The following is a 57,084-nucleotide window of genomic DNA, read 5'->3' on the forward strand; positions in this document are numbered from 1 at the left end:
CCGAGGCGCTGGCCCGGCAGATTGCCCCACACAGCCTGCTGGACCTGCGCAACCAGCCGGTGACCAGCGCACGCCACGACCATATCTCGCCCAACTTCGACCAGCCCGTACCCAGCCTCGCCGACTGCCTTGGCCTGCTCGCCGCCGAATCGGCCAGCGTGCCCAAAGACAGCCGCCTGGTGGACTGGCAGGCCAGTCTGGGTATGAGCCTGGTCGAGCAAACCTACCTGAACTCCGCTGGCGCAGAACTGCGCCATGCACAGCGTTTTCTGTTCCCGGGCCTGGGCGTAACCGCCAGCGACGGCAAGGACAGCCAGAGCCGCAGCCTGGGCCGCGACAACTTCGGCCAGCAGGGCGGTTTCGAGATCATCGAGCGCTGCGGGCTGGTCGGCGCCGCCCGGCAGGTGGCCGACGAGGCACTGCAACTGCTGCTGGCCCCCAACACTCCCAGCGGCCCGCGCGACCTGCTGCTGATGCCCGACCAGATGATGCTGCAGATCCACGAATCGATCGGCCACCCGCTGGAGATGGACCGCATTCTCGGTGACGAGCGCAACTACGCGGGCACCAGCTTCGTCAAAGCCAGCGACTTCGGCCACCTGCAGTACGGCTCCAGCCTGTTGAACGTGACCTTCGACCCGACCATCGGCGAAGAGCTGGCCAGCTACAGCTTCGATGATGACGGCAGCCCGGCCAGCAAGCAGTTCCTGATCCGCGACGGCCTGCTGCTGCGCCCACTGGGCGGCGCGCTGTCGCAGTTCCGTTCTGGCCTGGACGGCGTGGCCAACAGCCGCGCCTGTGGCTGGAACCGTGCACCGATCGACCGCATGGCCAACCTCAACATCGAACCGGGTGATCAGAGCCTGGAGCAACTGGTGCAAGGCATCGAGCACGGCATCCTGATGCGTACCAACCGCTCGTGGTCCATCGATGATGCGCGCAACAAGTTCCAGTTCGGCTGTGAATATGGCCAGTTGATTGAAAACGGCGAGCTCAAGGGCATCGTCAAGAACCCCAACTACCGCGGCATCTCCGCGCAGTTCTGGCGCAACCTGTCGGCGGTCGGCGACCGCAGTACCTTCCAGGTGCTGGGCACGCCCAACTGCGGCAAGGGCGAACCCAACCAGGTGGTGCGGGTCGGGCACGCCTCGCCGGCCTGTGTGTTCCGCCAGATCGATGTATTCGGAGGAGACGCCTGATGAAGCACGCTTTCGAAACGCTTGTCGGGGATGTACGCGCTGCCCTGCAAGCAGGCGAGCAGTTCACCCTCGGCTACAGCGCAGAACAGTCGCAGTTCGTGCGGTTCAACCACGCCAAGGTGCGCCAGGCCGGTGAAGTGAGCCAGGCAAGCGCGCAACTGCGGCTGGTGCGCGATGGCCGCCAGGCGGAACAGCAAGTGACCTTGAGTGGCGACGTGCAACTGGACCGCCAGCGCCTGAGCGATGCCCTTGAGCAACTGCGCCACACCTTGCCGTTGCTGGCCCTCGACCCGTACCTGCGCCTGGACGAAAGCGCCTGGCACAGCCACAGCCTGCTGGACCATCCCCTGCCCGCACTGGACGAAGTACTGGCCCTGCTCGACCGTGAAGCTGGCGACTTGGACCTGGTCGGCATTTACGCCGCCGGCCCGATCTGCCGGGGCTTCGCCAGTTCGTTCGGGGCCTTTGGCTGGCACCAGGCCAACAGCTTCAACGTTGACTGGAGCCTGTTCCACGAAAACGGCCAGGCGGTGAAGGCCAACTATGCCGGCCAGCAGTGGAGCGCCGACGACTTCACCGAGCGCCTGCGCCAGGCACGTGAACAGCTAGGCTTCCTCGGTCGCCCTGCGGTCACCCTCAAACCCGGCAGCTACCGCGCCTACCTGGCGCCTGCGGCCATGGACGAAATCGCCGGCATGCTGTGCTGGGGCGGTTTTTCCGCACAGGCCCTCGCCACCGGCAACAGCGCCTTGCAGCGCCTGTACAACGGCGATGCACGGTTAAGCCCGCTGGTAAGCTTCACCGAGCAGGTCAGCGGCTCGCTAAGCCCGGCGTTTTCCGATGAAGGGGCGCCACGCCTGGATGTGCCGTTGATCAAGCAAGGCGCGGCGCAGCAACGCTTGATCTGCGCACGCAGCGCGGTCGAGTTCGAGCTGCTGGCCAATGGCGCCGACAGCTACGAGTCGCCCTGCGCGCTCAGCCTGGCGCCAGGCAACCTGGCCAATGAGCAGGTCCTTGAGCGGCTTGGCACCGGGCTGTACATCAGCAACCTGTGGTACCTGAACTACTCTGACCTGCCGGCAGCGCGCATGACCGGGCTGACCCGCTTCGCGACCTTCTGGGTGGAAAACGGGCAGATCCAGGGGCCGGTGAGCACCATGCGCTTCGATGACAGCCTTTACAGCTTGCTGGGTAGCCAGCTGGAGGACCTGACCCGGGAGCGCGAGATGATCTTGTCGACCAGTACCTATGGCCAGCGCAGTACCGGGTCGAGCCATTTGCCCGGGGCACTGGTCAAAGGCCTGACCCTGACATTGTGACTGGACTTGCCGGCCCTTTCGCGGCTTAAGCCGCTCCCACAGGATTTCCACTGCCCTCAAATGTAGTGATATCCCTGTGGGAGCGGCTTTAGCCGCGAAAGGGGCGGCACTGACAAACGAGGAAGTCATGCCTGAGCGCACCCCGCTGGACCCCGTCACCGCCCGCTGGATCCCCTGGGTGGTGGCCATCGCTTTCTTCATGCAGTCCCTGGACGGCACCATCCTCAACACCGCGCTGCCGGCCATGGCCCGCTCGCTTTCCGAAGACCCGCTGCGCATGCAGGGTGTGATCATCGCCTACATGCTCACCGTGGCCCTGCTGATCCCCGCCTCGGGCTGGATCGCCGACCGTTTTGGCACCAAGCGCATCTTCTTCAGCGCCATCCTGCTGTTCAGCTTCGGCTCGCTGCTGTGCGCAGCAGCCAATAGCCTCGGCTTCCTGATCTTCGCCCGCGTCGTCCAGGGCCTGGGCGGTGCACTGATGCTGCCGGTCGGGCGGCTGGTGGTGCTGCGCGCCTACCCGCGCAGCGAGCTGGTGCGGATCATGAGTTTCATCACCATCCCTGGCCTGCTCGGCCCACTGCTGGGGCCAACCGTCGGCGGCTGGCTGGTGGAAATCCTCAGCTGGCACTGGATCTTCCTGCTCAACCTGCCAGTCGGCCTGATCGGCTGCATTGCCGTCTGGAAGTTCATCCCGGACCTGCGCGGTGCCGAGCGAACCTCGTTCGACGGCCCTGGGTTCCTGTTGTTTGGCGCAGCGATGGTATTGATCACCATCGCCATGGAAGGCCTGGGCGAGTTGCACCTGCCGCACCTGCGGGTGATGTTGCTGCTGTTCGCCGGCATGGCCTGCCTGGCCGCCTACTGGCTGCGCGCCGGGCGCGACCCGGAGCCGCTGTTCTCGCCCAGCCTGTTCCGCGTGCGCACCTTCGCCATCGGCATCCTCGGCAACTTGTTCGCCCGCCTGGGCAGCGGCGCCCTGCCGTTCCTGGTGCCTTTGCTGCTGCAGGTGGCACTGGGCTACTCACCCGCCCAGGCCGGTATGAGCATGATCCCGCTGGCGGCAGCGGCCATGCTGGCCAAGTCTGTCGCAAGGCCGCTGATCGAGCGCTTCGGCTACCGCATCATCCTCACCGGCAACACCTTGTTGCTGGGCCTGCTGCTGGCCAGCCTCGGCCTGGTCGATGAGCAGACACCGTACGCAGTGCTGCTGATCCAGCTGGGCCTGCTGGGCGCGGTCAACTCCATGCAGTTCACGGCCATGAACACGGTAACCCTGATCGACCTCGATGACGCCAGCGCCAGCAGCGGCAACAGCCTGCTGTCGGTGGTCGCACAATTGGCGCTGAGCCTGGGCGTGGCCTGTGCCGGCGCCTTGCTTGGAGGCTTTACCGCCGCCGGTAGCGCCGAGGGTGTGGAAAGCACCCTTGGCGCCTTCCAGTTGACGTTTGTCACCATCGGCGTGATGGCCATGCTGGCGGCAGCGATCTTCCTGCAACTGGCGCCGACGGACGGAAGGCGTGCCCGTCGTCCGGAACAACACATGGAACCGTAGGGCGAATGGCCACGAGGCTGGTAGACTGTGCGGCATTTTTTCGCTTCGCAACGCAGGCCCGCCTCGTGACCACCGAATCCACCGCCTTTGCCACTTTGCCGTTGTCCGCCGCCATGCTGGCGAACCTGGACGCCCTCGGCTATGCCTCGATGACGCCGATCCAGGCCCAGAGCCTGCCCGTCATCCTCAAGGGCCAAGACCTGATCGCCCAGGCCAAGACCGGCAGCGGCAAGACCGCCGCCTTCGGCATCGGCCTGCTGAACCCGATCAACCCGCGCTACTTCGGCTGCCAGGCGCTGGTGCTGTGCCCAACCCGCGAGCTCGCCGACCAGGTGGCCAAAGAGCTGCGCCGCCTGGCCCGCGCCGAGGACAACATCAAGATCCTCACCCTGTGCGGTGGCGTTTCGCTGGGCCCGCAGATCGCTTCGCTGGAGCACGGTGCGCACATCATCGTCGGTACCCCGGGGCGCATCCAGCAGCACCTGGACAAAGGCACCCTGGTGCTCGACGGCCTGAACACGCTGGTGCTGGACGAAGCCGACCGCATGCTCGACATGGGTTTCTTCGACGCCATCGCCAGCATCATCGGCAAGACCCCATCGCGCCGCCAGACCCTGCTGTTCTCGGCCACCTACCCGTCCGGCATCAAGCAGCTGGCCGCCGACTTCATGCGCAACCCGCAGCAGGTCAAGGTCGAGAGCCTTCACACCGACAACCAGATCGAACAGAGCTTCATCGAGATCGACCCACAGCACCGCCTTGAAGCCGTCACCCGTGTGCTCGGCCACTACCGCCCGCAATCCTGCGTGGCGTTCTGCTTCACCAAGCAGCAGTGCGAGGACGTGGTTGCCCACCTGACGGCCAAGGGCATCGTCGCCCAGGCCCTGCACGGTGACCTGGAGCAGCGCGACCGTGACCAGGTACTGGCCATGTTCGCCAACCGCAGCAGCTCGGTGCTGGTGGCCACCGACGTGGCCGCGCGCGGCCTGGATATCGATGGCCTGGACATGGTCATCAACGTGGAGCTCGCGCGTGATGCGGAAATCCACGTGCACCGCGTGGGCCGTACTGGCCGTGCCGGCGAGAAAGGTGTGGCGGTAAGCCTGGTGGCACCGGCAGAAGGCCACCGCGCCCAGGCCATCGAAGACCTGCAGAAAAGCCCGCTGCGCTGGGACTCGCTGGACAGCTTGAAGAACAAGGGCGGTGAACCGCTGCTGCCGGTGATGACCACGCTGTGCATTGCCGCAGGCCGCAAGGACAAACTGCGCCCTGGTGACATCCTGGGGGCACTGACCGGTGATGCCGGTATCCCCGGCAAGCAGGTGGGCAAGATCGCCATCTTCGACTTCCAGGCGTTTGTTGCCGTGGAGCGCGCGCTCGCCAAGCAGGCCATGCAGCGGCTGAACAGCGGCAAGATCAAGGGCCGCGCCCTGAAAGTCCGCATTCTCTGACATTTTTTGGGGCTGCTGTGCAGCCCATCGCCGGCAAGCCAGCTCCCACAGGATCACCACAGGCCTCAGGCTTGTGCAGGGCCTGTGGGAGCTGGCTTGCCGGCGATGGGCCGCACAGCGGCCCCAAACTACCCATGAGGTAACACCGTGCACTCCACCGACGTGATCATCCTCGGCGCCGGCGCCGCCGGCCTGATGTGCGCCCAGCTCAGCGCCCGCCGTGGCCGCCGGGTGCTGCTGCTCGACCACGCCAACAAGCCGGGCAAGAAAATCCTCATGTCCGGCGGCGGGCGCTGCAACTTCACCAACATGTACACCGAGCCCGCCAACTTCCTGTCGCACAATGCGCACTTCTGCAAGTCGGCCCTGGCCCGCTATACCCAGTGGGACTTCATCGAGCTGGTGTGCAAGCACGGCGTGGCGTACCACGAGAAGAAGCTCGGCCAGCTGTTCTGCGACAACAAGGCCAGCGACATCCTCGACATGCTGCTGGCCGAATGCGACGAGGCCGGCGCCGAGATCCGCATGCACACCAGCATCGAACACATCGAGAAGACCGAAAGCGGCTACCTGCTGCAGACCAGCGGCGGCCAGTTCGCCTGCCAGTCGCTGGTGATCGCCACCGGCGGCCTGTCGATCCCGACCCTGGGCGCCACCGGCTTCGGCTACCAGGTGGCGCGCCAGTTTGGCCACACCCTGCTGCCAACCCGCGCCGGGCTGGTGCCGTTCACCATCACCGAGCCCCAGCTCAAGGCACTGTGCACCGAGTTGTCCGGTACCTCGCTGGACTGCACCGCCAGCTGCAACGGCACCAGCTTCCGCGAGAACCTGCTGTTCACCCACCGCGGGCTGAGCGGCCCGGCGATCCTGCAGATTTCGTCGTTCTGGGAAGCCGGTGACACGGTCGAAATCAACCTGCTGCCGGACCGCGATGCGCTCACCTGGCTGCAACAGATGCAGGCCGAACGTGCCAACGCCGAACTGAAGACCGTGCTGGGTGAGGTATTCACCCGCAAGCTGGCCAACCTGCTGGCCGAGCAATGGTTCGAGTCCAGGCCGATGAAGCAGTACACCCCGGCGGAACTGGCGCAAATCGCCGAAAAACTGGCGAACTGGCAAGTGGTGCCGGCCGGCACCGAAGGCTACCGCACCGCCGAAGTGACCTTGGGCGGCGTGGATACCCGTGAAGTGTCGTCCAAGACCATGGAATCGCTGAAAAGCCCCGGGCTTTACTTCATCGGGGAAGTGCTGGATGTCACTGGCCACCTGGGCGGTTTCAACTTCCAGTGGGCCTGGGCATCAGCCAACGCCGCAGCGCAGTTCGTGTAGAGTAGAATCCATTCAGCAGCACGGAACGCTTCTTGCTGGCCCGTGCTGCAATGCATTCTTCGCTCACTGCCTAGCAGGCCATCATGTCATCGAGCTCGTTCCGTCAGTCACTGCGTCGCCTGTGGGGCCAAGACAAGTTCAGCTACAGCATCCGGGTCACCATCGCCCTCACCGGCAGCCTGGCCCTGTGCTGGTACCAGAACGAGATGGCCCTGCTGATTCCGCTGTTCCTCGGCATCATCGCCAGCGCCCTGGCCGAGACCGACGACAGCTGGCAGGGCCGCCTCAGCGCCCTCGCCGTTACCTTGGTGTGTTTCGCCATCGCTGCACTGGCGGTCGAGTTACTGTTCCCCTACCCCTGGATATTCGCCATCGCCCTGGCTTTGGCGGCGTTCGGCCTGACCATGCTCGGCGCCTTGGGCGAGCGCTATGGTGCGATTGCCTCGGCGACACTGATCACGGCGGTTTACACCATGATCGGTGTGGACCAGCGCGGTGGCCAAGTGACGGACTTCTGGCACGAGCCCCTGTTACTGGTGGCCGGTGCGGCCTGGTACGGGCTGCTTTCGGTACTGTGGCAGGCGCTGTTTTCCAACCAGCCGGTGCAACAGAGCCTGGCCAAGCTGTTCTTCGAACTGGGCAGCTACCTCAAGCTCAAGGCCAGCCTGTTCGAGCCCATCCGCACCCTCGACGTCGAGGCCCGGCGCCTGGAGCTGGCCCAGCAGAACGGCAAGGTGGTGGCAGCGCTCAACGCAGCCAAGGAGATCATCCTGCACCGGGTAGGCAACAGCCAGCCCAATTCCAAGGTCAGCCGCTACCTCAAACTGTACTTCCTGGCCCAGGACATTCACGAGCGTGTCAGTGCCTCGCACTACCCCTACAACGGCCTGACCGAAGCGTTTTTCCACAGCGACGTGATGTTCCGCTGCCAGCGCCTGCTGCGTAAACAAGGCTCGTCCTGCCAGGAGCTGGCCCGCTCGATCCGCCTGCGCCAGCCGTTTGTGCTGGCCAGTGGTTACCCAGAAGCCCTCGAAGACCTCAACGCCTCGCTGGAGCACCTGCGCCTCCAGAACAACCCGGCCTGGCGCAGCCTGTTGCGCTCGCTGCGGGCACTGGCCGCCAACCTGGCAACGCTGGACCGCCTGCTAAGCGCCGCCAGCAACCCGGACAGCCTGGCCGATACCAGCGACAGCAGCTTGCTCGACCGCTCGCCACGCTCGCTGAAGGACGTGTGGAAGCGCCTGCGCACCCAGCTCACGCCGACTTCGCTGTTGTTCCGTCACGCCCTGCGCCTGCCGCTGGCACTGTCGATCGGCTACGGCATGGTGCACCTGATCCACCCGACCCAGGGCTACTGGATCATCCTCACCACGCTGTTCGTGTGCCAGCCCAACTACGGTGCAACCCGGCGCAAGCTGGTGCAGCGAATCTTCGGCACCGCCGTCGGCCTGACAGTGGGCTGGGCGTTGTTCGACCTGTTCCCCAACCCGGTCATCCAGTCGCTGTTCGCCGTGGTTGCCGGGGTGGTGTTCTTCGTCAATCGCACCACCCGCTACACCTTGGCCACGGCTGCGATCACGCTGATGGTGCTGTTCTGCTTCAACCAGATCGGCGATGGTTACGGCCTGTTCCTGCCGCGCCTGTTCGATACCCTGGTGGGCAGCCTGATCGCCATCCTGGCGGTGTTCCTGTTCCTGCCGGACTGGCAAGGGCGACGGCTGAACAAGGCGCTGGCCAATACCCTGGCCTGCGCCAGCGTGTACCTGCGCCAGATCATGCAGCAGTATGCCCACGGCAAGCGCGACGACCTGGCCTACCGCCTGGCCCGGCGCAATGCCCATAACGCCGACGCCGCGCTGTCCACGACCTTGGCCAACATGCTGATGGAGCCTGGGCACTTCCGTAAGGAAGCCGACGTCGGCTTCCGCTTCCTGGTGCTGTCGCACACCTTGCTGAGCTACCTCTCGGGGCTGGGCGCGCACCGTGACACGGCCTTGCCGGCAGAGGTGCAGGAGCAGTTGATCGAGGGCGCCGGGCAAAGCCTGGCCAGCAGCCTGGACGAGATTGCCAACGGCCTGGCCGCACGGCTACCGGTGGCGATTCACAGCGATGCCGAAGAGGCGCTGGCCAATGCCCTGGAGCAGATGCCGGAAGAGCTGGATGAACATCAGCGGTTGGTGCAGACACAGTTGGCGTTGATTTGCCGACAGTTGGGGCCGTTGCGGACCTTGGCGGCACACCTGATCAAGGAAGGTGCTCCGGCCTGATTGCCTTGTTGCCTGTGCTGGCCTCTTCGCGGGCGAGCCCGCGAAGAGGCCAGCACAGCGATTCAGATCAGAAGCCATGCTGGCGCAACAGCCGGTCATAGCTGCCATCGGCCTTCATCGCCGCAATGCCCTGCTCGAAACGCTCGACGATGCGCTTATGCTCCGGGTGCTTCAGGCTCACCAGGATATGCAGGGTGTTCTCCCCCAGCGGCGGCTCCACCAGCATTACCCCGTCACGCACTTCCTGCGGCTCACGCTGCAGGTTGTAGCGGGCCACGTACTCGTCTTCCACCGCCAGGTTCACCCGCCCTGCCGCCAGCATGCGTACCGCCGACGAAAAGTTGCGCACCGGCACCTTGTGCAGACGGGTATCGGCGTCGAATTCCGGGGAATAGGCGTAATCACGTACCACCGCGATGCTGTAGGGGTACAAATCCGACTGGCCTTTGTAGTGGAAATTTTCGCCCGTGCGTTGCAGCAGGCGAATGCGGTTAGTCAGGTAGGCGCTGGAAAACTGCCCGATGTTGGTGCGCGAGTCGTTGTACCAGGCATTGATCAGTATGTCGTAGCGCCCTTCACCTACCCCCAGCAGCGCCCGCGCCCAGGGCGCTTCTTCATAGCTGCTGCTGTAGCCGGCACGGGCCAGCGCCGTGGTGACGATGCTGGTCGCCAGGCCGCCGCCCGGCATGTTGGCATCCGTGAACGGCGGCCAGTTGTCAGCCACCAGGCGTAGCTTGTCGTGACCCGGGGCGGCCGTGGCCACCAGCATTGCCAATAATCCCAGAACACAAAGCAGTGGCCGCATGCTCAAGTCCTTTCGCAATGGTGGGCACACACTGCCGAAGAGATTACACAAAGCTGTTACCAAGGGCAGCGGCCAATAGTGTCATTTAGCCTCTATTTTGGCCGAAGGCCGTACACCATGCGATGATCGAAGGCCCACTCAAGGAGTTCGCGCCAATGTCCGTCGACTGGATCTGCAAGCACCACACCGACCTCGGCAAGGACCAGCTCTACGCAATTCTGCAATTGCGCATGCAAGTGCTGGTGGTCGAGCAGCGCTACGCCTATCAGGACGTCGATGGCCAGGATCTGACTGACGATACCCTGCACCTCATGGCCTGGCAGGATGACCAGCTGGTGGCCTACCTGCGCCTGCTCGATCCGCAGTCCCAAGGCGGGGACGTGGTAATCGGGCGGATGGTGACATCACCTGAAGCGCGCGAATTGGCGCTTGAAGAACACTTGCTGCTCAAGGGGCTTGAGGCAGCGGAGCATTGCTGGCCGGGAGTACCGGTTTACCTGTCGGCGCAGGCGCATTTGCAGGGGGTTTATGCCCGCCATGGGTTTGCGGTGGTGGGCGAGGAACATCTTGAAGATGACATCCCGCACATCGGGATGCGCAAAGGCTGATATTGCCGGGGGTGCTTTGCACCCCTTTCGCCGGCAAGCCAGCTCCCGCAGGTTACCCACAGGCCTGAGCCCCAAATGCTTCAGGGGTAACCCAGCACTTCGCGGATCTGCCGCAGATGGCGGATGATCCACTGCTTGTCGATCGCCCCCCAGTCATGAATGCGGTAATGCCCGGCGTGGTTGCGTGCGCCTTCCTGCTGTTCGAACTCGCAGACGATGTCCAGGTCGGCCAGGGCAGCGATGGTGTCCTGAGCCGTGCGCCGCGGCATGCCGGTGGCCTCCATCAGGGCGGGCACGCTGGTCGCGGTCTGGCTGTCGATCAGCCAGGCGACATACAGGCGACGGTAGAAGCTGCTCTTGGTCTTGCTCACTTCCATGCTGCGTAGTCCTTAACAGTTGCCCGGCAGCTCCCTATAGGTCAGGTAGACGCGCAGGTCGAATTCCAGTTGGTGGTAGTCCGGCTCCATATGCTGGCAGAGCTGGTAGAACGCCTTGTTATGGTCGCGTTCGCGCAGGTGCGCCAGTTCGTGCACCACGATCATGCGCAAGAACTGCGGCGCAGCCTCCTTGAACAGCGAGGCAATGCGGATTTCCTTCTTCGCCTTGAGCTTGCCGCCCTGCACCCGCGACACCGCCGTGTTCAGGCCCAGGGCCCGATGGGTCAGGTCGAGACGGTTGTCGAACAGCACCTTGTCCAGGTTCGGCGCACTGCGCAGGTATTGCTGGCGCAGGTCCTGGGCATAGCTGTACAGCGCCTTGTCGCTTTGCACGTCATGGCGGTCGGGGTAGCGGCGCTGCAGGTATTCGCCCAGGCGGTCGCTGTCGATCATCTGCCGCACCTGCTGTTGCAGGTGCGGGGGGTAGGCTTGCAAGTAACGTAATACGGTCATGGCGCTGCATTCGGCGTAACGAATGCCGATTCTAGCCAATCATGGCCCAGGCCAGGAGAAAATCGCCGGGAAGCCGCTGGCATCCGCCGCGGTCATCGGGTACGCCACCAGGAAGCCCTGCACGTACTCGCAACCATTGGCCTTCAGCCAAGCCGCCTGGGCCGGGGTTTCCACACCCTCGGCGATCAATGTGATGCCGTAGTCGGCGCACAGGCCGATGACGCTGCGGACCAGGGCAGCATCCACTGCCGAATCGGGCACGCGCGCCACCAGGTGGCGGTCGAGCTTCAAGGTGTCGATCGGCAAGTCACGCAGCATGCGCAACGAGCAGTCGCCGGCGCCAAAATCGTCCAGAGCCACCCGCACCCCCAGCTCGCGCAAGCGGTGTATCTGTTTGACCGCCGCATCGATGTTGTACATCAGCGAAGTTTCCGCGACTTCCACCTCCAGCTGCGCCGGGTCCAGCTGGTAAAGCTGGATCACCCGCTGCAACTCCTCGACCAGGCCGGGCATGACAAACTGCGCGCGGCTCAGGCTGATGCCAAGCACAAGGTCGGCGGGAAACCGGTCGTACCAGGCCTGGCGCTGGGCGGCCCCGTGGCGGTAGATCCAGCTGGCCAGGCGGTTGATCAGGCGGGCTTCTTCCAGCAATGGAATGAACAGCCCCGGCGGCACGTCGCCGACGCTGGGGTGCTGCCAGCGCAACAAGGCCTCGAAGCCACGCAGTCGGCCATCAATGAAGGACACCTGCGGCTGGTACACCAAGGTGAAGTCCTGCTGCTCGATGGCGGCGCGTACACTGTCTTCCAGCATCAGCCGCGAACGCGCCCGGCCGTTGAGCTCCTGGTCGTAGAAACGGTACTGCTGGCGCCCGGCCTGCTTGGCGGCGTACATCGCCGCATCGGCTGCGCGCAGCAAGCCTTCCACATTGGCCCCGCAGTCCGGGTAGGTGGCGATGCCGATGCTGACCCCAAGGCATACATCAAGCCCTTCGATCTGGTGGCTGATCGAAATACGCTCAAGCAACTGCTCGGCATAGCGCCCGGCCTGTTCGGGATACGGCAGGCTGTCGAAAAGCGCTGTGAATTCGTCACCGCCCATGCGTGCCAGCAAGGCCTCGCTGCCCAGGCAATCCTTGAGTTGCTCGCCCACCCAGCGCAGTACACGGTCACCGGTGTCGTGGCCCAACGAGTCGTTGATGCGCTTGAAGCCATCCAGGTCCATGTACATCAATGCCTGCGCCTTGTCCGAGCGCTCGTTGCGCAGCAGCGCACCTTCGGCAGCCTGGTAGAAACCGCGGCGGTTGAGCAGGCCGGTGAGCGGGTCGGTCACGGCTTGGTATTCCAGCTGCTGGTGCAGGTTGCGCACCACCGACATGTCCAGCACGGTGACCACCATGGCCTGCTGGTCAGCCGGCAGCGGGGCGCAGGACAATGCCACCGGCACCAGTTCGCCGCCGGGGGTACGCAGCTGGGCATCATGCACCCGGAAGATACGCCGCCCCAGGTAGGCCTGGTAGAAGTCAGAATCACCCCACAGGCTGGCACTGGCCAGTTGTACCAGGTCGAGCAGGTGCACGCCCTGCAGTTGCTGCATCGGGGCAGACAGCAAGCGTGAAATGGCCGGGTTGGCAAAACTGATGATGCCCTGGGCATCCACCACCAGGATGCCTTCGGCGGCATTCTCCAGGATCGACGCATTGAACGCCCTGGCCGCTTCCAGCTCGCGCGTCAGGCGCTGCAGCATGCGCCGGTTGCGTTGCTGGTCGAGCAAGGCCTGGACCTTGGGCTTGAGAATTTGCGGGTCGAACGGTTTGAACATGTAGTCCACAGCGCCGCTGGCGTACCCTTTGAGCACGGCGGCTTCGGACTGTTCGTTGGCGGTAAGGAATATGATCGGTGTCAGCCGGGTGCGCTGGCTGCCACGCATCAGCCGGGCGACTTCGAAACCATCCATCTCCGGCATCTGTACATCCAGCAAGACCAGGTCGACATCGTGTTCGAGCAACGCACTCAAGGCTTCCGTCCCCGAGCTTGCCGTCAACACTTGCCAATCCTGCCGGGCCAGCAACGCCCGCATGCTGATGAGGTTCTCCGGGTAGTCATCTACCACCAGTAGAACCGAGCTGCCATCCAGTGGCTGGGGTTGAACTTGAGCTTGAGCGCCATCCATGCTGCTTCTCGATTATGTGACCGACTTCAAAATACGGTTGGATCCATTAGTACTCTAGACCTGAGGTGGTAACACGCAATGCAATCAGAACGCTATCAGCGGTTCAACTGTACGGTAGCCGACTAACGGTCGGTCTGCCGGAATTATGTTCCGGCTTTTTGTCGGCCATAAAAAAACCCGCATCGCTGCGGGTTTTTTTCACTGCTGCCAGTCGATCAGTTGACCTTGGCGGCCAGCTCACCTTTCAGGTAGCGCTGGTACATGCCTTCCAGGGAGATCGGCTTGATCTTCGAGGCATTACCGGCAGTGCCGAAGGCTTCGTAACGGGCGATGCACACGTCACGCATGGCTTTGACGGTTTCACCGAAGAACTTGCGTGGGTCGAACTCGCTCGGGTTCTGCGCCATCAAGCGACGCATTGCACCGGTGGAAGCCAGACGCAGGTCGGTGTCGATGTTGACCTTGCGCACGCCGTGCTTGATGCCTTCAACGATCTCTTCGACCGGTACACCGTAGGTTTCCTTGATGTCGCCGCCGTACTGGTTGATGATCGCCAGCCACTCTTGCGGTACCGAGGAAGAACCGTGCATCACCAGGTGGGTGTTGGGGATGCGCTTGTGGATTTCCTTGATGCGGTCGATGGCCAGCACGTCACCGGTAGGTGGCTTGGTGAACTTGTAGGCACCGTGGCTGGTACCGATGGCGATCGCCAGGGCGTCGACCTGGGTCTTCTTGACGAAGTCGGCCGCTTCTTCCGGATCGGTCAGCATCTGGCTGTGGTCCAGCACGCCTTCGGCGCCGATGCCGTCTTCTTCACCGGCCATGCCGGTTTCCAGCGAACCCAGGCAGCCCAGCTCGCCTTCTACCGAAACGCCGCAGGCGTGCGCCATGGCAACGGTCTGCTGAGTAACGCGGACGTTGTACTCGTAGTCGGTCGGGGTCTTGCCGTCTTCGCCCAGCGAACCGTCCATCATCACCGAGCTGAAGCCCAGCTGGATGGAGCGCTGGCAGACGTCAGGGCTGGTGCCGTGGTCCTGGTGCATGCACACCGGGATGTGCGGGAATTCTTCGATCGCAGCCAGGATCAGGTGACGCAGGAACGGGGCACCGGCGTATTTGCGGGCGCCGGCCGAGGCCTGGACGATCACCGGGGAGTCGGTCTTGTCAGCCGCTTCCATGATGGCGCGCATCTGCTCAAGGTTGTTGACGTTGAAAGCTGGTACGCCGTAACCGAACTCGGCGGCGTGGTCCAGCATCTGGCGCATGCTAATGAGTGCCATTGTGTATCTCTCTCCCGACAAGCGTCGTTTGTTTCGTGCAAGCCTGCCGCAGGGGCGGTTGCTGTTCAAGTAGTGTGGGCCATTCACGCGGCCCGGCCAGTCACGGTGCCTTGCAGCCCCGCCCAATCAGGTCGTTGGTTGCCACCCAATACACCAGGCCTTCTTCGCCCTTGGTGTGGAAGGCCAGCATGCCATCGCTGTACAGCGCACCCGAAGCACCCGGCTCGGACTTGAGCCGGTAGACCTGGTCACCGCCGCCAAGGCGTACGTCGACCTGGTCGCGCCGTGCATCGGCGAAGCGCCACAGCACTTCGGCCTGGGTGTCGCAGACCCAACGGGTCCAGTTGTCTGCCGGGGCGGGTTGCGCCGGCTGCAGCAGTGAGCATCCTGCCAGTGTCGCCAGGGCCGTTACGGCCAAAAGCGCTTTCATTCAGTTTCCTCGATTTGGGGCTGCCGTGCAGCCCTTCGCGGGCTTGCCCGCTCCCACAGAGACCGCACTGTACCTGTGGGAGCGGGCAAGCCCGCGAAGGGCCGCACAGCGGCCCCTTCTCCAAGACCACAAATCAACCTTCAGGTTGCCTATCACCCGATCAAGGGCAACCCGGCGCCTTGCGCTGGTGGTCTTCGTCGTACTTTTCCAGGCCTTCCGGGCCCACGCGCTTGCTGATGACCGGCACGGTTTCGGCCTGCCACTCGGACTGGTAGCAACCACCCTTGGGCGGATGCGCCGGGTCGCCATCCGAGGCCGGGCTGCCAGAGCAGGCGCTCAGCAGGCCAGCCAGCATCATCACAGGCAATTGCTTGACCATCAGGCCACTCCCTTTGCCAAGCGCCGACGTCATCAGGCCTTGGCCCGCTCTTCCAGGATTGCCACCGCTGGCAGGACCTTGCCCTCGACGAACTCGAGGAAAGCACCACCACCGGTAGAAATGTAGGAGATTTGCTCGCTGACGCCATATTTGTCGATGGCTGCCAGGGTGTCACCGCCACCGGCGATGGAGAACGCTGCGCTCTCGGCAATGGCTTTTGCCAGCACCTTGGTGCCGTTGCCGAACTGGTCGAACTCGAACACGCCGACCGGGCCGTTCCACAGGATGGTCTTCGACGACTTCAGCAGCTCGGCGAAGTTGGCTGCAGTTTGCGGGCCGATGTCCAGGATCATGTCGTCGGCAGCAACGTCGGCGATGGCCTTGACGGTAGCTTCGGCGCTCTCGGCGAACTCCTTGGCAACCACCACGTCGACGGGCAGCGGCACGCTGACCTTGGCGGCGATGGCCTTGGCGGTGTCGACCAGGTCAGGCTCGTACAGGGACTTGCCAACCGGGTGGCCAGCAGCGGCCAGGAAGGTGTTGGCAATCCCGCCACCAACGATCAGTTGGTCGCAGACCGAGCTCAGGCTATTCAGTACGTCCAGCTTGGTCGATACCTTGGAACCGGCAACGATGGCTGCCATTGGCTTGGCCGGGGCCTTCAGGGCCTTGCCCAGGGCGTCCAGTTCAGCAGCCAGCAGCGGGCCTGCAGCAGCGACTTTGGCAAACTTGGCTACACCGTGAGTGGAACCTTCGGCGCGGTGGGCGGTGCCGAAGGCGTCCATGACGAACACGTCACACAGGGCAGCGTACTTCTGCGCCAGCTCGTCGGCGTTCTTTTTCTCGCCCTTGTTGAAGCGCACGTTCTCGAACAGCACCAGCTCACCGGCCTGTACCGCGACACCGTCCAGGTAGTCGGCAACCAGTGGCACGTCACGGCCAAGGGCCTTGCTCAGGTAGTCGGCAACCGGCTTGAGGCTGTTCTCGGCAGAGAATTCACCTTCGGTCGGGCGGCCCAGGTGCGAGCAGACCATTACCGCCGCGCCCTTCTCCAGGGCCAGCTTGATGGTCGGCAGCGCTGCCAGGATACGCGCGTCGCTGGTTACCACACCGTCCTTCACAGGCACGTTGAGGTCTTCGCGGATCAGTACGCGCTTACCTTGCAGGTCGAGGTCGGTCATCTTCAACACGGTCATGAATGCAGTCCTTCAGGGCTGTTTGTTGCGGGTTGGGTGAACGACGTGCAGAAAGTGTTCGGCAACGTCGAGCATACGGTTGGCAAAACCCCATTCGTTGTCGAACCAGGCCAGCAGGTTCACCAGGCGGGGGCCGGAAACGCGGGTCTGGCTGGCATCGACAATCGCCGAATGCGGGTCATGGTTGAAATCACAGCTGGCGTGCGGCAGCTCGGTGTAGGCCAGCAAGCCTTTCAGCGGGCCTTCCAGCGCGGCCTCGCGCAGCACCCGGTTGACCTCGGCCGCACTGGTGTCGCGGGCGGTCTGCAGGGTGATGTCCAGGCACGAGACGTTGACGGTCGGTACACGTACCGCTTTGGCCTGGATTCGCCCGGCAAGTTCCGGGAGCAGGCGTTCGATGCCACGTGCCAGACCAGTGGACACCGGGATCACCGACTGGAAGGCCGAACGCGTGCGGCGCAGGTCTTCGTGGTGGTAGGCGTCGATCACCGGCTGGTCGTTCATTGCCGAGTGGATGGTGGTGATCTGCACGTACTCGATGCCGAACGCCTGGTCCAGCACACGTAGCAGCGGCACGCCGCAGTTGGTGGTACACGAGGCATTGGACACCAGGCGTTCGCTGCCGGTCAGGCAGGCCTGATTGATACCGTAGACCACCGTGGCGTCAACGTCGGCCTCGCTGGCCATGGGCTGCGAGAACAGCACACGTGGCGCGCCGGCGTCGAGGAAACGCTGGCCATCGGCACGGGTGTTATAGGCACCCGAGCACTCCAGTACCAGGTCGATACCCAGCGAGGCCCAGTCGATGCCTTCGGGGGTGGCACTGCGCATTACCTTCACGCAGTCGCCATTGATATGCAGACAGTCGCCGTCAACTTTCACCTCGCCGGGGAAACGCCCGTGGGTGGAGTCGAAGCGTGTCAGGTATTCCAGGCTGGCCTGGTCGGCCAGGTCGTTCAGCGCGACGATCTCGAAACCGGCCTTCGCCCCCCGCTCGAACAGCGCGCGCAGGACACAGCGGCCGATGCGGCCATAACCGTTGAGTGCAACTTTGTAGGGACGCAGGTGGGGCATAGGTAGCTCTTGAACTCCGGCAGTTGAACGGGGCCGCTGCGCGGCCCATTCGCGGCACAAGGCCGCTCCTACAGGGGACGGCGTATGCAATACCCTGTAGGAGCGGCCTTGTGCCGCGAACGAGGGCCAAAGGCCCTCGCCTTCCTTGTATCAGTCTTCCAGCAGCTCTTCGGCAGTGCCCAGGATGTTCTCCAGGGTGAAACCGAATTCTTCGAACAGTGCAGAGGCCGGGGCCGACTCACCGTAGGTGGTCATGCCAATGATACGACCTTCCAGGCCGACGTACTTGTACCAGAAGTCGGCATGGGCGGCTTCGATGGCGATGCGCGCCCCCACTTCCAACGGCAGCACGGACTGCTTGTAGGCAGCGTCCTGGGCGTCGAACACACTGGTGCTTGGCATCGACACCACGCGCACCTTGCGGCCTTGCTCGGTCAGTTTGTCGAACGCCTGAACGGCAAGGCCCACTTCGGAACCGGTAGCGATCAGGATCAGCTCAGGCTCGCCAGCACAGTCTTTCAGCACGTAACCGCCACGGGCGATGTCAGCGATCTGCTGGGCGTCGCGGTCCTGGTGCTGCAGGTTCTGACGCGAGAAGATCAGCGCCGAAGGGCCATCCTTGCGCTCCAGGGCGTGCTTCCAGGAAACCGCCGACTCAACGGCGTCAGCTGGGCGCCAGGTGTCCAGGTTCGGCGTGCTGCGCAGGCTGGCCAGCTGCTCGATCGGCTGGTGAGTCGGGCCGTCTTCGCCCAGGCCAATGGAGTCGTGGGTGTAGACGTGGATCACACGCTGCTTCATCAGGGCAGACATGCGCACGGCGTTGCGGGCGTATTCCATGAACATCAGGAAGGTCGCACCGTAAGGCACCAGGCCACCGTGCAGGGCAACGCCGTTCATGATGGCGGTCATGCCGAACTCGCGCACGCCGTAGTACATGTAGTTGCCATTGGCATCTTCATGGCTGACGCCCTTGCAACCTTTCCACAGGGTCAGGTTGGAGCCAGCCAGGTCGGCCGAGCCGCCCAGCAGTTCCGGCAGCAGCGGGCCGAAAGCGTTCAGGGTGTTCTGGCTGGCCTTGCGGCTGGCAATGGTCTCGCCCTTGGCCGCGACTTCAGCAATATAGGCAGCGGCTTTTTCCGCGAAGTCGGCTGGCAGCTCACCGCTCAGGCGGCGCTTGAGTTCGCCTGCCAGCTCAGGGAAGGCAGCGGCGTAGGCGTCGAAGCGCTTGTTCCACTCGGCTTCGACCTTGGCGCCAGCGTCCTTGGCATCCCACTCGGCGTAGATGTCGGCAGGTACTTCGAACGGACCGTGGTTCCAGTTCAGTTCCTTGCGCGCCAGGGCGATTTCGTCGTTGCCCAGCGGAGCACCGTGGCAGTCTTCCTTGCCCTGCTTGTTCGGCGAACCGAAACCGATGATGGTCTTGCAGCAGATCAGGGTCGGGCGATCGCTCTTGCGGGCGGTGTCGATGGCGGTACGGATCTCGTCGGCGTCGTGGCCATTGACGTTGCGGATCACCAGCCAGTTGTAGGACTCGAAACGCTTCGGCGTGTCGTCAGTGAACCAGCCTTCCACTTCACCGTCGATGGAGATGCCGTTGTCGTCATAGAAGGCAACCAGCTTGTTCAGGCCCAGGGTGCCGGCCAGCGAGGCGACTTCGTGGGAGATGCCTTCCATCATGCAGCCGTCGCCCAGGAACACGTAGGTGTTGTGGTCGACGACGTTGTGGCCTTCACGGTTGAACTGGGCGCCCAGTACCTTCTCGGCCAGGGCGAAGCCCACGGCGTTGGCCAGGCCTTGGCCCAGCGGGCCGGTGGTGGTCTCCACACCCGGGGTGTAGCCGAACTCCGGGTGGCCCGGGGTACGGCTGTGCAGCTGGCGGAACGATTTGAGGTCATCGATGGTGACGTCGTAGCCGGTCAGGTGCAGCAGCGAGTAGATCAGCATCGAGCCGTGGCCGTTGGACAGCACGAAGCGGTCACGGTCGGCGAAACTCGGATTGCTCGGGTTGTGCTTCAGATAGTCGCGCCAAAGCACTTCGGCGATATCCGCCATGCCCATGGGGGCACCTGGGTGGCCGCTGTTGGCCTTTTGCACGGCATCCATGCTGAGTGCACGAATGGCGTTGGCACGTTCACGACGGCTGGGCATCGCTGATCTCCTGGGGGCTTGAATAGGTAGTGTTACGAAAAAGGCGGCCATTTTCGCCCACTGGGGGGGCTCGGGGCAATGACGTATGGTCGCAGTCGGGGGATTTTCCTGTGATTGGCATTCAATTCGGGGCAAAACCGGGTTAACCGCCCCGCCCATCACCCAATATCAAAACTTTTTGATATTGGCCTTGCTAGGGCATCGATGCCTGTCTAGACTGCCGCCCCATGAACCTCCGTGCGCAATCGATTCCCGAGCAACGCGAAGCATTGGCCGCCCTGTGCAAAGCCAGTGGCGACGCGCTGCGCCTGAATGTTTTGCGCGCACTGGCCAACGATTCGTTCGGCGTGCTGGAGCTGGCGCAGATCTTCGACATCGGCCAGTCGGGCATGAGCCACCACCTGAAGGTGCTGGCCCAGGCCGAGCTGGTGGCAACCCGCCGCGAAGGTAACGCCATCTTCTATCGCCGTGCCCTGCCCGACGGCCTGCGCCTGGGCGGCCGGCTGCATGCGGCGCTGCTCGATGAAGTCGACGACCTGGTCCTGCCGCCCGATGTGCAGGCGCGGATCGCCCAGGTGCAGCAGCGCCGTGCGGCCACCAGCCAGGACTTCTTCCTGCGCGTTGAAGAAAAGTTTCGCGCCCAGCAAGACCTGATCGCCGGCCTGCCGCAGTACCGCGAAAGCCTGCTTGCGCTACTCGACAAACTGCATTTCGACCCGGCCGCCAGCGCCCTGGAGGTCGGCCCCGGTGACGGCGGCTTCCTCCCCGACCTGGCCCGGCGCTTCGCCCAGGTGACCGCCCTGGACAACAGCCCGACCATGCTCGAACTGGCGCGCCAAGTATGCCAGCGCGAGGGGCTCGACAACGTGCACCTGCAGTTGGCCGATGCACTAGGTGCAACGGATGTGTCCGCCGACTGCGTTGTGCTGAACATGGTGCTGCACCATTTCAGCGACCCGGCCCTGGCCTTGCGCCAGCTGGCCAAACGGGTGAAGGCAGGCGGTAGCCTGCTGGTCACCGAATTGTGCAGCCATGACCAGGGGTGGGCGCGGGTCGCCTGCGGCGACCTGTGGCTTGGCTTTGAACAGGACGACCTGGCCCGCTGGGCCAACGCTGCCGGGCTGGCCCATGGGGACAGCCTGTACGTGGGCTTGCGTAACGGTTTCCAGATCCAGGTCCGCCATTTCCAGCGGACGGCTGGCGACATACACCATCGGTAAATTTCAGGAACCTTCGAGATGAGCGAATACTCCCTTTTCACCTCCGAGTCCGTGTCCGAAGGGCATCCGGACAAGATCGCCGACCAGATTTCGGACGCCGTCCTTGATGCCATCATCGCTCAGGACAAATACGCCCGCGTAGCGTGCGAAACCCTGGTCAAGACCGGTGTCGCCATCATCGCCGGCGAAGTCAGCACCTCGGCCTGGGTCGACCTGGAAGACCTGGTGCGCAAGGTCATCATCGACATCGGCTACAACAGCTCCGACGTCGGCTTCGACGGCGCCACCTGCGCCGTGATGAACATCATCGGCAAGCAGTCGGTGGACATCGCCCAGGGCGTGGACCGCTCCAAGCCAGAAGACCAGGGCGCCGGTGACCAGGGCCTGATGTTCGGCTATGCCAGCAACGAAACCGAAGTGCTGATGCCTGCACCGATCTGCTTCTCGCACCGTCTGGTCGAGCGCCAGGCCGAAGCGCGCAAGTCCGGCCTGCTGCCGTGGCTGCGCCCGGATGCGAAGTCGCAGGTCACCTGCCGCTACGAAAACGGCAAGGTAGTCGGTATCGACGCCGTGGTGCTGTCGACCCAGCACAACCCGGAAGTGTCGCAGAAAGACCTGCAAGAAGCCGTGATGGAGCTGATCGTCAAGCACACCCTGCCTGCCGAGCTGCTGCACAAGGGCACCCAGTACCACATCAACCCGACCGGCAACTTCATCATCGGTGGCCCGGTGGGTGACTGTGGCCTGACCGGCCGCAAGATCATCGTCGACTCCTACGGCGGCATGGCCCGCCACGGTGGTGGCGCGTTCTCCGGCAAGGACCCGTCCAAGGTCGACCGTTCCGCTGCCTACGCCGGCCGCTACGTAGCCAAGAACATCGTTGCCGCTGGCCTGGCCGAGCGCTGCGAGATCCAGGTGTCGTACGCCATTGGCGTGGCCCAGCCGACCTCCATCTCGATCAACACCTTCGGCACCGGCAAGGTCTCCGACGACAAGATCATCCAGCTGGTGCGTGAGTGCTTCGACCTGCGTCCGTACGCCATCACCACCATGCTCGACCTGCTGCACCCGATGTACCAGGAAACCGCTGCCTACGGCCACTTCGGCCGCGAGCCGCAGCAGAAGACTGTCGGCGACGACACCTTCACCACCTTCACCTGGGAGCGTACCGACCGCGCCCAGTCGCTGCGTGACGCTGCCGGCCTGTAAGTTTCCTACAGCGCCAGACGAAAGCCCCTGCCGAGCGATCGGCAGGGGCTTTTTTGTGACATATCGGCTGACAATCGCGCGGCGGCAAGCGCCTGCAAACCTGCCTAGGCTGGAGGACTCACCCGCCATGCAAGGATGCTGGCCATGCCTTACCTGCTGCTTGTCCTGCTGTTTGCGCTACACACCCCACTGGCCAGCGCCACCTCATGCCCCGACTGGACCCCGCAACAGGCCGAGACCGAAGTTGCGCAACTGCGCGCCACGCTTGCCCGATGGGACGGGCACTACCATCGCCAGGGCATAGCCCTCGTGGCCGACGAACTGTACGACCAGAGCCGCGAGCGCCTGAATCACCTGCAGCAGTGCTTCGCGATTGGCAGCAGCCCCTCCCCCTTGGCCAGCGCTCGCGGCCCGGTCCCCCACCCCGTGCCCCATACCGGCGTCGACAAGCTGGCAGACCGCCAGGCCGTGGCGCGATGGATGGCCGGCAAGACCGGCGTGTGGGTACAGCCCAAGGTCGATGGTGTTGCAGTATCCCTCACTTACCAGCAGGGCCGATTGGTACAGCTGACCAGCCGGGGTGACGGTGTACACGGCCATGACTGGAGCCGACACATTCCACAACTCGGCGCAATCACCCGACAGTTGCCCATGCCGGTAGACCAGCACTTGCAAGGTGAGCTGTATCTGCGCCTGAACGAACACGTACAAGCCAAGGCAGGCAGTGCCAACGCCCGCGGCACTGTGGCCGGGCTGCTCGCACGCAAGCACCTGACCGCCGAGCAAGGGGACACGATCGGCCTGTTTGTGTGGAGCTGGCCGCAGGGCCCCGGGCAACAGGCAGAACGCCTCGCACAGCTGGCACAACTGGGGTTCCCGGACAGCCTGCGTTACAGCATCGCCATCGACACGCTGGAGGACGCAGCACACTGGCGTGAGCACTGGTACCGCTCCCCCCTGCCCTTTGCCACCGACGGTGTGATCCTGCGCCAGGGCAGCCGGCCGCCCGCGCAGCGCTGGCAAGCCAAGGCGCCGTACTGGATCGCGGCCTGGAAATACCCCTATGTGCAAGCCTTGGCCGAGGTGCGCGACGTGCGCTTTAGGGTTGGCCGCACCGGCAGGGTCACGCCCATTGTGCATGTGCAGCCGGTAACCCTCGATGACCGGCGCATTTCCCAGGTAAGCCTTGGCTCGCTGGGGCGCTGGCAAGCCTTGGATATTCGCCCCGGCGACCAGGTGGCCATCAGCCTGGCCGGGCTGACCATTCCACGCCTGGACCACGTCGTGCACCGCGCTGTCGAGCGCCAGCCACTGGCCGTGCCTGCACCCGACCAGCATCATGCCCACAGCTGCTGGCAGGCCAGCGAAGGCTGTGAAGAGCAGTTCATTGCCCGGCTTGCCTGGCTTGGCGGAAAACAAGGCCTGGCCTTGCCGCGTACCGGGCCCGGCACATGGCGCCGGCTGGTCGAAGCGGGCCTGGTAACGTCGATGACCGACTGGCTGCATCTCGATGCCGAGCGCCTGCAGCAAGTACCCGGCATAAGCAGCCTGACGGCGGCACAGCTGCTGGGCAGCTTCGACCAAGCGCGCTCACGCCCTTTCGATCAGTGGCTGCGCGGCATTGGCGCGCCCGTCAGCAAGCATCTTCAACTGACAGGCGACTGGGCAGAGCTGGCTTCACGCAGTCCCGGGCAATGGCAAACCGTGCCCGGCATCGGCGCAAAACGCTCGCGCCAACTTGTGGATTTCTTCGCGGCTCCTGAGGTGCAGGCCGTTGCTGCACGGTTGGCGAAAACCGGCATAGAGGGGTTCCCCGCGAGCCCCCAGCGCATTGAGCAATGATTTTTTACCATTTAGCTCGTAGGAAAAACCCGAGATTAAAGCCGAAAACCTCACCAAGGGTTCCTAAATGGGCAAAACCAAGGCAGGATTTCCACCAACTTTTGCTGCCCCGCCCCGTTCAGGAGGCTTTTCATGAAACGCATTTCGACTCTTATCCTGCTCGCATCACTGGGTTTGGCTGCGGGAGCTGTACAAGCGGCCCAGCCGGACCCAGGCCTGACCGGTTGCGCCGCCAAGCGCAGCGCCATCGAGAACCAGTTGAAAATCGCCCGCGACCACGGCAACAGCGACCAGGTCGCCGGGCTGGAGGAAGCACTGCGTGGCGTGGACAACTGCACCGACGCGAGCCTGCGCAAAGAGCGTGAGCAGAAGGTGCTGGATGCACGTCACGAAGTGGCGCAGCGGGAAAAAGACCTGAAGAAAGCCGAGAAAAAAGGCGACGCGGAGAAGATCAACAAGCGCAAGGACAAGCTTGCCGAATCGCGTAAGGAACTGCAGGAAGCCGTGGACGATCTGGATCGCTAACAGCGATTTGCGTTGCCCTTACTGGCCTCATCGCCGGCAAGCCAGCTCCCACAGGTATCACACTGCCTTCAATTACTGCGCAGTACCTGTGGGAGCTGGCTTGCCGGCGATGAGGCCACAGCAGGCCATCAATGATTACGAAACTCGGTATGGCACGCCTTGCACGCCGCTTCGACCTTGTCCATCGGCGCTTTCAGCCGTGCAGCGTCCAGCGGCTGGCTGCGGCTGACATCGACCAGTTCGCCCGTGACGCTTTCCAGCTGCCGGGCCAGGTCATGAAAACGCGCCTGACGCTCCCATACCTCTGCGCGCGCGGCACTGTCACCGCCATCGCGCACCTGCGGAAAGTGCTGCCAGGGTTGATGCGACAGGCTGTCCAGCTTGAGCGCACCGTCGGCAAACTTCAGCCCGTCGAACGGCAACCGGCCACGCAGCATGCCGCCCAGGTCTTCACTGGTCTTGAGCATGTCCTTGAATATCACCTTGCGTTTGCCCAGTGGCGAGTTAGGGTCAACCCGGTCACAACCACTCAGGGCCAGGGCGGCCAGCAGAACAACGGTCAATCGCTTCAACATCACGCTCACTTCGGCCTACGCAAATGGGCGGCCAGTATCGCTGCCCAAGGGCCAAACACCAATAGCCACATAAAAAACAGGGGCGAATTTTCATGTTCGCCCATGACAGGAATGCACACATGACATCTGCCCTGCGCCACCTGGCCTGGACACTCCCAGTGCTGGCTTTGCTGGCCGGCTGCAACGGCGGCGAAAGCGCCAAGCCAGAGCCCCACGCCATCGCCACCTACGCCCCGGCCACCTGGAAAGACCTGCCCGCAGTCAGCGACGAAGACCTGCTGGCCGGTTTCTACGCCTGGCGCAGCGGCTGTGAGAAGCTCAAGCGCGACCCGGTGTGGGCCGCCACCTGCGAAGCCGCCGGCAGCAACACGGCGAGCGCTGCCCAGGTGCGTACCTTCCTTGAGCAGAATCTGCAGGTTTATGGCCTGCGCTCCGCCGAGAACAATGCCAACGGCCTGATTACCGGTTACTACGAGCCGGTCTACCCCGGCAGCCTGAGCCAATCAGCCACCAACCATGTGGCGGTTTACGGCCCCCCGGATGACATGATCGTGGTCGACCTGGCCAGCGTCTACCCCGAGCTGAAGGGCAAGCGCCTGCGTGGCCGTCTTGACGGTCGGGTGCTCAAACCATACGACACTGCCGAAGTCATCAACCGTGACGGCGTAAAGGCCCCGGTGCTGGCCTGGCTGACCGACCCCATGGACCTGCAATTCCTGCAGATCCAGGGTTCTGGCCGGGTGCAACTGGAAGACGGGAGCCAGCTGCGCCTGGGCTACGCCGACCAGAACGGCCACCCCTACCGGCCGATCGGCCGCTGGCTGGTGGAACAGGGCCAGCTGAAAAAAGAAGAAGTGAGCATGGGCGCCATTCATGCCTGGGCCCAGGCCAACCCGCAACGCGTACCAGAACTGCTGGCCAGCAACCCAAGCTACGTCTTCTTCAGCACCCGCCCGGACAGCAACGAAGGCCCGCGCGGTTCGTTGAACGTACCGCTGACAGCGGGCTACAGCGTGGCCATCGACCGCAAGGTAATTCCGCTGGGCAGCCTGTTGTGGCTTTCCACTACGCGCCCGGACGGCTCGCCAGTGGTGCGCCCGGTGGGTGCGCAGGACACTGGTGGGGCGATTGCGGGCGAAGTGCGTGCCGACCTGTTCTGGGGCACCGGGCCGGAAGCCGGCGAGCTGGCGGGGAACATGAAGCAGCAGGGGCAGATCTGGATGCTCTGGCCTAAAGGCCAGCCACTACCTGAGGTACCTAAGGTACCTTGATCGGCGGTGGATTCTTCGCGGGCTTGCCCGCTCCCACAGGTACACCACAGCCCTTGAATACTGTGGTGTACCTGTGGGAGCGGGCAAGCCCGCGAACAAAGCAACGCGGTTTCAGATGGAAACCACGAAGAACGACACGATAATTGCCAACCCGGCAAACCACACCAGCGAGCGCAAGGCCGCCCAATCGGCCAGGTAACAGATGATGTAAAGCAAGCGGCTGGTGATGTACATCACCCCCAGCACATCCTGCGTCACCTGCTCGGCATTACCGACGATATCCGCCACCAGCACCGCAGCCGCAAACGCCGGGAATGCCTCGTAGCCATTCTGCTGCGCCGCATGGGCACGCCGTGGCAAGCCCGACAAGGTATCAAGGAAGGCTCGCGGGTCGTGATTGTCCTTGAGGCCGAACCGGCCGCTGGCCACCTTGGCGATCAAGGCACACAGCGGGTTCAGCAGCAGCGCGATCAGGATGCACCACAGGGCAACGGTCATGCTCAGACTCCTTGTTCGATAATGGGTTAGAGCTTCATCACCAGCATGCCTGCCAGGACCAGCCCGCAAGCTAGGAGTCTCGGCCCGCCAAAAGGTTCTTTGAGGTAGCGCATACCCAGCAGCACCACCAGAATCACGCTCAACTCCCGCAATGCGGCCGCCTCGGCCACTGACCCCAGGTGCATGGCCCACAACACCAGGGCATAACTGAACAATACGCAGAACCCCACCGCCAGCCCAAGGCGCCATTGCGTTCGCCAGAACAGGACGAACGGTGCCCGCCGCGCCACACTGGCCAGCAGCGGGAATTGCCAGGCACTGAGCAATGTCAGCCATACCAGGTAGTCCCACGGTTTACCCCACAAGCGCACGGCCTGGCCGTCGAACCAGGTGTAGCAGCCGATGCACAGGCCGATCAGGGCCACCACCGGCAGCATCGACCAAGGCAGCCGGTCACCGCCGCCGCCCTGCCACAACAGGCAGGCCATGCCACACGGGATCAGCAGGATGCCGATGATCTGCTGCTGGCTCAGCGACTCCCCGGCAAAGGCCAGCGTCAGCCCCAGCACCACCAGTGGCGACAGCCCGCGCATCAGAGGATAGACCAGCCCCAGGTCGCCCACGCGGTAGGCCTTGATCAGCAGGTAGCGGTACAACTGCTCGGCCAGCGCCGAGGCTATCAGCCAAGGCCATATCTCAGCCGGCGGCACATCGACGAAGGCCACAGCCAGCACTGCGAATACCAGCGCCACCGTGTCCATGCTGGCGATCACCAGCAAGCGCTCGCCGCTGAATTTGATCAGGGTATTCCAGGTCGCATGCAGCAGGGCGGCGACCAGCACCAGGGATGTTGCCAACACGCCTTCTTGTCCTTATGGCTTTTCAGGCTGTGAATATATAGCGTTCGGGGGCCGCTGTGCGGCCCAATCGCCGGCAAGCCAGCTCCCACATTGACCGCGCCACTTTCCAGGTTGATGCAGTACATGTGGGAGCTGGCTTGCCGGCGATTGGGCTGCGCAGCAGCCCCCTTACATGGGAACGATTGGAACGAATCCGGTCAAAGCTTGTGTCCCGAACCCCGCGCCAGGTCATCAAAGAACTGCCCGAGCCATTCGGGTAACGACTTGGAAGCCACTGTCACAGGATTCGGGATGCTTGAATTAGTTGCCGCGTTTATCTGCCTCACCACCCTCCTTACCTATGTAAATTACCGCTTCATCGGCCTGCCCCCCGCCATCGGCGTGATGGTCACGGCGTTGCTGTTCTCCCTGATGCTGCAAGGCCTGAGCCTGATCGGCTTCCCTGGCCTGGAAGAACGCGTCGAAGGGCTGATGAACCAGATCGATTTCAACGACCTGCTGATGCACTGGATGCTGGCGTTCCTGCTGTTTGCCGGCGCACTGCACGTGAACCTCAGCGATCTGCGCAGTTATCGCTGGCCGATCGGTTTGCTCGCGACAATCGGGGTGCTGATTGCCACCGTGGTCATCGGCTACCTGTCGCACTGGGTATTCGCGATGTTCGGCTGGCAAGTGCCACTGATCTACTGCCTGCTGTTCGGTGCGCTGATCTCGCCTACCGACCCGATTGCCGTGCTGGGCGCGCTGCGTACCGCCAACGCCTCCAAACCGCTGAAAACCACCATCGTCGGTGAGTCACTGTTCAACGATGGCACCGCGGTGGTGGTGTTCACCGTGTTGCTGGGCATCATCCAGCTGGGTGAAACGCCGAGCATGACCGACACGGCGATCCTGTTCGCCCGCGAGGCCATTGGCGGCGTGGTGTTTGGTGGCCTGATCGGCTACGCCACCTACCGCATGATCAAGAGCATCGAGCAGTACCAGGTGGAAGTCATGCTGACGCTGGCGCTGGTCATCGGCGGCTCGGCCATGTGCTACGAGCTGCACGTCTCGGCGCCGATCGCCATGGTGGTGGCCGGCCTGATCATCGGCAACCTGGGGCGCAACCTGGCGATGAACGACATGACCCGTCGCTACATGGACGGTTTCTGGGAGCTGATCGATGACATGCTCAACGCCCTGCTGTTCGCGCTGATCGGCCTTGAGCTGCTGCTGTTGCCGTTCAACTGGATGCACCTGGCGGCCGGCAGTGTGCTGGCGCTGGCGGTGCTGCTGTCGAGGCTGCTGACCGTGGCCCCGGCCATTGTGTTGCTGCGCCGCTGGCGCCCGGTGCCCAAAGGCACGGTGCGGGTGCTGACCTGGGGCGGCCTGCGTGGCGGGGTGTCGGTGGCACTGGCGCTGTCGCTGCCACTGGGCGCGGAGCGTGACCTGCTGCTGTCGATCACCTACATCGTGGTGTTGTCGTCGATCCTGGTGCAGGGCTTGAGCATCGGGCGGGTGGTGCGCAAGGTCAGCGCCCAGCCGTAAGATCTTCGGGGCCGCTTTGCGGCCCCAAAAAAACGTCACTCGACGGCCGAGTCCGGGAACTGGTCCTGGACATACTTGATCTCGGTGCGCCCGTGCGCTGCCGGCAAGCCGTCTTCACCGAGGTTGACGAACACCATCTTGTCGACGGTCAGAATGCTCTTGCGGGTGATCTTGTTGCGCACTTCGCACTTGAGGGTGATCGAGGTGCGGCCGAACTCTGTGGCAGTGATGCCCAGCTCGATGATGTCACCCTGGCGCGAAGCGCTGACGAAGTTGATTTCCGATATGTATTTGGTCACGACGCGCTGGTTGCCCAGCTGGACGATGGCGTAAATGGCCGCCTCTTCGTCGATCCAGCGCAACAGGCTGCCACCGAACAGGGTGCCATTGGGGTTGAGGTCTTCGGGTTTAACCCACTTGCGGGTGTGAAAGTTCATCTGTACTCCTGACCTGCTTGGCTAACGTGTAGCAATGATGGCAGAGCGGCCGCCATCGCTCCATTGAACATCGACTATCGTCTCGATTAATCGACAGAAAACCTTGGGCAAGTGGCCGCGCGCGGCTATAATCTGCGCCGTTTCACATGGTCGCCCACTGCGGCGCCATGCCCGCCACCTGTCCGAGGGGCGCTGCAGCAGGCTAGGCCTGTCAGGCTCGGATGGGGCGTTGCTCGCTCTCGCGGGCGCTTAACGCACAACGGCGCCCATTCGCACACTACGAATGGAGGCTCTCATGAGCGCTGTAAACACGCCTGCTGGTTTTACCGATTTCAAAGTCGCTGACATCTCCCTGGCCGCTTGGGGCCGTCGCGAAACCATCATCGCCGAATCGGAAATGCCAGCCCTGATGGGCCTGCGTCGCAAGTACCTGACCGAGCAACCGCTCAAGGGTGCGAAGATCCTGGGCTGCATCCACATGACCATCCAGACCGCCGTGCTGATCGAAACCCTGGTAGCCCTGGGTGCCGAAGTGCGCTGGTCGTCCTGCAACATCTTCTCGACTCAAGACCAGGCCGCCGCGTCCATCGCCGCCGCCGGCATCCCGGTATTCGCCTGGAAAGGTGAAACCGAAGAAGAGTACGAGTGGTGCCTGGAGCAGACCATCCTGAAAGATGGCCAGCCATGGGACGCCAACATGATCCTCGACGACGGCGGCGACCTGACCGAGCTGCTGCACAAGAAGTACCCGCAGGTACTGGACCGTGTGCACGGTGTAACCGAAGAGACCACCACTGGCGTACACCGCCTGCTGGACATGCTGGCCAAAGGCGAGCTGAAAGTCCCGGCGATCAACGTCAACGACTCGGTCACCAAAAGCAAGAACGACAACAAGTACGGCTGCCGTCACAGCCTGAACGATGCCATCAAGCGTGGTACCGACCACCTGCTGTCGGGCAAGCAAGCCCTGGTGATCGGCTACGGTGACGTGGGCAAGGGCTCGGCCCAGTCCCTGCGTCAGGAAGGCATGATCGTCAAGGTCACCGAAGTTGACCCGATCTGCGCCATGCAGGCCTGCATGGACGGCTTCGAGCTGGTCTCGCCGTTCATCGACGGTATCAACGACGGCACCGAAGCCAGCATCGACAAGGCCCTGCTGGGCAAGATCGACCTGATCGTCACCACCACCGGTAACGTCAACGTCTGCGATGCCAACATGCTCAAGGCCCTGAAGAAGCGTGCCGTGGTCTGCAACATCGGCCACTTCGACAATGAGATCGACACCGCCTTCATGCGCAAGAACTGGGCCTGGGAAGAGGTCAAGCCGCAGGTACACAAGATCCACCGCACCGGCGCTGGCGACTTCGACCCGCAGAACGACGACTACCTGATCCTGCTGGCCGAAGGCCGCTTGGTCAACCTGGGTAACGCCACTGGCCACCCAAGCCGCATCATGGACGGTTCGTTCGCCAACCAGGTGCTGGCACAGATCTTCCTGTTCGAGCAGAAGTACGCCGACCTGTCGGCCGAGAAGAAAGCCGAGCGCCTGACTGTTGAAGTACTGCCGAAGAAACTCGACGAAGAAGTGGCCCTGGAAATGGTCCGCGGCTTCGGCGGCGTGGTTACCAAGCTGACCAAGCAGCAAGCCGACTACATCGGCGTGACCGTCGAAGGCCCGTTCAAGCCGCACGCCTACCGCTACTAAGTAGTCGCAGGCAACGCTTCGCAACGATGCCCAAGCCAGGCCGGCCCACACCGCCCTGGCTTTTACTTGCAGCCTGCCGCTTGAAGCAGGCTGCTTGAGGAACGAGTAATGTCACAAGAACGCCGCTACAGTTTCGAGTTCTTCCCGACCAAGACCGACGCCGGTCACGAAAAGCTGATGGGCGTCGCCCGCCAGCTGGCCACCTACAACCCGGACTTCTTCTCCTGCACCTACGGTGCCGGTGGCTCGACCCGCGACCGCACGCTGAACACCGTGCTGCAGCTGGAAAGCGAAGTGAAGGTACCGGCCGCACCGCACCTGTCGTGCGTGGGCGACTCCAAGGACGACTTGCGCGCCCTGCTGGCGGAATACAAGGCTGCCGGCATCAAGCGCATCGTCGCCCTGCGTGGCGACCTGCCATCGGGCATGGGCATGGCCAGTGGCGAACTGCGCTACGCCAGCGACCTGGTCGAGTTCATCCGCCAGGAAACCGCTGACCACTTCCACCTGGAAGTGGCCGCTTACCCGGAAATGCACCCACAGGCGCGCAATTTCGAAACCGACCTGGCCAACTTCGTGCACAAGGTCAAGGCTGGCGCCGACAGCGCCATCACCCAGTACTTCTTCAACGCCGACAGCTACTTCTACTTCGTCGAGCGCGCACAGAAGCTGGGCGTGGACATCCCGGTTGTACCCGGCATCATGCCGATCACCAACTACAGCAAGCTGGCCCGATTCTCCGACGCCTGTGGCGCCGAGATCCCGCGCTGGATCCGCAAGCAGCTGGAAGCCTATGCCGACGACACCGCCAGCATCCAGGCATTTGGCGAAGAAGTGATTACCCGCATGTGCGAACAGCTGCTGCAAGGCGGCGCACCGGGCCTGCACTTCTACACCTTGAACCAGGCCGAGCCAAGCCTGGCGATCTGGAACAACCTGAAGCTGCCACGCTGAAACTTTTTGGCAAAGTCTGCTTAAGAAATGATTAAGGCTTTGGTCATAGACTAAAGCCTTAATCATTTTCGGGTTATACAGGTCTTGCCAGCCATGCAGCATTTCCAGCCATCGCGCCCACAGCTTGTCTACCTGGCTTTTGGCCCGGCAACCTATCATCAGGAAGCCTGCTTCAGCATCGTCAGCGCGCTCGCCCATTTGGGGACGACAGCAGCCGAAGCCTTGGACATCCAGGTGTACACCGACAACCCGCAGCCCTACGCCAAGCTGCCCGTCACCGTCCACTTGCTGGACGAAGCCACGCGCCAGGCATGGAACGCCCCTCACGGTTATCATTTTCGCAGCAAGCATGTGCTGCTGCGCCAGGTACTGCAGCAACACCCGCTGGCAGTGCTGATAGACACCGACACTTTCTTCCGCACATCGCCGCTGCACCTGTTCGCCCGAGTGGCCCCAGGCAAGCTGCTGTGCAATGCCATCGGCTCGCGCTATGGCGCAAACCAGAAATGCCTGCTGTACCGGAACCTGCTGCCCATCCTGCAAACCCGGGGCCTGGCCGACTGCCAGATGCCACTGGTCAATTCTGGGGTAATCGGCCTCACAGCCGAGGACGCCGGCACCCTGGACCGCTCCATCGACATGATGGACGAGTTCTACCCCTTGGCTCGCGAGGCCTATACCCTCGAGGAGTTCTGCCTGGCAGTAGCGGCATACCGCACGCTGGAGGTGGCCGAGTGCACCGACGTCATCCACCACTATTGGAGCCGCAAGGCCCAGTTCCGCGCCAAGATCCAGGCCTGGCTGCGCAAGCACGGCCATGACCCGCTGGGCCCCAAAGCGCTGGCTGACGTTGCGTTGGTCAACGACCAACTGCCGCGCCCCCCTACCCTGCACCGCTTGGGTTACAAGGCACTGAGCCTGACCCTGCCCAGCCACGAGCGCCAGTTCGCGCGCGAACTGCTATATGGCTGCTACCCCTATCCCAATGAATTCGACCGTGCCTGCGCGCCGGCCTGGTGGGACAAAGCCCTGGAAAACCTCCAGGCACGCCATGGCCACATGGAGCCCGAGCGGCTGCGCCAATGCCTGCGCCACCCGGGGCTGCGGTTGTCGCTGGGCGAACGTCGCAAAGATGTCGAGGCATATCTGCTGAGGTCTTCCCAGGCTTGAGCAGGCCGGTGCTGGCCTTGAATCGGCCGAGCGCGTAATCTGCGGCCATGCCACTCGTCGCCCGCCTGTTCTGGATCCTGCTGCTCGCCTGCCTGAGCCCGTTGGCTCTGGGCGAGCGCCTGCGCCTGGTCTCCGATGACTGGGCACCCTACGTCTATCAGCACGACGGCCAGCCCCGCGGTATCGACTACGAAGTGACCACCGAGGTATTCAAACGCCTGGGTGTCGAGGTGGAATGGCAGTTCCTGCCGTGGAAGCGCTGCCTGGCAATGATCGAGCAAGGCCTGGCGGACGGGATTCTGGATATTTTCCAGACCGAAACCCGGCGCCCATATCTGGTATACGCCCCCGAACCCATGTCAGAGGTCGAGTTCGTGCTGTTCCAGGCCCGTGCACGCCGCCATGCCGTGGCCGGCCCTGAAGACCTCACAGGCCTCACCGTAGGCACCTCGCCCGGCTACGCCTATGGCGCTGCGTTCAACCAGGCCACACATTTTCGACGTGAAGCAGCGCCGACCCAGGAAGCCAACTTCGGCAAACTGCTGCTGGGCCGTATCGACCTGGCAATCACCGACCGCGTGGTCGGGCATTACCTGATCCGGCAGCTGGGCATGGAACAGCAAGTCGAGGAACTGCCGCTGGTGATCAACCGCCAGGCCCAGTACCTGGGACTGGTGCGCAAGCCGGGGCGCGAAACACTGGCCCTGGCCTTTGCCGAAGAACTGCAGCGTTTCAAGCAGGAACCGGCCTTTGCCGCCATCAGCCACCGGTACACAGGCGACATCGGAAACATTCTCAACGCCGTTGAGCAGCAGGAAAGCAGCACAGCGCCATAGCTCTGTTATACTCGGGCCTTCCCGCCCGGCTCACGCCCGGACGCTCGGCCTCGCAACAGGCATCCCGATCGGCACCGACGCCCCCTGGCGTTCCCCTCCGTTTCCCGGATGTGCAGTGAAAGCCCAGCTGGACCGGACGCGATCGCATCCCACCGATGCCCGTCGCGCCAGGCAGAACATCCCAACGGGCCCAGCCCACACGAGAACAGGATCGCCCATGTCCTTTGCTTCCCTCGGTCTCTCCGAGGCTCTTGTCCGCGCTATCGAGGCTGCGGGCTATACCCAGCCGACCCCCGTGCAACAGCGGGCGATTCCCGCCGTGTTGCAAGGCCGCGACCTGATGGTTGCCGCACAGACAGGTACTGGTAAAACCGGCGGCTTCGCCCTGCCGATTCTCGAGCGCCTGTTCCCGGCCGGCCACCCCGACAAGTCGCAGCGTCACGGCCCGCGCCAACCGCGCGTGCTAGTGTTGACCCCGACCCGCGAGCTGGCAGCCCAGGTGCACGACAGCTTCAAGGTCTATGCCCGTGAACTGCCACTGGTCAGCGCCTGCATCTTCGGCGGCGTTGGCATGAACCCGCAGGTCCAGGCGATTGCCAAAGGCGTTGACGTGCTGGTTGCCTGCCCGGGCCGCCTGCTCGACCTGGCCGGCCAAGGCAAGGTCGACCTTGCCCATGTAGAAATCCTGGTGCTCGACGAAGCCGACCGCATGCTCGACATGGGCTTCATCCACGACGTCAAGAAGGTACTGGCACGCCTGCCATCCAAGCGCCAGAACCTGCTGTTCTCGGCCACCTTCTCCAAGGACATCACCGACCTCGCCGACAAGCTCCTGCACAACCCGGAGCGTATCGAGGTCACGCCGCCGAACACCACCGTCGAGCGTATCGAGCAGCGCGTCTACCGCCTGCCCGCCAGCCACAAGCGTGCGCTGCTGGCACACCTGATCACCCTGGGTGCCTGGGAACAGGTACTGGTGTTTACCCGTACCAAGCACGGCGCCAACCGCCTGGCCGAGTACCTTGAAAAACAAGGCCTGACCGCCGCCGCGATTCACGGCAACAAGAGCCAGAACGCCCGCACCAAGGCCCTGGCCGACTTCAAGGCCAACAGCGTGCGCGTACTGGTCGCCACCGACATCGCCGCCCGCGGCCTGGACATCGACCAGTTGCCCCACGTGGTCAACTTCGAGCTGCCGAATGTCGAGGAAGATTACGTACACCGTATCGGTCGTACTGGCCGCGCCGGTCGTTCGGGCGAGGCCATTTCGCTGGTCGCACCGGATGAAGAAAAGCTGCTCAAGAGCATCGAGCGGGTAACCCGGCAGAAGATCGCGGACGGCGACCTGATGGGCTTTGACGCCAGCCAGGTGGAAGCCGAGAAACCCGAAGTACGCGAGCGCCCGCAGGGCAACGGCCGTGGCGGTCGCAACCAGCAGGCCCGTGGCGAAGGTGGTAAAGACTCCAACGGCGGCCGCAAGGACAAAGGCAAGGATAAAGGCAGGGCCAAGCCACAGGCTGCCGACAAGCCGGCCGACAAGGAAAAGAGCGGCGACAAGCAACAGCAGCCGCGTAAACCGCGTGATAAAAAGCCGCGCCAGCCACAGCAGCAGGCCAGCAGCAACAGCGAGCCTAAAGCACAGGTTAACCGCGACCCGGAAGTATTCCTGGACGACGACGTCGACAACTTCGGCAACCGTGCCGACTATGTCAGCCCGTACCAAGGCAAGAACCAGGGCCGCAATCGCCGCCCAGGCGGTGGTGCTGGCCAAGCCCAGGGTACCGGCCAACGCAGCAACACCGGGGGCCAGGGCCAGGCTCGCAGTGGCGGCCAGCAACGCAATGGTGGCAGTGCCGGCGGCGAAAAACGCCCGCCCCGCGCCAACAACGGTGGCGGTGCCCGTCGTGATGGCGGCGGTGGCCGTGGTCGCCCGAACCGTGACGATGCTGCCCGGCAAGAGCCGGCCGTGAGCAACCAGCGCCAGCCGGAAAAACAGCCGGTGATCATCCGCAAGGAATCCAAACTCGACCGTTTCCCGACGCCTGAGCAACTGGATGACCTGCCAAGCCGCCCGCGCGGTGAGCGCCCAGCGCTGCTGACCCGCAAGGGCTGATAGCTGTTATGAAAAAGCCGCCTGACTGGGCGGCTTTTATGCCCCTGGGAGCTCGCAAATCGGCCCATAGGCGAGCCTGGTACCTGTTATTTTTGCCAGTAGCCTCGCTATCGCAAACGGATGAGACTGATTACTCACACCTCTGAAGTTGGCCATCATGTATTCGAAAGAAGCTAGCGAGATAGCAGGCTCCCCAAGTCAAAAATGGCAATGCGGCACTTGTGCGAACAGCGTGCAGGACAGTAAAGCTCACCTGCATCAAACAGATCAAAACACTCCACATTCCGACACCCTGTTCTTTACTAGCTTATCGCTCCGGATAGGGAAGACCGTTGACGTGCGTGGCTCAACCTCAGCGAGCGGTGGGGTTGTTGAACTATTCTCCCACGGCACATGGAAAGGCATCGCCAGCGTCGCCTCAGACGGCACGTTTCACAACAGTGATGTCCCGCCGACGTATCTGATGGGCAAAAATATTCATGCCCGAGTCATAAGCAACGGTTTAACTTCACAAATGCTATGTGCAACAGATGCGTTCGTCCATCCGCGCTCCATTACTGTCCACACAACCGCAAACAAAGCTGAAGATCAAAATTTTTACAACTGGAACATACAATGGGCGGACTATCAACCTAGCGGCTACTGGGTACCGCGCGAGACTCTGTTCATTATTTGGGTGATTGGTAATGATCCTGAGGGCTTTGTCTGTATCGGGACCCAGGGCCTTGCGGAGAAACGGGACAGGAGCAAACAGACCGAGAACATGCTTGAGCTCGCGTTGACGAAAGGGCAAAACATCTTCACCTCCGGCCCGAATGGCGGCGCGCTTCATTTTCGCAACAACGGTTCAAATGACTTTAGAGTTTTACTGGGCCCTCAAACCGAACCCATCCCTTACTTTGTACTCGGCCAGACCCCCCCAGACGACTGGCACCGCATGCTTAAAGAAAGCGACCGAATGACCCAAGTGGAGCTTGTCGGAAATCACGTGGTCATAGCCGCGTACGCTGACACCTACCGAGGATATGCCCCTGAAGATGTCGGGGATATTGTAAGGTCTCATGAGAAAGCTCTGGAAATCGAGGCTGAGGCCGCAGGCCTTGATGGTTCCTCGCCCATTCACAGCAAGAGCAAAATGTGGATCTACGCGGTTGAGTCGATGTCATCCTTCAGCCCACACGCGAGCACGGGTTACATTGCTCTCCCTCATGGAACTGACCCAAACAATGCGTACATGTATTCATTGGTAGGTGGCCAGGCACACCAGCGCTGGGTAGCCTTGCACGAGTACGGTCACCATTTTCAATCGCGAATGAACAGCGTTTCTCCTATGTTCAATGAAGTGAGCGTGAATATTTATGCAGCGGCGGTTGCCCGGAGGCACAAAAACGATCACGTCGATGATTTTCGCCAACGATGGCCATCAATCAAAAAGTGGTTGGCTAAACCCCGCGAGGAGAAGGAGTTTCTGAACGCTCCTGACCACTATGCGCTCTTTGAACAATTGCGCGTGGCATTCGGCACGAGCTTTCTGACCGATTGGAATCGTACTATCCGGGAAAACCCGCCTGCGCAAAATACTCTAATCACACTTACTTCGTCGCTATGCGAGGCCGCCAGATGTAATCTGGCCAACTTTTTTGCTGATTGGGGAGTCATCGAAGAAAGCGATGCGACTTGGAAGGCGCTGGAAGCGCTAGACTTGCCACTGCCCCCCACTGGGCTGATCGACCACGAACCCTACATCGGGCTTTCTGATAACCCATGAAGTAAAAACGCCGCCCCACAGGGGCGGCGCTCATTTCCACCAGAGCAGGGCCAATTACTTCTGCTTCACACCTTCAACACTGATATCCAGGTCCAGGGTCTGCGACGTTGCACCCGGCCCCTTGATGCCGAAGTCGTTCAGGTTGAGGGTGGTGGTGGCGTTGAAACCAGCACGCTCGCCGCCCCACGGGTCCTTGCCTTCACCGTTGAAGGTGGCCTTGAAGGTGACGGGCTTGGTCACGCCGTGCAGGGTCAGGTCACCAGTCACGTCGGCGGTCTTGTCACCGGTCGATTTGACAGCGGTGGACACGAACTTGGCGTCTGGATACTTCTTCACATCCAGGAAGTCGGCGCTGGCGATGTGCTTGTCACGCTCGGCGTGGTTCGACCACAGGCTGGCGGTTTTCAGGTCGACATTGATTTTACTGGCTTCAGGCTTGGCGCTGTCCCAGGTAAAGGCGCCATCGAAGTCCTTGAAGGTACCGTGGATGAAGCTGTAGCCCAGGTGGCTGATCTTCCAGTCGACGAACGCGTGCTGGCCTTCCTTGTCGATCTTGTAATCGGCTGCCATGGCCTGGCCAGCGGAGAACAGGGCGGTACCGAGCGCCAGAGCGGCAAAAGTCTTTTTCAACATCCTTTCTATTCCTTGCAATTGAGGTTGAGAGTCAAGCTTTGCGGCCCAGCATACGGCTCAGGGTCGCGTCACGGTCGATGAAATGGTGCTTGAGCGCTGCCAGGGCATGCAGCACGGCAAAAATCACCAGGCCCCAGGCCAGCCAAAGATGAATCACACCCGCAACATCTGCCTGGTCAGGCAGGTCGCTGATCAGTGCCGGCACTTCGAACAGGCCAAACACCGGAATGCCGACGCCGTCGGCGGTAGAAATCAGGTATCCGGCAGCCATTACCGCAAACAGACCCAGGTACAGGGCCAGATGGCCAAGCTTGGCCGCCAGGCGCGTGACTGCGCCATGGTTGGCGGGGGCAGGTGGTGGCGGGCTGATGAAACGCCAGACTACCCGCAGCAGCATCACCGCCAGCAACACCAGGCCGATGCTTTTATGCAGGTCCGGGCCGGCTTTGCGCCAAGGGCTGTAATAGTCGAGGCCGACCATCCACAGGCCCAGGCCGAACAGGCCGAACACTGCCAGCGCCACGCCCCAGTGCAGGATGATGCTGACCACGCCGTAGCGAGAAGGTGAATTGCGCAGTTGCATGTTGGCGTGTATCCCCGTGAAAGCTGTGCACAGACTAACGCGTAACGTATCGAAGAAAAGCGGAAAAAGTTGCTTCGGTTTATCGAGAAATCCGATATGTATTCTGTAAGCTTGCCATTAAGGAAACATTAACGATAGTCGGGGAAGTTGAGGTTGCCAGTGCAGGCCTCTTCGCAGCACAAGGCTGCTCCTACAGGGGTATGCGGTGCCTGTAGGAGCAGCTTTGTGCTGCGAAGGGGCCGGCACTGTCGATCAATCAGCCAGCCTTGGCCTGGGTATTGGCCACAGGTTTCTTGGTCGGCTCGGATTTGGCAGTTGCCTTCTTGGTTTCGGCAGGCTTGTGCGCCGGCTTGTGCGCCGGCGCATGCTTGGTCGCGGCGGCCTTGGTTGCCGCAGGCTTGGAAGCCGCTTCCTTGATGACAGGTGCAGGCGCTGCCGGAGCTGGCGCGGCCTGGGGAGCAGGCGCAGGTGCCGGCGCCACTTCCTCTGCCTTGGCGATTGGCTCAGCCTTCACCTCTGGCGTATCCGCCCCGCCAAACAGGCGTTTGAAGAAACCTGGCTTGTCCTGCCTGGCCTCTTCGGCCTGCTTCGGCTCAGCCTTGACCGGCGGTTTGTCAGCCTTGTCGGCCTTGTCGGACGAACCACCGAACATATTGGAGAAGAACCCGCCTTTGCTGTCCTTGGCCGCCGCGGCTCCTGCCGCCGCAACCGGCACCGCCTTGGCGGGGTCGAACGACTTCCCGGCCAACAGGTCCTGTGCCTGGCTGGCCGCACGCTGGCCACTGCGCAGGGCGCCTTCCAAGGTGCCCGGGTACAGGGCATCGGTGTGTTCACCGGCAAAGGTGATGCGCTGCACCGGGCGCTCCCACAGGCGCCAGTATTTGCTGATCTGCCCCGGGCCATAGGCCAGGTAAGCGCCGCCGGTACCGGCGTCAGTGCTGTAGCGCTTGACCTCGTAACCGGTGAAAGCACCACGGGCCTGCGGGTAGAACGCATGCAGGCGGATCAGCACCTGATCGACCATCTGCTTGTCGCCGAACGCCTGCAGCAGGCGGGCGTTGTCGCCGGAAAGGTTGATCACCACGTTGGCGCCGCCCTTGAGCGCTGGCTCGATCCACAGCATGCCGAGGCCGGCATTACTGAAGATTTCGCCCGACATGCGCGCGCGGCTTTCCCACACGGGCTTCTTGAACTTGAGCATCAGTTGGTCGCGCCATCCATAGTTGGTGCCTCTGAGCGCCGCCACGTGCTGGGTGTCCAGGCCCGGGGTCATCTGGATCTTGGCCAGGGCACGCAGCGGCACGGCCATGACCAGGTAATCCGCCTGGTAGCCGACGCTGCCTACTTTTACCGTTACGCCATCCTTGTCCTGGACGATGGCGGTGACCGGCGAGCTGGTCTTGATGGTCTTCAGCTGCTTGACGAAGGCCTGGGCCAGCACCGTGCTGCCACCGGGCAGGCGCGCGGCACGCAGGTCACGGTCGCTGACACCGCGGTACACACGGGTCTGCTGGGCGAAATACAGCAGCGACAGGCGCGACGGTTCATCGTAACGGGTACGGATCTGCTGGTTGACCAACTGACGGGCGGTGGCCGGCAGTTGAAGTTTGTCCAGCCAGGTGGAGACGTTGATCTGGTCGAGGGCGAACAGCGTGCTGGTTGCCTGCGGGCTCAGCGGGTCATCGATCGAACGGGCCAGGTCATCAAGGGTTTTCTCGTAGCGCTTGAGCGCTTCGGCGGTAGCCGGTTGCTTGGTGGCCAGGTCGGTGGCGCTGAAGTACTCACCGTCGATCAGGTAACCGGGGGTACGCACGAACTCCGGTGCTGGCAGTGTTTCTAGCTTGAAACGGTCAAGGTACTGGTTGAGCACCGGCTGCGCCTTGGCATTGCCGATCCACTCGCTGGTGGCCAGGCCCGAACGCCCGCCCATGCCCGACTTGGCCTCCAGCAGGGTCACCTGCCAGCCTTTGTTCTGCAGCTCGTACGCTGCCGTCAGGCCCGCCAGGCCGCCACCCACGACAATCGCCGTGGGCGTCTTGTCCTTAGCCAGCGCGGCGCCGCTGGAGACACCAATCAATACCAACGCGCACAGGCGCACCCAAGCAGCAGCCATGTCGGCGGACTCCGAGTCAGAGGTTACAGAAACGGGGAGAGGCAGGAATGCCCCGGGAAGATGCGTTAAGAATACGTCAGGTCCGACCACCCTGCCAGCGCAGTGACATCAAGTCCTTTTGGCAACTGACATTTTTGCCAGTAGCCACGTCACACGGCGGCAAGCGAAGCTGGTCAAGATAGCCAGAAGCCCCACCAGGAGGGCATGCGCATGATCTTCGAGGAGCACTTCCAACACGTCGAACGGCAGTTTCTATGGCACAAGCAGACACTTCATACAGCCTCCGGCCTGAGTATCCGCTCCAACAGCACCTCATTGATCGGCTTCCATGAAGCGTTCAAGGGTGAAGACAGTACCGAGCTGGTCATCGGGGAACACAGCGACGTGGCAATCGTGTTCGCCCAAGAAGTCGAGTGCCTGCGCCTGGAATACTACGTGGTCAGCGATTTTCTCTGCGACGACCTGCACATGCTATTCGATGCTGAAAGAGTAGATTGCGACCTGGCCACCCCGATACCGCGCAACTTCTACTGGCTCACCGTGGAAGGCAGCGGGTTTCGCGACCTGCGCTCTGGCCCCATCGCCACGAACCCCTACCACCAGGTGATCGACGGCCCGTTCCGGCGCCTGACCATCTCCACTTCACAGGCCGGTACCGTACACATCCGGCGGCTCGAATGGACCGGCACCCACCGCCAGTGAAAGGCAGCGGTTGTCCTGCCTTGCGGCATTGCTTAGGCTTACGCGGTCGAACCACGCCGCAAAGCCAGGAGAAGTGCCCATGGGCCTCAATGATCAGTGGATGCAACGCGACCTCAAGGTCCTGTGGCACCCCTGCACCCAGATGAAAGACCACGAGCAGCTGCCGCTGATCCCGATCAAGCGCGGCGAAGGCGTGTGGCTGGAGGACTTCGAAGGCAAACGCTACCTGGACGCGGTGAGCAGCTGGTGGGTCAATGTGTTCGGCCACGCCAACCCGCGCATCAACCAGCGCATCAAGGACCAGGTCGATCAACTGGAGCACGTGATCCTGGCCGGTTTCAGCCATCAGCCGGTCATCGAGCTGTCCGAACGCCTGGTGGCCATGACTCCGGCCGGTCTCGACCGGGTGTTCTACGCCGACAACGGCTCGTCCTGCATCGAAGTGGCGCTGAAGATGAGCTTCCACTACTGGCAGAACGTCGGCAAACCGGACAAGAAGCGCTTCGTTACCCTGACCAACAGCTACCACGGCGAAACCATCGCCGCGATGTCGGTAGGTGATGTGCCGCTGTTCACCGAAACCTACAAGGCGTTGCTGCTGGACACGATCAAGGTGCCCAGCCCCGACTGCTACCTGCGCCCAGAGGGCATGAGCTGGGAAGAGCACTCTCGCAACATGTTCGCCGCCATGGAGCAGACCCTGGCCGAGCACCACGCCTCGATCAGCGCCGTGATCGTCGAGCCGCTGATCCAGGGTGCCGGCGGCATGCGCATGTACCACCCGGTGTACCTCAAGCTGCTGCGCGAGGCCTGCGACCGCTACGACGTGCACCTGATCCACGATGAAATTGCCGTGGGCTTTGGCCGTACCGGCACGATGTTCGCCTGCGAACAGGCCGGCATCCGGCCAGATTTCCTGTGCCTGTCCAAGGCCCTGACTGGTGGATACCTGCCGCTGGCCGCCTGCCTGACCACCGACAAGGTCTACCAGGCGTTCTATGACGACTACCCGACCCTGCGCGCGTTCCTGCACTCGCACAGCTACACTGGCAACCCGCTGGCGTGCGCTGCGGCGCTGGCGACGCTGGACATCTTCGAACAGGACAACGTGATCGAGGCCAACAAGGCCCTGGCCACGCGCATGGCCACTGCCACTGCGCACCTGGCCGATCATGCACACGTTGCCGAAATCCGCCAGACCGGCATGGCCCTGGCCATCGAGATGGTCAAGGACAAAGCTGGCAAGGTGGCCTACCCCTGGCAGGAGCGACGTGGCCTGAAGGTGTTCGAACACGCCCTGACCCGCGGCGCCCTGCTGCGGCCGCTGGGCAGCGTGGTGTACTTCCTGCCGCCGTACGTGATCACCCCGGAGCAAATCGACTTCCTTGCAGAAGTTGCCAGCGAAGGCATCGACATCGCCACCCGCGACAGCGTCAGTGTCGCCGTAGCGGCCAACTTCCACCCCGACTTCCGCGACCCTGGCTGATATCGCTGCGAGGGCTTCGCCCTCGATCGCGACTCAAGGCCGCTCCCACAATGGCACAGCGCACGCCGTTAGAATGTGGGAGCGGCCTTGTGTCGCGAAAGGGCTGCAAAGCAGCCCCCAGGGCCATCGGACGCACCTATCAATCAGAGCCTTACCATGAGACTGTCCCGCTTCTTCATCGACGCCCCCCTGAGCCTTGGCGAGCACGACCTGCCCGAAGCCCAGGCCCACTACATCGGCCGCGTACTGCGCATGGCCCCCGGCGACGCCGTGCAGCTGTTCGACGGCAGCGGCCAGGAATACCTCGGCCAGTTGCTTGAAGTGGGCAAGAAAACCGTACGCGTCAGCCTCGACCGGGCCCTCGCCGGCCAGGCCGATTCACCGTTGCACGTGCACCTCGGCCAGGGCCTGTCCCGTGGCGAGCGCATGGACTGGGCGATCCAGAAAGCCACCGAGCTTGGCGCCAACGAAATCACCCCGATCGTCAGCGAGCGCTGCGAAGTGCGCCTGAAAGACGAGCGCGCCGACAAGCGCCTGGCCCACTGGCGCCAGGTGGCGATCAGCGCCTGCGAACAATGCGGCCGCTCCACCTTGCCGCTCATCCACCCACCCGTGACCCTGACCGAATGGCTGGGCAGCACCAAGGCAGACCTGAAATTGGTCCTGCACCCGGTGGCCGAGCCGCTTACCAGCCACGACAAACCTGCGACCCTGGCCTTTCTGATCGGCCCCGAAGGCGGGCTGAGCGACAATGAAGTCGAGCAGGCCAAAGCGTCCGGCTTCCATGCCGCCCGCCTCGGCCCACGGGTGCTGCGCACCGAGACTGCGCCAGTGGTGGCGCTGTCGGTGGCACAGCAATTGTGGGGCGATTTTTAACTAGAGCACGTAGAACGACACCGCCACGAAGTGCAGCAGGCTGCCGGTAATCACGAACAGGTGCCAGATGCCGTGCGCGTGGCGCAAACGGCTGTCGAGCGCGAAGAAGATGATGCCCACGGTGTAGAACACCCCGCCGGCGGCCAACCAGGCAAAGCCGGCGCTGCCCAGCGAGTGCAGCAACGGCTTCACTGCCACCAGCACGATCCAGCCCATCACGGCATAAATGATGATCGACAGGACCCGCGCCTCGGAGCGCGGCTTGATCTCTTGCAACATGCCGATCACCGCCAGCCCCCAGACCACGCCGAACAGGCTCCAGCCCCAGGGGCCACGCAGGCTGACGAGACAGAATGGCGTGTAGCTACCGGCGATCAGCAGGTAGATCGACAGGTGATCGAGCTTGCGCATGATCACCTTCGCCCGCCCGCGGGTGCTGTGGTACAGGGTGGAGATGCTGTACAGCAACAGCAGCGTGCCGCCGTAGATGGAGAAACTGACGATCTTCCACGGGTCGCCTTGCAGGCCCGCGACCACGATCAGCCAGATGGCACCGATACAGGCCAGGACAGCACCGACCAGGTGGGTCCAGGCGTTGAAACGTTCACCGTAATACATGCAAACACAGACCTCTTCAGGTGGGCTGGGTTCCTGATGTGATGCTGATGGCCTCACCCGGTGTCGATTTCAAGGTAAACACAAGCCCTGTAGGAGCAGCCTTGTGCTGCGAAGAGGCCATAGCAGCCGAAGATGACCTTCAGCCTTACCGGCCTCTTCGCAGCACAAGGCTGCTCCTACAGGGTGTTGCGGTAGCCCGATTCCCACATCCAGACGACTACGCCCTGTGCCTTACATCCTACCCAAGGTCAGGTTGCAGATCCGCGTCACGCACCAGCCTTTCCAAGGCAACCAGGTCTGGTACCCGAGCCACCTGCTCGCCCACCTGCACCGCCGCCAGCTCCAGCCTGCCCAGCGCCACATCCACGTAGTTCAGCTGGCTGTCGAGCTTGCACGAGCGCGGTATGTCTTGCAGCAACAGCGCCAGGTAGCGCAGGCCGGTATCACCCAGTGCATTGAGCACCACCACCCGGGCCCGCTCACCGCACGGTGTTTCACCACCGCACGCCGCCTCGAAGCCGATCAGCGGCAGGCGCTGTTGGCGCCAGTCGATCCAGCCCAGGTGCCAGGCGGGGTCGCCGGGCTGGCACACCAGGTTACGCTGGCCGCTCAGCTCGGCCACCGCCACGTTGGGCAACACCAGGGTACGGTCACCCAACGGCAGCAACAGCCCGGTCAGGCTGCTGCGCTGGCCGGAAATCAGTTCAAGCATGGGTTTGGCTCCAGTGGGCAATGCTCTGCAACAGCAGCGACTCCTGATACGGCTTGCCCAGGTATTCGTTGACGCCGATGGCCATGGCACGGTCGCGGTGCTTCTGCCCGGTGCGCGAAGTGATCATGATGATCGGCAGGTCCTTCAGACGCTCGTCACGGCGAATGCGCGTGGCCACCTCGAAGCCGTCCATGCGTGGCATTTCAATGTCCAGCAGCAACACGTCGGGGCGGTGCTCTGCCAGCAGGGCCATGGCATCGACCCCGTCCTTGGCCGTGAGCACACTCATGCCGTGGCGCTCCAGCAGGCGGCTGGTGACTTTGCGCACGGTCACCGAGTCATCCACCACCATCACCAGCAACGCCCGCCGCGGCGCCGGGCCGAGCAACTGGCGCTGGGTGCCACCGCCGGGCAAGCGGGCCAGGCGCCGCTGCTGGCCGCGCAACTGGCCAAGCAGGTCGAGAATCAGCACGACCCGGCCATCGCCCAGCAACGTCGCCCCCGACAACCCGGCAACCGCAGCAAACTGTGGCCCCAGGCTTTTAACCACGATCTCGCGGCTGGGCGACAGGCTGTCGGCCTGGATGGCGAACGACTGCTCCTTGGAATGCACCAGCAGCACCGGCAACGGCACGCTCTGCCCCAGCAGTGCGGGGCGCGGCAGGCCTTGCAGCAACTCGCCCAGGTAGCGCAGCTCGTATTCGTGGCCGGCGTAGACATAGCGGGGCGTGTCCAGCTGATAACACGCCGCCAGCTCTGCCGGCGGTACGCGGACAATGCCCTCGATGGTGTTGAGCGGGATGGCGTATTGCTCTTCGCCCAAGTGCACCATCAGCACACGGTTGATCGATACGGTGAACGGCAAGCGGATCAAGAAGCGCGCGCCCTTGCCCTGGGCCGACTCGATGCTCATGGAGCCACCCAGCTGCTTGACCTCCTCGTGCACCACGTCCATGCCCAGGCCGCGCCCGGATATCTGGGTGATCTTCTCGGCGGTGGAAAAACCCGGGCGCAGGATGAATTGCAGGATCTCGTGATCGCTCAAGTCCGCCTGCGGGTCCAGCAGGCCGCGCTTGATGGCCTTGCGCCGCACCGCATCCAGGGGTACACCGGCACCGTCGTCAATCATTTCGATAACGATATCGGCGCCTTCGTGCAGCAAATTCAAATGGATGGTGCCCTGCTCCGGCTTGCCAGCGGCCAGGCGCGCTTCGCGGCTTTCCAGGCCATGGTCGACTGCGTTGCGCAGCATGTGCTCCAGCGGCGCCACCATGCGTTCGAGCACACTACGGTCCAGTTCGCCTTCGGCGTTGCCGACCACCAGTTCCACCTGCTTGCCCAGCTCACTGGCCACCTGCCGCACCACACGCTGCAGGCGTGGCACCAGGCGTTCGAAGGGCACCATCAGGGTGGCGGTCAGGCCTTCCTGCAACTGGCTGTTCACCCGCGCCTGCTGCTGCAGCAGGCCGTAGGCCTCCTGGGCACGCTGGGCCAGGGTTTCCTTCAGGTCGAGCAAGTCCGAGGCAGACTCGAACAAGGCCCGCGACAGTTGCTGCAACTGCGAGTGGCGGTCCATTTCCAGGGGGTCGAAGTCATCATAGGCATCGCTTTCGAACGGCTGGCGGCTGGAGATCCGCCCCTGGGTCTCGATGTCCAGGCGCAGCAACTGGTCGCGCATGCGCTCCAGGGTGGTTTCCATCTCGTTGAGGGTGAACTGCGCATCGTTGACCTGCTGCTCGATGCGCCCACGGATGATCGAGTGTTCGCCGGCCAGGTTGCCCAGGTCATCGAGCAACTCGGCGTCAACCTTGACCATGTCGCCTGGCGCCCGCTCTGGCGCTGTCGCCGGCACCTCGCTGGTGGCGGCTTCGACCGGCCCTTGGCCAGCTGCACTGTCGGTCAGGGCTGCGCTGCTGAAGTTACGGATATAGTCGATCAGCGCCGTGGCAGCATGCAATGGCTGCCCCAGGCGCACGGCATCAAGCATGTGCGCCAGGCGGTCATGGCAGTTCTGCAGCAACGCGAACAGTGGCGGGCTCGGCGGCAAACGCCCGGCCGCCAGCAGCTCGTAGAGAAACTCCAGTTCGTGCGCCAAATCTCCGATCGGGGCAATTTCGACCATGCGCGCCACGCCCTTGAGGGTGTGCAGGTCGCGCATCAGGTTGTCCACCTCGACGCTGCTGCGCGGGTCGGCCTGCCAGCGCGCCAGGGCTGCGGCAGCGCTCTCGACGATGTCCGAGCTTTCTTCGAGGAACACTTCCAGCAGCTCTTCGCCGGGGCTTTCCGGCTCTTCAGGCAGTGGCTCGGCCACCTCTGGCTGCAAAGGGGTATGCGACAGCCCCAGGGTATCCGTCAGGTCCATGTCCGGGTGCAGCGGGGTGACCGTGTCGATGCCCACCAGGCCGGTGGCATCCGGTGCCAGGGCCTGGTCCAGCAGGTTGCGCAGGCTGTCGACAAGCTCTGGCCGTGACGCGATATCCTGCCCGGCCGCCACTTCGTCGAGCATGTCCAGCAGGGCTTCATGGGCACGCTGCGCCTGGGCGAAAAAGCGTGCATCGGCGGGCAGGCTGCCCTCTTCTACCGCGCCATACAGGTCCAGCAAGGCCTCGCACACCTCATCCATCTGCCACAGGTCGGCCAGGTGCGCGGCGTGGCCCAGGGTGGTCATCTGGTCGAGCAGTGTATCCAGTGCGTCACGCTGGCCAGGCTGTTGCTGCCAGCGCGACAGCAACGACTCGGCATCGAGCAGAATGTCCATGGCCTGGGCGAGGAAAGTGGCCACCAACTGGGGGTCGCGCTTGCTGCGCCGGGCATGCTGCGGGTCGTCATGCACGCTGGCCAGGCGGTTATCTACTGCCTGGCCAACTGTTTCGATCAGCTCCGCTGCGCCAGGGATGGCTGCCAGCGGCGTGCTATCCAGTTGCGCCAGGCCCAGATGGAACAGCGAGCGCGCGGCTTCCAGCCATTCGATCTCGGCCATTTGCAGGGGCAGTTGATGGCCCTTGTATTCACGGGCCAGGCGGTCGAAGGCGGTGGCCAGCTCGGCGACCGGCATCACCCCGGCCATGGCGGCACTGCCTTTGAGCGTGTGCAGGGCACGTTGCAGGCCATCGCTGACCGGCGTGTCATGGCCGTCGGCGCCCTGCAGGAAGGCATCGAGGCTGGCCAGATGGCCCAGCGCCTCACTGCGGAAGATATCCAGCAACTGCGGATCGAGGCCATCGATATGGGCCGCCGCGGGTGCGTCGTTTTCAGCCAAGGCATGCAGGTGCCCCGCCAGTTGTTCGATTTCGGTCAGTTGCGGCAGCTGGCCGGCGGCAAAGTCGGCCAGCAGATCGGGCAGATGGACGAACACCTGTTGCAGGGCCACCACGCCTTCAGGGCTGAGCACACTGCGGCCCTCCAGCACCCGGTTCAGCAGGTGCTCGGCGCCCCAGGCCAGTTCGGCCACCGCTTCGGCATGCACCATGCGTCCACTGCCCTTGAGTGTATGCAGCGCGCGGCGCACTTCCCCCAGTGCTCCGCGCTGCTGGTTGTCGGCACGCCAGCGCAACCAGTGGCGCTCGATTTCCGGCAGCAACTCGCCCGCTTCTTCGAGGAACACCTCGCGCAGCTCGTCATCAATCCCATCCCCCTCGGCATCCAGGCCCGCGCGGGCGTCCGCCTGCGCACAGTGCACGCCCAACGCCGCCAGGCTGGCGCGCGCCATGTCGATGAACGGCTGGCCATCCGCCAGCGAGTCGGCCACCCGCCACTGCAGGTAGCACTCAGCGGCGCTCAGGGCCTCGGCCAGGTGGGTCAGCTCGTCAGCGGGTGGCTCATCCTCAAGGTGCTGCAACCAACGCTGCACATAGCTTGCGCAGCCGGCGATCAGCTCGGCCACGGCGGGCAGCATCAACATGGCCAACGCCCCGCGAACCTGCTGCAACAGCCCTGGCAAGGGTTGCAGGCGCTGCCGGGGCCAGTCGGACTCCAGGTAATCGCCGATCAGGTCTTTGCCCTGCTGCAATACGTTCAGCGATTCGTTCAGCACCAACTGGCGTATCTCGGCCAGGTCCGAACCTGGCAGCCCGCCTTGGCCGTTTTCCTCCAGCGGGCCGACCATGCCGTTCAGGGAGGCTTCCACATACAAGAGGGCGCCCGCTACATCCATCAACACCGCGTCGTCTACCGCCCGTTCGCCCTGGGCCAGGGCCTGCAGCGCCAGCACCTGGTCGATGATCACCCGCCGTGGTTGCTGGAAGCCCAGCACAGCCAGGGTGTCGGCTACGTGGCGCAGCGGCGCCAGCAGGGCATCGAGCTGCTCGCTGTGCTGACGGTCGCTGCGCACGAACTGGTCGAGGCGCTCCTTTATGCGCATCAGGTCGTCGCACAGCGCGGTCACCACCGACCGCAGGGCATCGCGGCCTGGCCCGGCCTGTAATTGATCGCGCCAGTTGCCCAGCGACAGGTCGAGGTTGGCCAGGTCGTCGGAGCCGGCAAAGCGCTGCGCAGCACCGCTGATCAGGCTGGCCTGGGCCAGCGGCTCGATGCCACGGCAGGCGCGCAGCTGGTTGAGCAGCGGCAGCATCACCAAGGGCAGGTCGTGGCGCGCACCGCGCAAGCGCTCAAGGTATGAGGGCAATTGCTCCAGGCCGCGGAACAACGCACCCAGGCAATCACCCCGCGGGCTCACCTGGCCGTCGGCCAGAGCCTTGGCGAACAGTTCCAGCTCTTCGGCCAGGCGCGTCGCACCTCGCAGTTCGAGCATGCGCAGGCAGCCGTGCACCTGGTGCAGGTTGTCGACCACGAAGGCCAATATCGACAGGTCGCCGGGCTCGCCGGCAAAACGCTCCAGCGCTTGGCGCGCCTGGCCCAGGCAGTCGAGGATGGCAGCCTTGGTCCAGGCCAGCGCCACCGTATCGTGGCGCTCGGGGCTTACAGCAGCAGATGCCATGGTCACTTCCTCGGCGCGGTGCCTCACTTGGGCTCGGCAGGTGGTGGCAGGGTGAAACCGGACACCGAACGGCGCATCTCGCTGGCCATGCGGGCCAGGTGGCGAATGCTGTCGGCAGTGGCACCGGAGCCGGCGGAGGTCTGCGCGGTAATCTGCTGGATGACCGCCATGGTGTGGGAGATCTGCCCGGCCGACGAGGTTTGCAGCTGGGCAGCGTCGGAGATGCTGTGGATAAGGTCGGCCAGGTTCTGCGATACCCCTTCGATCTCGGCTAGCGCCACCCCGGCATCCTGGGCCAGGCGGGCGCCGCGCACCACCTCGGCGGTGGTCTGCTCCATGGAGATTACCGCCTCGTTGGTATCGGCCTGGATGGTGCGCACCAGCGCCTCGATCTGGCGGGTAGCCGATGACGAGCGTTCGGCCAGGCGCTGCACCTCGTCGGCGACCACGGCAAAACCACGGCCGGCCTCACCGGCCAGCGAGGCCTGGATCGCGGCGTTGAGGGCAAGGATGTTGGTCTGGTCGGCAATGTCGTCGATCAGGCTGACGATGTCGCCGATTTCCTGGGAAGACTCACCCAGGCGCTTGATCCGCTTGGCGGTGTCCTGGATCTGCTCGCGAATGTTGTCCATGCCATTGATGGTGTTGTGCACCACCTCGTTACCCTTGTTGGCGATGGCCACCGAGCGTTCGGCTACCTTGGCCGATTCGTAGGCATGCGCGGACACCCGGTCGATCGACTCGACCATGTCGCCGACTGCCTCGGAGGCCTCGCTGATCTGCTCGGCCTGGTGCTCGGACGCCTTGGCCAGCTGGCGAGCGGTGTTTTGCGTGTCCTGCACGGCCGCGGCCACCTGCACGGCGCTGTGATTGATGGTGGCCACAAGGTCGCGCAGCTGGTCCACGGAATAGTTGATCGAGTCGGCAATGGCGCCGGTAAAGTCTTCGGTTACCGATACGGTCACGGTCAGGTCGCCATCGGCCAGCTCTTCGATTTCGTCGAGCAGGCGCATGATCGCCTGCTGGTTGCGTTCGTTCTTTTCCGCCGTTTCGCGCAGCTGGCGGTTGGTGGTGCGCACCATGACCAGGCCGATGAGAATGATCGAGGCCAGCGCCAGCACGCCCAGGGCATAGCCGCCCACAGTATCGAGGGTGCGCCCGCCGGCCAGGTTCTCGAAACCGTTGGCCAGGTGCGACGCTTCGTCGAGCAGGGTTTGCGACAGGCTGAAGATGTTGCCGGCAGCTTCGCGCACGCGGAACAGTTCGGGCGAGGTTTCGAGGATTTCATCCACAGAACCGGCGACGAACTGGAACAGTTCGGCGATTTCCGCCAGCCGCGCGCGGGCGTCGGCGTCTTCGACGCGGGTTATCTGGATTGCCGCGTTACCGCTAAGCATGCCCTCCAGCACTTGGCCAAAGCGCCCGGCATCGCGGCCAAAGGCGTCGGCCGCCTGGGCTGCGGCATCGTCACCGGCCAGCACAGTGTTGACCGAACCAAGAATGCGCTCGGCCAGCAACAGCTGGCGCTGGGCCACCGCTACCTGGTTGGCCGGGGCGCCGCTTTGCAGCAGGATCTCGACCACTTTCTCGTATTCCACCTGCAACTGCGGCACAGTTTCGGCCAGCGTCGCCGCCACCTGGTGCAGCGACAGCACGGTCTGCTCGCTGGCCAGGATGGTGTCGGTGTTCTTGCGCAGGTTTTCCCAGTCGCGGCGTACCGATTCCATCTCGTCACGCACCGTGGGCGGCGCCGGCGGCAGGCCGGTGGACTTGTCGCCCTGGCGCAGGTAGCCCCAGCGCCGTTCAAAATCGTTGCGAGCATCCGATAGCAGCTTGAATGCCAGGGCCTTGCCGGTGGCCGCTTCGGTGGCGTTCTTGGCGATGCGTTGCGACAACACCCGCAGTTCGCCGGCATGGCCGATGTACTGCTTGTCGTAGTTGGATTGGGTGTTCAGGTACGCGAAGTTGGCAAACAGCAGGATGATCGACAAGATCAGAATCAGGAACAGCACGGTAATCTGCGCGATGCTGCGGGTACGCGGGCTCACGGTGGTTGCGGTGACGGAGGTGGCAGGCTTGTTCACGTTCGCAGGTCCTATAACGCCACATCGAGAAAGCCCGGCGCCTGGGCAAGGGCGAAGGGGCTGAAGATCGCCCAGTTGCGTTCACGCGGGAAATGCCCCTGCACAAAACGTGCAGCGGCGCGGATCAGTGGCTGCGGCGGCGACAGCTGCAGGCTGTCCAGGTCAAAGTGCTGCAGGCCCAGTACCTCGTCCACCAGCAGGCCGACGAACAGCGCCTCGTGGTCCAGCACCAGCACCCGCCGTTGCTTGCCCGGGGCAACGTGGCCCAAGCCGAAAAAGCAGCTGAGGTCCATCACCGGCAACAACCGGCCGCGCAGGTTGGCGACCCCGCACACCCATGGCTGCACACCAGGGACGCGGCTGCTGCGCGGTTCACGCAGCACCTCGGCCACCTCGCCCATGGGCGCGACAAACCACTGCCCGGCAATGCGAAAACCGATACCGCTCCACTGTTGCAGGCGGTTGTCTTGCGGCGGTTGGTCGGCGACCAGCAAGCGACAGCGCCGGTCAATGTCCAGCAACAGCTCGAAGGCGGTCAGCGACGCGCCTTGCGGGCGGGTGGTCAAGCGCCTAGCACTTCTTTGAGCTTGGCGATCAGGTCGTCTTCTTCCACGGGCTTGGTCACGAAACCCCTCGCGCCCTGGCGCTTTGCCCAGATGCGATCGGTTTCCTGGTCTTTGGTGGTAACGACCAATACTGGAATGGCGCTGGTCTCGGGGTCCTTGCTCAATTGCCGAGTCGCCTGGAAGCCGTTGAGAACAGGCATGACGATATCCATCAACACCGCATCGGGCTTTGCCTGACGCGCCAGCGCCACGCCATCGGCACCGTTGCTGGCTTTGAGCACCTCATGACCGTGCTTTTCAAGCCATCCGGCCAATTTGTACATCTCTGTCGGCGAGTCGTCGACAATCAGAACTCGGGCCATGCTGTTTCCCCATCAGGAAAGTAAGGCCGTGCCATGGCGGGGCGCGGTCAGGGTGCGTGTTGTGGAGGCGCGGTAAACCCGGGCACGTGGGCGCGGATCGCGTCGAGCAGCTCTTCCTTGCTGAACGGTTTGGTCAGGAACTGATCAGAGCCGACCACCCGGCCGCGGGCCTTGTCGAACAGGCCATCGCGCGACGACAGCAGGATCACCGGGGTGTCCTTGAAAGCACTGTTGTGCTTGATCACGGCGCAGGTCTGGTAGCCGTCCAGGCGCGGCATCAGCACATCGACAAAGATGATACTGGGCCGGTGGTCGACGATCTTGGCCAAGGCATCGAAGCCATCACTGGCGGTGATCACCTCGCAGCCTGCTTCACCGAGCAACATCTGGGCGGTGCGGCGGATCGTGCGCGAATCGTCGATCACCATCACCTTCAGGGGTTGTTCCATAGACGCCTACCAATGGAAATTAGCTGCACTTTTAGCATACTCCGGGTGGCCATTCCATCTGCGCCGCCCCTTGACCGGCGGCGTTCGCGGCGCCACCCTGAGCCACTTTTCTTTCGATCCATCGCGGCCACCTGCCGCCAAGAGGAACCACCCCATGAGCGTTCGCCTCGGCATTGTCATGGACCCCATCGCGTCCATCTCCTACAAGAAGGACAGTTCGCTGGCCATGCTGCTGGCCGCGCAGGCCCGCGGCTGGAGCCTGTTCTACATGGAACAGCAAGATCTGTACCAGGGCGAAAGCAAGGCCCGCGCCCGCATGCGCCCGCTGAAGGTGTTTGCCGACCCGGCGCACTGGTTCGAGCTGGGCGAGGAGCAAGACAGCCCGCTGGCCGAGCTGGACGTGATCCTGATGCGCAAGGATCCACCCTTCGACATGGAGTTCGTCTACAGCACCTACCTGCTGGAGCAGGCCGAGAATGATGGCGTGCTGGTGGTCAACCGCCCGCAGAGCCTGCGCGACTGCAACGAAAAGATGTTCGCCACGCTATTCCCGCAGTGCACCACCCCAACCCTGGTCAGCCGCCGCCCGGACATCATTCGCGAATTCGCGGCCAAGCATGTTGACGTGATCCTCAAGCCGCTGGATGGCATGGGCGGTACGTCGATCTTCCGTCACCGCGCCGGCGACCCCAACCTGTCGGTGATCCTCGAAACCCTGACCGCACTGGGCACCCAGCAGATCATGGCCCAGGCTTACCTGCCAGCGATCAAGGACGGCGACAAACGCATCCTGATGATCGACGGCGAGCCAGTGGACTACTGCCTGGCGCGTATTCCGGCCAGCGGCGAAACCCGTGGCAACCTGGCCGCTGGCGGGCGTGGCGAAGCGCGCCCGCTGACCGAGCGCGACCGCTGGATTGCCGCCCAGGTCGGCCCGACCCTGCGCGAGAAGGGCCTGTTGTTCGTGGGCCTGGACGTGATCGGCGACTACCTCACCGAAATCAACGTCACCAGCCCCACCTGCATCCGCGAGATCGATGCTGCCTACAACACCGATATCGGTGGCAAGTTGATGGATGCCATTGATCGCCAGCTCAAGGCGCGCTGACAGCCAACGCGAAGCAAAGCCGCAGAGTGGGGTATGATGCCGGTCCTATTCGACTGAGCTGCTGCCCCGCCCAGCAGTTGCTGGATACCTGATGACGCTGCCCGCTGACATCCCCTCCGACCTGCTGCCGCCCCGTGTTCGCCCGGTGGACCGGCTCGGCTTTACCCTGTTCCTGGCTGCCCTGGTGCACCTGGCGCTGATTCTTGGCGTCGGCTTCACCGTGGTCAAGCCTGCCGAAATCCGCCACACCATGGACATCACCCTGGCCACCTTCAAGAGCGAGAAAGCGCCCGAGAAGGCCGATTTCCAGGCTCAGGAAAACCAGCAGGGCAGCGGCACGCTGGACAAGAAAGCGGTGCCCACCACCACCGAACTGGCGCCGTTCCAGGACAGCAAGATCAACAAGATCACCCCGCCACCCGCCGCCAGGCCCGAGGTGGTACCACCCCCTACCCCACAAAAGTCGGCGGTAGTGACGACTGCGCCCAAGCCGCAGAAGGTCGAACCCAAGCCCAAGGAAAGCAAGGCCCAGCCCAAGCCGGCGGCGCCAGCGCCCGACTTCGACAGCTCGCAGCTGTCCAGCCAGATCGCCAGCCTGGAGGCGGAGCTCTCCAACGAGCAGCAGATGTACGCCAAGCGCCCGCGCATCCATCGCCTGAATGCCGCGTCGACCATGCGCGACAAGGGCGCCTGGTACAAGGAAGAGTGGCGCAAGAAGGTCGAGCGGGTCGGCAACCTGAACTACCCCGACGAAGCGCGTCGGCAACAGATTTACGGCAATTTGCGGATGATGGTGTCGATCAACCGCGACGGTTCGCTGTACGAAGTGCTGGTACTGGAATCGTCCGGGCAGCAGGTGCTGGACCAGGCGGCGCAACGCATCGTGCGGCTGGCAGCGCCGTTTGCACCGTTTACCGGGGATCTGGCCGAGTTTGACCGGCTGGAGATCATCCGCACCTGGCGCTTTGCCCGTGGGGACCGTTTGTCCAGTAACTGACTCAGGGCCGCTTCGCGGCCCATCGCCGGCAAGCCAGCTCCCACACCGACCGCATCGGTCTCAAGCCATGTGCAGTGCCTGTGGGAGCTGGCTTGCCGGCGATGGAACGCGAAGCGGTCCCGAATCCGGCCTGTCGAGCACCTTGTCAGCCTCGCCACCTGGCGCCACACTATCCCCCATGAAAACCCTCGCCCCGAGCTACCTCAAGCACCAGTTCCTGATTGCCATGCCGCACATGGCCGATCCG

The 57,084-nt window shown here is 63.4% G+C and carries 49 protein-coding genes and 1 riboswitch (2 of these 50 running past the window's edge); of the genes, 25 read left to right on the top strand and 24 right to left on the bottom strand.

Translation table 11 applies throughout. From position 1 onward, the window contains the following. The 6 genes from ACN6NG_RS27415 to yccS all read left to right on the top strand — a co-directional run. Positions 1 to 1,199, top strand: partial view of a TldD/PmbA family protein gene (locus ACN6NG_RS27415; protein WP_474317163.1) — the 3' portion only. It extends 244 nt beyond the left edge of the window; only the last 1,199 of its 1,443 coding nucleotides appear in the window; its start codon lies beyond the left edge, outside the window; it ends in the stop codon at positions 1,197 to 1,199. Next, on the top strand, positions 1,199 to 2,518 hold the full coding sequence (locus ACN6NG_RS27420; RefSeq protein ID WP_474317167.1) for a TldD/PmbA family protein: 1,320 nt from the start codon (positions 1,199 to 1,201) through the stop codon (positions 2,516 to 2,518). Before ACN6NG_RS27415 ends, ACN6NG_RS27420 begins: the two co-directional genes overlap by 1 nt. A gap of 127 nt (positions 2,519 to 2,645) precedes the next feature. Further along, positions 2,646 to 4,073 (top strand): multidrug transporter subunit MdtD, encoded by a 1,428-nt coding sequence (gene mdtD, locus ACN6NG_RS27425; RefSeq protein ID WP_016501936.1) that lies wholly within the window; start codon positions 2,646 to 2,648, stop codon positions 4,071 to 4,073. A gap of 113 nt (positions 4,074 to 4,186) precedes the next feature. After that, entirely contained in the window at positions 4,187 to 5,524 is a 1,338-nt protein-coding gene (dbpA, locus tag ACN6NG_RS27430) for an ATP-dependent RNA helicase DbpA (protein WP_231995348.1), read from the top strand. A 147-nt stretch (positions 5,525 to 5,671) separates the two neighbouring features. Continuing rightward, complete coding sequence (locus ACN6NG_RS27435; RefSeq protein WP_016489502.1) at positions 5,672 to 6,853, top strand: BaiN/RdsA family NAD(P)/FAD-dependent oxidoreductase; 1,182 nt, start codon at positions 5,672 to 5,674, stop codon at positions 6,851 to 6,853. Between the two features lie 83 nt (positions 6,854 to 6,936). After that, positions 6,937 to 9,120, top strand: coding sequence for a YccS family putative transporter (yccS, locus tag ACN6NG_RS27440; protein WP_016501938.1), 2,184 nt, complete (start codon positions 6,937 to 6,939; stop codon positions 9,118 to 9,120). A 67-nt stretch (positions 9,121 to 9,187) separates the two neighbouring features. Here the strand turns inward: yccS and ACN6NG_RS27445 are convergent, their stop codons facing one another. After that, on the bottom strand, positions 9,188 to 9,925 hold the full coding sequence (locus tag ACN6NG_RS27445) for a substrate-binding periplasmic protein (protein WP_063423371.1): 738 nt from the start codon (positions 9,923 to 9,925) through the stop codon (positions 9,188 to 9,190). A 155-nt stretch (positions 9,926 to 10,080) separates the two neighbouring features. Between ACN6NG_RS27445 and ACN6NG_RS27450 the strand changes: the two genes are divergently transcribed. Further along, the gene (locus ACN6NG_RS27450; protein WP_063423370.1) at positions 10,081 to 10,533 is read left to right on the top strand and encodes a GNAT family N-acetyltransferase; all 453 of its coding nucleotides are present in this window, start codon (positions 10,081 to 10,083) and stop codon (positions 10,531 to 10,533) included. A gap of 80 nt (positions 10,534 to 10,613) precedes the next feature. Here the strand turns inward: ACN6NG_RS27450 and ACN6NG_RS27455 are convergent, their stop codons facing one another. The 9 genes from ACN6NG_RS27455 to tkt form a co-directional block, all read right to left on the bottom strand. After that, positions 10,614 to 10,910, bottom strand: coding sequence for a winged helix-turn-helix domain-containing protein (locus ACN6NG_RS27455; protein ID WP_003249396.1), 297 nt, complete (start codon positions 10,908 to 10,910; stop codon positions 10,614 to 10,616). 12 nt (positions 10,911 to 10,922) lie between these two features. After that, complete coding sequence (locus ACN6NG_RS27460) at positions 10,923 to 11,423, bottom strand: M48 metallopeptidase family protein (RefSeq protein ID WP_016501941.1); 501 nt, start codon at positions 11,421 to 11,423, stop codon at positions 10,923 to 10,925. Positions 11,424 to 11,462: 39 nt separating this feature from the next. Continuing rightward, positions 11,463 to 13,595: a putative bifunctional diguanylate cyclase/phosphodiesterase gene (locus ACN6NG_RS27465; protein ID WP_474317173.1), complete on the bottom strand. Its 2,133-nt coding sequence runs from the start codon at positions 13,593 to 13,595 to the stop codon at positions 11,463 to 11,465. A 215-nt stretch (positions 13,596 to 13,810) separates the two neighbouring features. Then, complete coding sequence (gene fba / locus ACN6NG_RS27470; RefSeq protein ID WP_016501943.1) at positions 13,811 to 14,875, bottom strand: class II fructose-bisphosphate aldolase; 1,065 nt, start codon at positions 14,873 to 14,875, stop codon at positions 13,811 to 13,813. A 100-nt stretch (positions 14,876 to 14,975) separates the two neighbouring features. Then, positions 14,976 to 15,305: an MliC family protein gene (locus tag ACN6NG_RS27475; RefSeq protein ID WP_474317178.1), complete on the bottom strand. Its 330-nt coding sequence runs from the start codon at positions 15,303 to 15,305 to the stop codon at positions 14,976 to 14,978. A 160-nt stretch (positions 15,306 to 15,465) separates the two neighbouring features. Next, entirely contained in the window at positions 15,466 to 15,717 is a 252-nt protein-coding gene (locus ACN6NG_RS27480; RefSeq protein WP_016489511.1) for a hypothetical protein, read from the bottom strand. After that, positions 15,717 to 16,880, bottom strand: coding sequence for a phosphoglycerate kinase (locus ACN6NG_RS27485; RefSeq protein ID WP_016501945.1), 1,164 nt, complete (start codon positions 16,878 to 16,880; stop codon positions 15,717 to 15,719). Before ACN6NG_RS27485 ends, ACN6NG_RS27480 begins: the two co-directional genes overlap by 1 nt. Before the next feature lie 12 nt (positions 16,881 to 16,892). Continuing rightward, positions 16,893 to 17,954 (bottom strand): erythrose-4-phosphate dehydrogenase, encoded by a 1,062-nt coding sequence (epd, locus tag ACN6NG_RS27490; protein ID WP_043198225.1) that lies wholly within the window; start codon positions 17,952 to 17,954, stop codon positions 16,893 to 16,895. A gap of 150 nt (positions 17,955 to 18,104) precedes the next feature. Further along, on the bottom strand, positions 18,105 to 20,102 hold the full coding sequence (tkt, locus tag ACN6NG_RS27495; protein ID WP_016501947.1) for a transketolase: 1,998 nt from the start codon (positions 20,100 to 20,102) through the stop codon (positions 18,105 to 18,107). A 227-nt stretch (positions 20,103 to 20,329) separates the two neighbouring features. On the opposite strand from tkt, the gene ACN6NG_RS27500 reads away from it, so the two are divergent. The 4 genes from ACN6NG_RS27500 (at position 20,330) to ACN6NG_RS27515 (ending at position 24,898) form a co-directional block, all read left to right on the top strand. Next, positions 20,330 to 21,322, top strand: a complete 993-nt coding sequence (locus ACN6NG_RS27500) for an ArsR/SmtB family transcription factor (RefSeq protein ID WP_353456412.1) — start codon at positions 20,330 to 20,332, stop codon at positions 21,320 to 21,322. Between the two features lie 18 nt (positions 21,323 to 21,340). Beyond that, positions 21,341 to 22,531, top strand: coding sequence for a methionine adenosyltransferase (gene metK, locus ACN6NG_RS27505; protein WP_043198231.1), 1,191 nt, complete (start codon positions 21,341 to 21,343; stop codon positions 22,529 to 22,531). A 144-nt stretch (positions 22,532 to 22,675) separates the two neighbouring features. Then, positions 22,676 to 24,373, top strand: coding sequence for an NAD-dependent DNA ligase LigB (ligB, locus tag ACN6NG_RS27510; RefSeq protein WP_474317184.1), 1,698 nt, complete (start codon positions 22,676 to 22,678; stop codon positions 24,371 to 24,373). Between the two features lie 132 nt (positions 24,374 to 24,505). Next, positions 24,506 to 24,898, top strand: coding sequence for a DUF1090 domain-containing protein (locus ACN6NG_RS27515; protein WP_063423366.1), 393 nt, complete (start codon positions 24,506 to 24,508; stop codon positions 24,896 to 24,898). A 128-nt stretch (positions 24,899 to 25,026) separates the two neighbouring features. Here ACN6NG_RS27515 and ACN6NG_RS27520 read toward each other — a convergent pair whose 3' ends face one another. Continuing rightward, a complete protein-coding gene (locus ACN6NG_RS27520; protein ID WP_063423365.1) occupies positions 25,027 to 25,473 on the bottom strand; it encodes a c-type cytochrome in 447 nt (148 codons plus the stop codon). Positions 25,474 to 25,592: 119 nt separating this feature from the next. Between ACN6NG_RS27520 and mltA the strand changes: the two genes are divergently transcribed. Then, positions 25,593 to 26,744, top strand: coding sequence for a murein transglycosylase A (mltA, locus tag ACN6NG_RS27525; RefSeq protein WP_474317188.1), 1,152 nt, complete (start codon positions 25,593 to 25,595; stop codon positions 26,742 to 26,744). 111 nt (positions 26,745 to 26,855) lie between these two features. Here the strand turns inward: mltA and ACN6NG_RS27530 are convergent, their stop codons facing one another. Both ACN6NG_RS27530 and ACN6NG_RS27535 read right to left on the bottom strand, forming a co-directional pair. Then, the gene (locus ACN6NG_RS27530) at positions 26,856 to 27,242 is read right to left on the bottom strand and encodes an MAPEG family protein (protein ID WP_016501953.1); all 387 of its coding nucleotides are present in this window, start codon (positions 27,240 to 27,242) and stop codon (positions 26,856 to 26,858) included. A gap of 26 nt (positions 27,243 to 27,268) precedes the next feature. Beyond that, positions 27,269 to 28,102 carry a DMT family transporter gene (locus ACN6NG_RS27535; protein WP_016501954.1) on the bottom strand — a complete coding sequence of 278 codons (834 nt, stop codon included), beginning with the start codon at positions 28,100 to 28,102 and terminating at the stop codon, positions 27,269 to 27,271. 291 nt (positions 28,103 to 28,393) lie between these two features. Between ACN6NG_RS27535 and ACN6NG_RS27540 the strand changes: the two genes are divergently transcribed. Further along, positions 28,394 to 29,629, top strand: a complete 1,236-nt coding sequence (locus ACN6NG_RS27540; protein WP_049272981.1) for a cation:proton antiporter — start codon at positions 28,394 to 28,396, stop codon at positions 29,627 to 29,629. Between the two features lie 35 nt (positions 29,630 to 29,664). Here ACN6NG_RS27540 and ACN6NG_RS27545 read toward each other — a convergent pair whose 3' ends face one another. Continuing rightward, positions 29,665 to 30,066 carry an acyl-CoA thioesterase gene (locus tag ACN6NG_RS27545; RefSeq protein ID WP_016501956.1) on the bottom strand — a complete coding sequence of 134 codons (402 nt, stop codon included), beginning with the start codon at positions 30,064 to 30,066 and terminating at the stop codon, positions 29,665 to 29,667. Between the two features lie 178 nt (positions 30,067 to 30,244). Further along, positions 30,245 to 30,341: riboswitch (S-adenosyl-L-homocysteine riboswitch) on the top strand. A gap of 20 nt (positions 30,342 to 30,361) precedes the next feature. On the opposite strand from ACN6NG_RS27545, the gene ahcY reads away from it, so the two are divergent. From ahcY to ACN6NG_RS27575, 6 genes are all read left to right on the top strand, one after another. Further along, on the top strand, positions 30,362 to 31,771 hold the full coding sequence (gene ahcY / locus ACN6NG_RS27550; RefSeq protein WP_063423363.1) for an adenosylhomocysteinase: 1,410 nt from the start codon (positions 30,362 to 30,364) through the stop codon (positions 31,769 to 31,771). Between the two features lie 108 nt (positions 31,772 to 31,879). Continuing rightward, on the top strand, positions 31,880 to 32,725 hold the full coding sequence (gene metF / locus ACN6NG_RS27555; RefSeq protein ID WP_016501958.1) for a methylenetetrahydrofolate reductase [NAD(P)H]: 846 nt from the start codon (positions 31,880 to 31,882) through the stop codon (positions 32,723 to 32,725). Between the two features lie 93 nt (positions 32,726 to 32,818). Next, entirely contained in the window at positions 32,819 to 33,895 is a 1,077-nt protein-coding gene (locus ACN6NG_RS27560) for a hypothetical protein (RefSeq protein WP_353456413.1), read from the top strand. A 47-nt stretch (positions 33,896 to 33,942) separates the two neighbouring features. Beyond that, positions 33,943 to 34,731 carry a substrate-binding periplasmic protein gene (locus tag ACN6NG_RS27565; protein ID WP_063423361.1) on the top strand — a complete coding sequence of 263 codons (789 nt, stop codon included), beginning with the start codon at positions 33,943 to 33,945 and terminating at the stop codon, positions 34,729 to 34,731. Between the two features lie 217 nt (positions 34,732 to 34,948). Next, positions 34,949 to 36,844: an RNA helicase RhlE2 gene (locus tag ACN6NG_RS27570; protein ID WP_063423360.1), complete on the top strand. Its 1,896-nt coding sequence runs from the start codon at positions 34,949 to 34,951 to the stop codon at positions 36,842 to 36,844. A 157-nt stretch (positions 36,845 to 37,001) separates the two neighbouring features. Continuing rightward, positions 37,002 to 38,612 (top strand): M60 family metallopeptidase, encoded by a 1,611-nt coding sequence (locus ACN6NG_RS27575; protein ID WP_474317197.1) that lies wholly within the window; start codon positions 37,002 to 37,004, stop codon positions 38,610 to 38,612. Positions 38,613 to 38,666: 54 nt separating this feature from the next. Here the strand turns inward: ACN6NG_RS27575 and ACN6NG_RS27580 are convergent, their stop codons facing one another. From ACN6NG_RS27580 to ACN6NG_RS27590, 3 genes are all read right to left on the bottom strand, one after another. Next, positions 38,667 to 39,245, bottom strand: a complete 579-nt coding sequence (locus ACN6NG_RS27580; protein WP_063423359.1) for a YceI family protein — start codon at positions 39,243 to 39,245, stop codon at positions 38,667 to 38,669. Positions 39,246 to 39,276: 31 nt separating this feature from the next. Then, on the bottom strand, positions 39,277 to 39,828 hold the full coding sequence (locus tag ACN6NG_RS27585; RefSeq protein WP_063423358.1) for a cytochrome b: 552 nt from the start codon (positions 39,826 to 39,828) through the stop codon (positions 39,277 to 39,279). 256 nt (positions 39,829 to 40,084) lie between these two features. Then, positions 40,085 to 41,941, bottom strand: coding sequence for a flavin monoamine oxidase family protein (locus ACN6NG_RS27590; RefSeq protein WP_474317202.1), 1,857 nt, complete (start codon positions 41,939 to 41,941; stop codon positions 40,085 to 40,087). Between the two features lie 210 nt (positions 41,942 to 42,151). On the opposite strand from ACN6NG_RS27590, the gene ACN6NG_RS27595 reads away from it, so the two are divergent. The 3 genes from ACN6NG_RS27595 (at position 42,152) to ACN6NG_RS27605 (ending at position 45,005) form a co-directional block, all read left to right on the top strand. Beyond that, positions 42,152 to 42,643 (top strand): hypothetical protein, encoded by a 492-nt coding sequence (locus ACN6NG_RS27595; protein ID WP_474317302.1) that lies wholly within the window; start codon positions 42,152 to 42,154, stop codon positions 42,641 to 42,643. A 79-nt stretch (positions 42,644 to 42,722) separates the two neighbouring features. Then, the gene (locus tag ACN6NG_RS27600) at positions 42,723 to 44,129 is read left to right on the top strand and encodes an adenosylmethionine--8-amino-7-oxononanoate transaminase (RefSeq protein ID WP_063423355.1); all 1,407 of its coding nucleotides are present in this window, start codon (positions 42,723 to 42,725) and stop codon (positions 44,127 to 44,129) included. A gap of 156 nt (positions 44,130 to 44,285) precedes the next feature. After that, positions 44,286 to 45,005: a 16S rRNA (uracil(1498)-N(3))-methyltransferase gene (locus ACN6NG_RS27605; RefSeq protein ID WP_353456415.1), complete on the top strand. Its 720-nt coding sequence runs from the start codon at positions 44,286 to 44,288 to the stop codon at positions 45,003 to 45,005. Here ACN6NG_RS27605 and trhA read toward each other — a convergent pair whose 3' ends face one another. The 7 genes from trhA to ACN6NG_RS27640 all read right to left on the bottom strand — a co-directional run bounded on the left by trhA (position 45,006) and on the right by ACN6NG_RS27640 (position 54,732). Beyond that, positions 45,006 to 45,623, bottom strand: coding sequence for a PAQR family membrane homeostasis protein TrhA (gene trhA, locus ACN6NG_RS27610; RefSeq protein WP_474317207.1), 618 nt, complete (start codon positions 45,621 to 45,623; stop codon positions 45,006 to 45,008). It lies immediately after the preceding gene. A 238-nt stretch (positions 45,624 to 45,861) separates the two neighbouring features. Beyond that, entirely contained in the window at positions 45,862 to 46,335 is a 474-nt protein-coding gene (locus ACN6NG_RS27615; protein WP_016489537.1) for a chemotaxis protein CheW, read from the bottom strand. Continuing rightward, entirely contained in the window at positions 46,328 to 51,271 is a 4,944-nt protein-coding gene (locus tag ACN6NG_RS27620; protein WP_474317211.1) for a hybrid sensor histidine kinase/response regulator, read from the bottom strand. Before ACN6NG_RS27620 ends, ACN6NG_RS27615 begins: the two co-directional genes overlap by 8 nt. A 23-nt stretch (positions 51,272 to 51,294) precedes the next feature. Then, positions 51,295 to 53,319: a methyl-accepting chemotaxis protein gene (locus ACN6NG_RS27625; protein WP_224372594.1), complete on the bottom strand. Its 2,025-nt coding sequence runs from the start codon at positions 53,317 to 53,319 to the stop codon at positions 51,295 to 51,297. Between the two features lie 47 nt (positions 53,320 to 53,366). Continuing rightward, positions 53,367 to 53,921, bottom strand: a complete 555-nt coding sequence (locus tag ACN6NG_RS27630; RefSeq protein ID WP_019471556.1) for a chemotaxis protein CheW — start codon at positions 53,919 to 53,921, stop codon at positions 53,367 to 53,369. After that, positions 53,918 to 54,283: a twitching motility response regulator PilH gene (gene pilH, locus ACN6NG_RS27635; protein WP_016489541.1), complete on the bottom strand. Its 366-nt coding sequence runs from the start codon at positions 54,281 to 54,283 to the stop codon at positions 53,918 to 53,920. The genes ACN6NG_RS27630 and pilH overlap by 4 nt, the downstream gene beginning before the upstream one ends. Positions 54,284 to 54,330: 47 nt before the next feature. After that, complete coding sequence (locus ACN6NG_RS27640; RefSeq protein ID WP_474317215.1) at positions 54,331 to 54,732, bottom strand: response regulator; 402 nt, start codon at positions 54,730 to 54,732, stop codon at positions 54,331 to 54,333. A 154-nt stretch (positions 54,733 to 54,886) separates the two neighbouring features. Here ACN6NG_RS27640 and gshB point away from each other — a divergent pair, with 154 nt between their 5' ends. The 3 genes from gshB to ACN6NG_RS27655 form a co-directional block, all read left to right on the top strand. Beyond that, positions 54,887 to 55,840: a glutathione synthase gene (gene gshB, locus ACN6NG_RS27645; protein ID WP_063423350.1), complete on the top strand. Its 954-nt coding sequence runs from the start codon at positions 54,887 to 54,889 to the stop codon at positions 55,838 to 55,840. A 91-nt stretch (positions 55,841 to 55,931) separates the two neighbouring features. Beyond that, positions 55,932 to 56,837 (top strand): energy transducer TonB, encoded by a 906-nt coding sequence (locus tag ACN6NG_RS27650; RefSeq protein ID WP_016489544.1) that lies wholly within the window; start codon positions 55,932 to 55,934, stop codon positions 56,835 to 56,837. 178 nt (positions 56,838 to 57,015) lie between these two features. Continuing rightward, positions 57,016 to 57,084: the start of a YqgE/AlgH family protein gene (locus ACN6NG_RS27655; protein WP_132845165.1), read on the top strand. The gene runs 501 nt beyond the window's last position; the window shows 69 of its 570 coding nt (coding positions 1-69); its start codon is at positions 57,016 to 57,018; its stop codon lies beyond the right edge, outside the window.

The sequence above is a fragment of the Pseudomonas sp. TSO6 genome (assembly GCF_056098905.1).

What these genes read in the sequence shown, in the direction of transcription:
- ACN6NG_RS27540 (WP_049272981.1), top strand. Translation starts at nt 28,394, where the DNA reads ATGCTTGAATTAGTTGCCGCGTTTATCTGCCTCACCACCCTCCTTACC.
- ACN6NG_RS27590 (WP_474317202.1), bottom strand. Translation starts at nt 41,941, where the DNA reads ATGGCTGCTGCTTGGGTGCGCCTGTGCGCGTTGGTATTGATTGGTGTC.
- mltA (WP_474317188.1), top strand. Translation starts at nt 25,593, where the DNA reads ATGACATCTGCCCTGCGCCACCTGGCCTGGACACTCCCAGTGCTGGCT.
- ligB (WP_474317184.1), top strand. Translation starts at nt 22,676, where the DNA reads ATGCCTTACCTGCTGCTTGTCCTGCTGTTTGCGCTACACACCCCACTG.
- metF (WP_016501958.1), top strand. Translation starts at nt 31,880, where the DNA reads ATGTCACAAGAACGCCGCTACAGTTTCGAGTTCTTCCCGACCAAGACC.
- mdtD (WP_016501936.1), top strand. Translation starts at nt 2,646, where the DNA reads ATGCCTGAGCGCACCCCGCTGGACCCCGTCACCGCCCGCTGGATCCCC.
- ACN6NG_RS27460 (WP_016501941.1), bottom strand. Translation starts at nt 11,423, where the DNA reads ATGACCGTATTACGTTACTTGCAAGCCTACCCCCCGCACCTGCAACAG.
- ACN6NG_RS27580 (WP_063423359.1), bottom strand. Translation starts at nt 39,245, where the DNA reads ATGTTGAAAAAGACTTTTGCCGCTCTGGCGCTCGGTACCGCCCTGTTC.
- ACN6NG_RS27520 (WP_063423365.1), bottom strand. Translation starts at nt 25,473, where the DNA reads ATGTTGAAGCGATTGACCGTTGTTCTGCTGGCCGCCCTGGCCCTGAGT.
- ACN6NG_RS27565 (WP_063423361.1), top strand. Translation starts at nt 33,943, where the DNA reads ATGCCACTCGTCGCCCGCCTGTTCTGGATCCTGCTGCTCGCCTGCCTG.
- metK (WP_043198231.1), top strand. Translation starts at nt 21,341, where the DNA reads ATGAGCGAATACTCCCTTTTCACCTCCGAGTCCGTGTCCGAAGGGCAT.
- ACN6NG_RS27615 (WP_016489537.1), bottom strand. Translation starts at nt 46,335, where the DNA reads ATGCTTGAACTGATTTCCGGCCAGCGCAGCAGCCTGACCGGGCTGTTG.
- dbpA (WP_231995348.1), top strand. Translation starts at nt 4,187, where the DNA reads ATGCTGGCGAACCTGGACGCCCTCGGCTATGCCTCGATGACGCCGATC.
- ACN6NG_RS27545 (WP_016501956.1), bottom strand. Translation starts at nt 30,066, where the DNA reads ATGAACTTTCACACCCGCAAGTGGGTTAAACCCGAAGACCTCAACCCC.
- ahcY (WP_063423363.1), top strand. Translation starts at nt 30,362, where the DNA reads ATGAGCGCTGTAAACACGCCTGCTGGTTTTACCGATTTCAAAGTCGCT.
- ACN6NG_RS27500 (WP_353456412.1), top strand. Translation starts at nt 20,330, where the DNA reads ATGAACCTCCGTGCGCAATCGATTCCCGAGCAACGCGAAGCATTGGCC.
- tkt (WP_016501947.1), bottom strand. Translation starts at nt 20,102, where the DNA reads ATGCCCAGCCGTCGTGAACGTGCCAACGCCATTCGTGCACTCAGCATG.
- ACN6NG_RS27420 (WP_474317167.1), top strand. Translation starts at nt 1,199, where the DNA reads ATGAAGCACGCTTTCGAAACGCTTGTCGGGGATGTACGCGCTGCCCTG.
- ACN6NG_RS27585 (WP_063423358.1), bottom strand. Translation starts at nt 39,828, where the DNA reads ATGCAACTGCGCAATTCACCTTCTCGCTACGGCGTGGTCAGCATCATC.
- ACN6NG_RS27650 (WP_016489544.1), top strand. Translation starts at nt 55,932, where the DNA reads ATGACGCTGCCCGCTGACATCCCCTCCGACCTGCTGCCGCCCCGTGTT.
- ACN6NG_RS27640 (WP_474317215.1), bottom strand. Translation starts at nt 54,732, where the DNA reads ATGGAACAACCCCTGAAGGTGATGGTGATCGACGATTCGCGCACGATC.
- ACN6NG_RS27570 (WP_063423360.1), top strand. Translation starts at nt 34,949, where the DNA reads ATGTCCTTTGCTTCCCTCGGTCTCTCCGAGGCTCTTGTCCGCGCTATC.
- ACN6NG_RS27600 (WP_063423355.1), top strand. Translation starts at nt 42,723, where the DNA reads ATGGGCCTCAATGATCAGTGGATGCAACGCGACCTCAAGGTCCTGTGG.
- trhA (WP_474317207.1), bottom strand. Translation starts at nt 45,623, where the DNA reads ATGTATTACGGTGAACGTTTCAACGCCTGGACCCACCTGGTCGGTGCT.
- yccS (WP_016501938.1), top strand. Translation starts at nt 6,937, where the DNA reads ATGTCATCGAGCTCGTTCCGTCAGTCACTGCGTCGCCTGTGGGGCCAA.
- ACN6NG_RS27575 (WP_474317197.1), top strand. Translation starts at nt 37,002, where the DNA reads ATGTATTCGAAAGAAGCTAGCGAGATAGCAGGCTCCCCAAGTCAAAAA.
- ACN6NG_RS27530 (WP_016501953.1), bottom strand. Translation starts at nt 27,242, where the DNA reads ATGACCGTTGCCCTGTGGTGCATCCTGATCGCGCTGCTGCTGAACCCG.
- ACN6NG_RS27450 (WP_063423370.1), top strand. Translation starts at nt 10,081, where the DNA reads ATGTCCGTCGACTGGATCTGCAAGCACCACACCGACCTCGGCAAGGAC.
- pilH (WP_016489541.1), bottom strand. Translation starts at nt 54,283, where the DNA reads ATGGCCCGAGTTCTGATTGTCGACGACTCGCCGACAGAGATGTACAAA.
- gshB (WP_063423350.1), top strand. Translation starts at nt 54,887, where the DNA reads ATGAGCGTTCGCCTCGGCATTGTCATGGACCCCATCGCGTCCATCTCC.
- ACN6NG_RS27475 (WP_474317178.1), bottom strand. Translation starts at nt 15,305, where the DNA reads ATGAAAGCGCTTTTGGCCGTAACGGCCCTGGCGACACTGGCAGGATGC.
- ACN6NG_RS27480 (WP_016489511.1), bottom strand. Translation starts at nt 15,717, where the DNA reads ATGACGTCGGCGCTTGGCAAAGGGAGTGGCCTGATGGTCAAGCAATTG.
- ACN6NG_RS27595 (WP_474317302.1), top strand. Translation starts at nt 42,152, where the DNA reads ATGATCTTCGAGGAGCACTTCCAACACGTCGAACGGCAGTTTCTATGG.
- ACN6NG_RS27515 (WP_063423366.1), top strand. Translation starts at nt 24,506, where the DNA reads ATGAAACGCATTTCGACTCTTATCCTGCTCGCATCACTGGGTTTGGCT.
- fba (WP_016501943.1), bottom strand. Translation starts at nt 14,875, where the DNA reads ATGGCACTCATTAGCATGCGCCAGATGCTGGACCACGCCGCCGAGTTC.
- ACN6NG_RS27605 (WP_353456415.1), top strand. Translation starts at nt 44,286, where the DNA reads ATGAGACTGTCCCGCTTCTTCATCGACGCCCCCCTGAGCCTTGGCGAG.
- ACN6NG_RS27465 (WP_474317173.1), bottom strand. Translation starts at nt 13,595, where the DNA reads ATGGATGGCGCTCAAGCTCAAGTTCAACCCCAGCCACTGGATGGCAGC.
- ACN6NG_RS27560 (WP_353456413.1), top strand. Translation starts at nt 32,819, where the DNA reads ATGCAGCATTTCCAGCCATCGCGCCCACAGCTTGTCTACCTGGCTTTT.
- ACN6NG_RS27445 (WP_063423371.1), bottom strand. Translation starts at nt 9,925, where the DNA reads ATGCGGCCACTGCTTTGTGTTCTGGGATTATTGGCAATGCTGGTGGCC.
- ACN6NG_RS27455 (WP_003249396.1), bottom strand. Translation starts at nt 10,910, where the DNA reads ATGGAAGTGAGCAAGACCAAGAGCAGCTTCTACCGTCGCCTGTATGTC.
- ACN6NG_RS27620 (WP_474317211.1), bottom strand. Translation starts at nt 51,271, where the DNA reads ATGGCATCTGCTGCTGTAAGCCCCGAGCGCCACGATACGGTGGCGCTG.
- ACN6NG_RS27485 (WP_016501945.1), bottom strand. Translation starts at nt 16,880, where the DNA reads ATGACCGTGTTGAAGATGACCGACCTCGACCTGCAAGGTAAGCGCGTA.
- epd (WP_043198225.1), bottom strand. Translation starts at nt 17,954, where the DNA reads ATGCCCCACCTGCGTCCCTACAAAGTTGCACTCAACGGTTATGGCCGC.